Source organism: Burkholderiales bacterium, assembly GCA_013695435.1.
Classification (GTDB): domain Bacteria; phylum Pseudomonadota; class Gammaproteobacteria; order Burkholderiales; family JACMKV01; genus JACMKV01.
In genome coordinates this window covers 1-48,882 of sequence record JACDAM010000297.1, presented here as the reverse complement: position 1 = coordinate 48,882, position 48,882 = coordinate 1, and the positions used below count along the sequence as shown (strand labels likewise).

Annotated in this window: 52 protein-coding genes, 1 other RNA gene and 4 pseudogenes; 22 read left to right on the top strand and 35 right to left on the bottom strand. The window is 60.1% G+C overall.

What is annotated here, in order from left to right:
• The 6 genes and pseudogenes from H0V78_14720 to H0V78_14695 all read right to left on the bottom strand — a co-directional run bounded on the left by H0V78_14720 (position 1) and on the right by H0V78_14695 (position 3,100).
• Positions 1 to 555: pseudogene (locus H0V78_14720) on the bottom strand (SDR family NAD(P)-dependent oxidoreductase).
• Positions 552 to 1,048, bottom strand: a pseudogene (locus H0V78_14715) (DoxX family protein). The pseudogenes H0V78_14720 and H0V78_14715 overlap by 4 nt, the downstream one beginning before the upstream one ends.
• 11 nt (positions 1,049 to 1,059) lie before the next feature.
• On the bottom strand, positions 1,060 to 1,350 hold the full coding sequence (locus H0V78_14710; protein ID MBA2352984.1) for a hypothetical protein: 291 nt from the start codon (positions 1,348 to 1,350) through the stop codon (positions 1,060 to 1,062).
• A complete protein-coding gene (locus H0V78_14705) occupies positions 1,307 to 1,837 on the bottom strand; it encodes a putative DNA-binding domain-containing protein (GenBank protein ID MBA2352983.1) in 531 nt (176 codons plus the stop codon). Before H0V78_14705 ends, H0V78_14710 begins: the two co-directional genes overlap by 44 nt.
• Positions 1,821 to 2,660 carry a DUF692 domain-containing protein gene (locus tag H0V78_14700; GenBank protein MBA2352982.1) on the bottom strand — a complete coding sequence of 280 codons (840 nt, stop codon included), beginning with the start codon at positions 2,658 to 2,660 and terminating at the stop codon, positions 1,821 to 1,823. Before H0V78_14700 ends, H0V78_14705 begins: the two co-directional genes overlap by 17 nt.
• 152 nt (positions 2,661 to 2,812) lie before the next feature.
• Entirely contained in the window at positions 2,813 to 3,100 is a 288-nt protein-coding gene (locus H0V78_14695) for a DUF2282 domain-containing protein (protein MBA2352981.1), read from the bottom strand.
• 295 nt (positions 3,101 to 3,395) lie between these two features.
• Between H0V78_14695 and H0V78_14690 the strand changes: the two genes are divergently transcribed.
• Complete coding sequence (locus H0V78_14690) at positions 3,396 to 5,672, top strand: GAF domain-containing protein (protein ID MBA2352980.1); 2,277 nt, start codon at positions 3,396 to 3,398, stop codon at positions 5,670 to 5,672.
• Between the two features lie 90 nt (positions 5,673 to 5,762).
• On the opposite strand, the gene H0V78_14685 is transcribed toward H0V78_14690, so the two are convergent.
• From H0V78_14685 to H0V78_14665, 5 genes and pseudogenes are all read right to left on the bottom strand, one after another.
• Positions 5,763 to 6,008, bottom strand: a complete 246-nt coding sequence (locus H0V78_14685; GenBank protein MBA2352979.1) for a hypothetical protein — start codon at positions 6,006 to 6,008, stop codon at positions 5,763 to 5,765.
• A 383-nt stretch (positions 6,009 to 6,391) separates the two neighbouring features.
• Positions 6,392 to 6,532, bottom strand: coding sequence for a hypothetical protein (locus H0V78_14680; GenBank protein MBA2352978.1), 141 nt, complete (start codon positions 6,530 to 6,532; stop codon positions 6,392 to 6,394).
• Between the two features lie 882 nt (positions 6,533 to 7,414).
• Positions 7,415 to 7,957: pseudogene (locus tag H0V78_14675) on the bottom strand (heme-binding protein).
• A gap of 187 nt (positions 7,958 to 8,144) precedes the next feature.
• On the bottom strand, positions 8,145 to 8,444 hold the full coding sequence (locus tag H0V78_14670) for a hypothetical protein (GenBank protein MBA2352977.1): 300 nt from the start codon (positions 8,442 to 8,444) through the stop codon (positions 8,145 to 8,147).
• Between the two features lie 107 nt (positions 8,445 to 8,551).
• Positions 8,552 to 8,860, bottom strand: a complete 309-nt coding sequence (locus tag H0V78_14665; protein ID MBA2352976.1) for a hypothetical protein — start codon at positions 8,858 to 8,860, stop codon at positions 8,552 to 8,554.
• A gap of 304 nt (positions 8,861 to 9,164) precedes the next feature.
• Here H0V78_14665 and H0V78_14660 point away from each other — a divergent pair.
• The 6 genes and pseudogenes from H0V78_14660 (at position 9,165) to H0V78_14635 (ending at position 15,276) form a co-directional block, all read left to right on the top strand.
• Positions 9,165 to 9,864, top strand: a pseudogene (locus tag H0V78_14660) (2OG-Fe(II) oxygenase).
• Between the two features lie 39 nt (positions 9,865 to 9,903).
• Positions 9,904 to 10,653 carry a phosphocholine cytidylyltransferase family protein gene (locus H0V78_14655; GenBank protein MBA2352975.1) on the top strand — a complete coding sequence of 250 codons (750 nt, stop codon included), beginning with the start codon at positions 9,904 to 9,906 and terminating at the stop codon, positions 10,651 to 10,653.
• The gene (aepX, locus tag H0V78_14650) at positions 10,646 to 12,319 is read left to right on the top strand and encodes a phosphoenolpyruvate mutase (GenBank protein MBA2352974.1); all 1,674 of its coding nucleotides are present in this window, start codon (positions 10,646 to 10,648) and stop codon (positions 12,317 to 12,319) included. Before H0V78_14655 ends, aepX begins: the two co-directional genes overlap by 8 nt.
• A gap of 95 nt (positions 12,320 to 12,414) precedes the next feature.
• Complete coding sequence (gene aepY, locus H0V78_14645; GenBank protein ID MBA2352973.1) at positions 12,415 to 13,575, top strand: phosphonopyruvate decarboxylase; 1,161 nt, start codon at positions 12,415 to 12,417, stop codon at positions 13,573 to 13,575.
• Positions 13,576 to 13,594: 19 nt separating this feature from the next.
• Complete coding sequence (locus H0V78_14640; GenBank protein ID MBA2352972.1) at positions 13,595 to 14,686, top strand: 2-aminoethylphosphonate aminotransferase; 1,092 nt, start codon at positions 13,595 to 13,597, stop codon at positions 14,684 to 14,686.
• Positions 14,683 to 15,276 (top strand): CDP-alcohol phosphatidyltransferase family protein, encoded by a 594-nt coding sequence (locus tag H0V78_14635; GenBank protein MBA2352971.1) that lies wholly within the window; start codon positions 14,683 to 14,685, stop codon positions 15,274 to 15,276. Before H0V78_14640 ends, H0V78_14635 begins: the two co-directional genes overlap by 4 nt.
• A gap of 117 nt (positions 15,277 to 15,393) precedes the next feature.
• Here H0V78_14635 and H0V78_14630 read toward each other — a convergent pair whose 3' ends face one another.
• The gene (locus H0V78_14630) at positions 15,394 to 16,410 is read right to left on the bottom strand and encodes a flippase-like domain-containing protein (GenBank protein ID MBA2352970.1); all 1,017 of its coding nucleotides are present in this window, start codon (positions 16,408 to 16,410) and stop codon (positions 15,394 to 15,396) included.
• A 272-nt stretch (positions 16,411 to 16,682) separates the two neighbouring features.
• Here H0V78_14630 and H0V78_14625 point away from each other — a divergent pair, with 272 nt between their 5' ends.
• Together H0V78_14625 and H0V78_14620 are read left to right on the top strand one after the other, a co-directional pair.
• The gene (locus H0V78_14625; protein ID MBA2352969.1) at positions 16,683 to 16,943 is read left to right on the top strand and encodes a hypothetical protein; all 261 of its coding nucleotides are present in this window, start codon (positions 16,683 to 16,685) and stop codon (positions 16,941 to 16,943) included.
• A 166-nt stretch (positions 16,944 to 17,109) separates the two neighbouring features.
• Positions 17,110 to 18,060 carry an MFS transporter gene (locus H0V78_14620; GenBank protein ID MBA2352968.1) on the top strand — a complete coding sequence of 317 codons (951 nt, stop codon included), beginning with the start codon at positions 17,110 to 17,112 and terminating at the stop codon, positions 18,058 to 18,060.
• Positions 18,061 to 18,257: 197 nt separating this feature from the next.
• Here H0V78_14620 and H0V78_14615 read toward each other — a convergent pair whose 3' ends face one another.
• Positions 18,258 to 18,545 carry a hypothetical protein gene (locus tag H0V78_14615; GenBank protein MBA2352967.1) on the bottom strand — a complete coding sequence of 96 codons (288 nt, stop codon included), beginning with the start codon at positions 18,543 to 18,545 and terminating at the stop codon, positions 18,258 to 18,260.
• Positions 18,542 to 18,823, bottom strand: coding sequence for a hypothetical protein (locus H0V78_14610; GenBank protein ID MBA2352966.1), 282 nt, complete (start codon positions 18,821 to 18,823; stop codon positions 18,542 to 18,544). Before H0V78_14610 ends, H0V78_14615 begins: the two co-directional genes overlap by 4 nt.
• Positions 18,824 to 19,076: 253 nt before the next feature.
• Here H0V78_14610 and ompR point away from each other — a divergent pair, with 253 nt between their 5' ends.
• Positions 19,077 to 19,799, top strand: a complete 723-nt coding sequence (gene ompR / locus H0V78_14605) for a two-component system response regulator OmpR (protein ID MBA2352965.1) — start codon at positions 19,077 to 19,079, stop codon at positions 19,797 to 19,799.
• Positions 19,800 to 19,812: 13 nt separating this feature from the next.
• A complete protein-coding gene (locus tag H0V78_14600) occupies positions 19,813 to 21,153 on the top strand; it encodes a HAMP domain-containing protein (protein MBA2352964.1) in 1,341 nt (446 codons plus the stop codon).
• 136 nt (positions 21,154 to 21,289) lie between these two features.
• Here the strand turns inward: H0V78_14600 and H0V78_14595 are convergent, their stop codons facing one another.
• The gene (locus H0V78_14595) at positions 21,290 to 21,481 is read right to left on the bottom strand and encodes a TerB family tellurite resistance protein (GenBank protein MBA2352963.1); all 192 of its coding nucleotides are present in this window, start codon (positions 21,479 to 21,481) and stop codon (positions 21,290 to 21,292) included.
• Positions 21,482 to 21,496: 15 nt separating this feature from the next.
• Positions 21,497 to 21,745, bottom strand: coding sequence for a TerB family tellurite resistance protein (locus H0V78_14590; GenBank protein ID MBA2352962.1), 249 nt, complete (start codon positions 21,743 to 21,745; stop codon positions 21,497 to 21,499).
• A gap of 113 nt (positions 21,746 to 21,858) precedes the next feature.
• Here H0V78_14590 and H0V78_14585 point away from each other — a divergent pair, with 113 nt between their 5' ends.
• Both H0V78_14585 and H0V78_14580 read left to right on the top strand, forming a co-directional pair.
• On the top strand, positions 21,859 to 22,707 hold the full coding sequence (locus tag H0V78_14585) for a cytochrome b/b6 domain-containing protein (GenBank protein ID MBA2352961.1): 849 nt from the start codon (positions 21,859 to 21,861) through the stop codon (positions 22,705 to 22,707).
• Positions 22,704 to 23,477: a molybdopterin-dependent oxidoreductase gene (locus H0V78_14580; GenBank protein MBA2352960.1), complete on the top strand. Its 774-nt coding sequence runs from the start codon at positions 22,704 to 22,706 to the stop codon at positions 23,475 to 23,477. The genes H0V78_14585 and H0V78_14580 overlap by 4 nt, the downstream gene beginning before the upstream one ends.
• A 96-nt stretch (positions 23,478 to 23,573) precedes the next feature.
• Here the strand turns inward: H0V78_14580 and thpR are convergent, their stop codons facing one another.
• The 3 genes from thpR to H0V78_14565 are packed head-to-tail and all read right to left on the bottom strand — an operon-like array spanning position 23,574 to position 25,322.
• The gene (gene thpR / locus H0V78_14575; protein MBA2352959.1) at positions 23,574 to 24,149 is read right to left on the bottom strand and encodes an RNA 2',3'-cyclic phosphodiesterase; all 576 of its coding nucleotides are present in this window, start codon (positions 24,147 to 24,149) and stop codon (positions 23,574 to 23,576) included.
• Positions 24,116 to 24,613 carry a 2-C-methyl-D-erythritol 2,4-cyclodiphosphate synthase gene (locus H0V78_14570; protein ID MBA2352958.1) on the bottom strand — a complete coding sequence of 166 codons (498 nt, stop codon included), beginning with the start codon at positions 24,611 to 24,613 and terminating at the stop codon, positions 24,116 to 24,118. Before H0V78_14570 ends, thpR begins: the two co-directional genes overlap by 34 nt.
• A gap of 10 nt (positions 24,614 to 24,623) precedes the next feature.
• Positions 24,624 to 25,322 (bottom strand): 2-C-methyl-D-erythritol 4-phosphate cytidylyltransferase, encoded by a 699-nt coding sequence (locus H0V78_14565; GenBank protein MBA2352957.1) that lies wholly within the window; start codon positions 25,320 to 25,322, stop codon positions 24,624 to 24,626.
• Between the two features lie 111 nt (positions 25,323 to 25,433).
• Between H0V78_14565 and H0V78_14560 the strand changes: the two genes are divergently transcribed.
• Both H0V78_14560 and H0V78_14555 read left to right on the top strand, forming a co-directional pair.
• A complete protein-coding gene (locus H0V78_14560; GenBank protein MBA2352956.1) occupies positions 25,434 to 26,177 on the top strand; it encodes a TerC family protein in 744 nt (247 codons plus the stop codon).
• A gap of 112 nt (positions 26,178 to 26,289) precedes the next feature.
• Positions 26,290 to 27,585, top strand: a complete 1,296-nt coding sequence (locus tag H0V78_14555) for an HlyC/CorC family transporter (GenBank protein MBA2352955.1) — start codon at positions 26,290 to 26,292, stop codon at positions 27,583 to 27,585.
• Between the two features lie 48 nt (positions 27,586 to 27,633).
• Here the strand turns inward: H0V78_14555 and H0V78_14550 are convergent, their stop codons facing one another.
• Positions 27,634 to 28,164: a hypothetical protein gene (locus H0V78_14550; GenBank protein ID MBA2352954.1), complete on the bottom strand. Its 531-nt coding sequence runs from the start codon at positions 28,162 to 28,164 to the stop codon at positions 27,634 to 27,636.
• A gap of 318 nt (positions 28,165 to 28,482) precedes the next feature.
• Here H0V78_14550 and mfd point away from each other — a divergent pair, with 318 nt between their 5' ends.
• The 3 genes from mfd to serB all read left to right on the top strand — a co-directional run bounded on the left by mfd (position 28,483) and on the right by serB (position 33,338).
• Positions 28,483 to 31,962, top strand: a complete 3,480-nt coding sequence (mfd, locus tag H0V78_14545) for a transcription-repair coupling factor (protein ID MBA2352953.1) — start codon at positions 28,483 to 28,485, stop codon at positions 31,960 to 31,962.
• Between the two features lie 65 nt (positions 31,963 to 32,027).
• Positions 32,028 to 32,453 (top strand): phosphate starvation-inducible protein, encoded by a 426-nt coding sequence (locus tag H0V78_14540; GenBank protein MBA2352952.1) that lies wholly within the window; start codon positions 32,028 to 32,030, stop codon positions 32,451 to 32,453.
• A 54-nt stretch (positions 32,454 to 32,507) separates the two neighbouring features.
• Positions 32,508 to 33,338, top strand: a complete 831-nt coding sequence (gene serB, locus H0V78_14535; protein ID MBA2352951.1) for a phosphoserine phosphatase SerB — start codon at positions 32,508 to 32,510, stop codon at positions 33,336 to 33,338.
• 2 nt (positions 33,339 to 33,340) lie between these two features.
• On the opposite strand, the gene iscA is transcribed toward serB, so the two are convergent.
• The 4 genes from iscA to H0V78_14515 all read right to left on the bottom strand — a co-directional run bounded on the left by iscA (position 33,341) and on the right by H0V78_14515 (position 36,442).
• Positions 33,341 to 33,661, bottom strand: coding sequence for an iron-sulfur cluster assembly protein IscA (iscA, locus tag H0V78_14530; GenBank protein ID MBA2352950.1), 321 nt, complete (start codon positions 33,659 to 33,661; stop codon positions 33,341 to 33,343).
• A 70-nt stretch (positions 33,662 to 33,731) separates the two neighbouring features.
• Positions 33,732 to 34,871, bottom strand: a complete 1,140-nt coding sequence (locus H0V78_14525) for a cysteine desulfurase (protein MBA2352949.1) — start codon at positions 34,869 to 34,871, stop codon at positions 33,732 to 33,734.
• Between the two features lie 21 nt (positions 34,872 to 34,892).
• Positions 34,893 to 35,645: a serine O-acetyltransferase gene (gene cysE / locus H0V78_14520; GenBank protein ID MBA2352948.1), complete on the bottom strand. Its 753-nt coding sequence runs from the start codon at positions 35,643 to 35,645 to the stop codon at positions 34,893 to 34,895.
• Positions 35,646 to 35,695: 50 nt separating this feature from the next.
• Complete coding sequence (locus tag H0V78_14515) at positions 35,696 to 36,442, bottom strand: RNA methyltransferase (protein ID MBA2352947.1); 747 nt, start codon at positions 36,440 to 36,442, stop codon at positions 35,696 to 35,698.
• A 70-nt stretch (positions 36,443 to 36,512) separates the two neighbouring features.
• On the opposite strand from H0V78_14515, the gene H0V78_14510 reads away from it, so the two are divergent.
• Positions 36,513 to 37,295 (top strand): inositol monophosphatase, encoded by a 783-nt coding sequence (locus H0V78_14510; protein ID MBA2352946.1) that lies wholly within the window; start codon positions 36,513 to 36,515, stop codon positions 37,293 to 37,295.
• An 88-nt stretch (positions 37,296 to 37,383) separates the two neighbouring features.
• Here H0V78_14510 and H0V78_14505 read toward each other — a convergent pair whose 3' ends face one another.
• Both H0V78_14505 and H0V78_14500 read right to left on the bottom strand, forming a co-directional pair.
• A complete protein-coding gene (locus H0V78_14505; GenBank protein MBA2352945.1) occupies positions 37,384 to 37,863 on the bottom strand; it encodes a peptidylprolyl isomerase in 480 nt (159 codons plus the stop codon).
• Positions 37,853 to 38,332 carry a peroxiredoxin gene (locus tag H0V78_14500; protein ID MBA2352944.1) on the bottom strand — a complete coding sequence of 160 codons (480 nt, stop codon included), beginning with the start codon at positions 38,330 to 38,332 and terminating at the stop codon, positions 37,853 to 37,855. Before H0V78_14500 ends, H0V78_14505 begins: the two co-directional genes overlap by 11 nt.
• A 222-nt stretch (positions 38,333 to 38,554) precedes the next feature.
• Between H0V78_14500 and H0V78_14495 the strand changes: the two genes are divergently transcribed.
• The 3 genes from H0V78_14495 (at position 38,555) to H0V78_14485 (ending at position 40,641) form a co-directional block, all read left to right on the top strand.
• Complete coding sequence (locus H0V78_14495; protein MBA2352943.1) at positions 38,555 to 39,685, top strand: cupin domain-containing protein; 1,131 nt, start codon at positions 38,555 to 38,557, stop codon at positions 39,683 to 39,685.
• A gap of 3 nt (positions 39,686 to 39,688) precedes the next feature.
• Positions 39,689 to 40,192, top strand: coding sequence for a hypothetical protein (locus tag H0V78_14490; GenBank protein MBA2352942.1), 504 nt, complete (start codon positions 39,689 to 39,691; stop codon positions 40,190 to 40,192).
• A 224-nt stretch (positions 40,193 to 40,416) separates the two neighbouring features.
• Positions 40,417 to 40,641 (top strand): hypothetical protein, encoded by a 225-nt coding sequence (locus H0V78_14485; protein ID MBA2352941.1) that lies wholly within the window; start codon positions 40,417 to 40,419, stop codon positions 40,639 to 40,641.
• Between the two features lie 386 nt (positions 40,642 to 41,027).
• Here the strand turns inward: H0V78_14485 and H0V78_14480 are convergent, their stop codons facing one another.
• The 9 genes from H0V78_14480 to ffs all read right to left on the bottom strand — a co-directional run.
• The gene (locus tag H0V78_14480) at positions 41,028 to 41,795 is read right to left on the bottom strand and encodes an MBL fold metallo-hydrolase (GenBank protein MBA2352940.1); all 768 of its coding nucleotides are present in this window, start codon (positions 41,793 to 41,795) and stop codon (positions 41,028 to 41,030) included.
• Between the two features lie 124 nt (positions 41,796 to 41,919).
• On the bottom strand, positions 41,920 to 43,059 hold the full coding sequence (bamC, locus tag H0V78_14475; protein ID MBA2352939.1) for an outer membrane protein assembly factor BamC: 1,140 nt from the start codon (positions 43,057 to 43,059) through the stop codon (positions 41,920 to 41,922).
• Positions 43,060 to 43,107: 48 nt separating this feature from the next.
• A complete protein-coding gene (locus H0V78_14470; GenBank protein ID MBA2352938.1) occupies positions 43,108 to 44,046 on the bottom strand; it encodes a 4-hydroxy-tetrahydrodipicolinate synthase in 939 nt (312 codons plus the stop codon).
• Between the two features lie 63 nt (positions 44,047 to 44,109).
• The gene (locus tag H0V78_14465) at positions 44,110 to 44,685 is read right to left on the bottom strand and encodes a methyltransferase domain-containing protein (protein MBA2352937.1); all 576 of its coding nucleotides are present in this window, start codon (positions 44,683 to 44,685) and stop codon (positions 44,110 to 44,112) included.
• 230 nt (positions 44,686 to 44,915) lie between these two features.
• The gene (locus tag H0V78_14460; GenBank protein ID MBA2352936.1) at positions 44,916 to 45,839 is read right to left on the bottom strand and encodes a pseudouridine synthase; all 924 of its coding nucleotides are present in this window, start codon (positions 45,837 to 45,839) and stop codon (positions 44,916 to 44,918) included.
• 40 nt (positions 45,840 to 45,879) lie between these two features.
• Positions 45,880 to 46,476, bottom strand: coding sequence for a recombination protein RecR (gene recR / locus H0V78_14455; protein ID MBA2352935.1), 597 nt, complete (start codon positions 46,474 to 46,476; stop codon positions 45,880 to 45,882).
• A 112-nt stretch (positions 46,477 to 46,588) separates the two neighbouring features.
• Positions 46,589 to 46,915 (bottom strand): YbaB/EbfC family nucleoid-associated protein, encoded by a 327-nt coding sequence (locus tag H0V78_14450; protein ID MBA2352934.1) that lies wholly within the window; start codon positions 46,913 to 46,915, stop codon positions 46,589 to 46,591.
• Entirely contained in the window at positions 46,912 to 48,663 is a 1,752-nt protein-coding gene (gene dnaX, locus H0V78_14445; GenBank protein ID MBA2352933.1) for a DNA polymerase III subunit gamma/tau, read from the bottom strand. The genes H0V78_14450 and dnaX overlap by 4 nt, the downstream gene beginning before the upstream one ends.
• A gap of 134 nt (positions 48,664 to 48,797) precedes the next feature.
• Positions 48,798 to 48,882, bottom strand: an RNA gene (gene ffs / locus H0V78_14440) — signal recognition particle sRNA small type; the annotation flags it as partial.

Here is a 48,882-nt window from a genome sequence, read left to right as displayed (position 1 = left end):
CCGCATAGTTCACGTGCCCAGCCCACGGAATCGTGTCATGCACGGACGACAAGCAGATGATCTTGCCTGCCGAGCACGAGATGTCGCGCAGCACGCCGCGCCGCAGAAATTCGCGCAGGGCTTCGCGCGCGCACAGGAACTGGCCGGTCAGGTTGACCGCGATGACCTTGTTCCATTGCGTCAGCGTCATTTCGTGCAGCGGGGCATCCTGCTGCAGGCCGGCGTTGGCAACCAGAATGTCGACGCTGCCGAATTCGGCGCAGGTGCGGCGGAACATCGCTTGCACTTCCGACTCGTTGCTGACGTCGGCCTTGACGGCGACGCCTTGCCGCCGGCCGCGATGATGTCGGCGACGATCTCGTCGGCGCGCTCGGCGCCGGTCACGTAATTCAGGACCACCGCGGTGCCGGCCTCGGCCAGGCCGCGCGCAATCGACTCACCGATACCCGAATTGGCGCCGGTGACGATCGCGCGTTGTCCATCGAGCGTGGTTTCGCGGATGCTGGTTTGATGCAGCCGGTTTTCGCACGGCGCGCAGATGACGGGGGCGTTCATACGGCGCCTCGCGTTGAAAATTTGCGGCTGATCAGATGATCGATCGACAGCTTGCCCGGCCCGTGGAACAAGGTGACAAGCAGCAAAAAGCCCCAGTAAAAATGTTCGGTACGTCCGGCTTCCGACAGATCGGGATACGAGATCACGGCGATGATGTTGAACACGAACAGCGCAAATGCAGCAAATCGCGAGCCCAGCCCCAGCACCAGCACCAGCAGCACGGGCAAAATATTTCGGCGCCGGCGCCGCGCACGGCCGCGAGTTCCGGCGGCAGCAGAGGAACGGTATATTCGTTTTCGATCAGCGCGAGCGTCGTATCCCAGCTCGCGATCTTGGTCAGTCCCGATTTCCAAAATACGTTCGCCACCCACACGCGAAGCGCGAGATCGAGGACGGTGCTGAGCCCTTCGAGCACGCGCGTTGCAAGCCGGAAGCGATCGATAAAGCCGATACCGCGCTTGATTGTCTGCGTTCTGTTTGCCGCTAATTCCATCGTTATCTCCTTTAACGAAAACCCGCTACGCGAAAATCCACCAACGTCCCATCCATTACGCGCCGCTGCAAAAACACCGCAGCGTCAAATGCCGGCTCGCTTTGCAGCACGTGGTCGCAGGCGAGCACAAGACGCTGCCCGGCGGCGATCAGGCTGAGCAACGCGAAATCGTTTTTTTCCAGCGGTTCGAGCGCCACAGTGAAATCGCGGCGGTGCACCAGCAGCGTGACACCGCCGCTGGCCAGATCGACGTGGTCGTCACCGCGTTCTTCCGGCTGATTTGTCTGCCAGATGCGATGCACCGGATACGGCGATGCGAACAGGCGGCAAGCCGGATGCATCTCGAAGCGCAGGGCGCCGTACTGCTCCCGGGCCGATTTCCGCCAGGCGCCGCAGCGCTAACGGCGCATGGTCCGCGGCATGAAACGATTCGTGAATCAGCCATTCCAGATGCGCGGTATCGCTCAGGAAAACGAGGTGTTCGGCGCCCGGAAAACCTTGCAGGAAATCGGCGAAGCCTTCGCCGAAACGATGCAGGTAGCCGTTCACCGATTCGTGCGTTGCGATGAAGCGATTGGCCGCATGGCGGAAGAACTCGCTGCCGACGAGGCGCTCGATGACCGGATAAACCGCGCGCAGCGCCTCGCGATAATTGCTGAATACGTTGTTGCGATAGATGCCGAGCCGCGCGTCCGCGTCCATGCCCGGGCGGGCGAGGATGGCGTCGCAATGCGCGGACGCCAGCAGGCTGGCGGCGAATGTGCGCTGCTGATCACGAAGCGAGTGCATAGCGCGCCTCCATTGATGAATCCGCTTTGCGCGCTTCCGCGAGCAGCACGTCGAGCGCGGGAATATCGGCATCCCATTCGATCAAGGTCGGCGTCGGTCCGAAGCGTGCGACCGCTTCCCGATACAGCGACCACACGGCATCGGCGACCGGCTTCGCGTGTGTATCGATCAGGCAATCGGCTCCGGCATCGAAGCCGGCCAGATGGATCTCGCCGACGACCGCGCGCGGAATGCCGCGCAGATAACGCGACGCGTCGAAACCATGATTGATCGAATTCACATAGATGTTGTTGACGTCGAGCAAAATGCCGCAGTCGGTGCGCGCCGCGACTTCGCGCACGAACTCCCATTCCGGCAAGGTCGAATGCGTGAACTGCAAATAGCTCGAAACGTTTTCGACAAAGATTTGGCGCGCCAGAAAATCCTGCGTTTCGCCAACGTGCGAGCAGACCAGAGCGAGCGCTTCTTCGGTGTACGGCAAAGGCAGCAGGTCGTTCAGATGACGCCCGCCGATCGAGCCCCAGCACAGATGCTCGGAAACCATCGCCGGCTCGATACGCACGATCAGCCATTTGAGCAGGTTCAAATGTTCGTGCGACAACTTGTCGGTCGAACCGAGCGACAGACCGACGCCGTGCAAGCTCAGTGGATAATGCCGGCGCGCGCGTTCGAGAAAATGCAGCGGCTGGCCGCCGCCGAAATAGTTTTCACTGTGGACTTCGAGCCAGCCGATATCGGGCAGACGTTCGAGCAATTCGCGGTAATGCGGTGCGCGCAACCCAATCCCGGCGCGCGGGGGAATCCCGTTGCTGGTCGAATGCATTACCCCTTCCCACCCGACGGCGGAGCGCGATACCCCTTCTAGCTCGACGCGGAAACGCTGTACTCCTTCCCCCTGGACGGGGGAAGGCCGGGATGGGGGTGACGACCTAAGCACGTCGCACTACCTGGCGATGGGTAGCGTTGCTGCGCGCCTTACTTACCGCCGGGCTTCGCATGCGCGGAAGTCGTGATGCTCGCGCCGACGATTTTTTCGCACGTGCCTTTGGGGAGATAAACCCAGGCTTCCTTGTCGTTATCGACCTTGGCCGATCCGGCGCACGAGCTGTAGCTGGTACCGCAGTCGTTCTTGCCGGCCTTGACGATGCCCGCGCATTTTTCGTTGTCGCCTTTGGCGGCCACGGCGTGCCCGGCATTGCCGACGACACCCAGCGCGAGCAAGCTGGCGATTGCAGAGCGGATGATGCGATCTGATTGGTTCATGACGAATTCCTTTCCGTGGTTTGAGGGAAGAACAGACGGCGTCGCCGATCTGTGATGCGAGTGTGCGCAGCGAAAATCACGCAAATCTCGCGACGAGTTAAAAGTTTCATCACAGGGCGGCCAAGGGAACCCGTTTGCTTTGAAGGTTCGGAATTTCTCCGCAGCCTGCTGCCTCGCGTTGAATCCACGCGGGAATAACAGCTATTATTTTCGATGTGGCCTATGTACTGTGGAGGACACTCGCCAGCGTCGTAAAGAGCATCATAATCAGCTAGCTCGCCCGCGGAGTCGAACAATGGAAGCCCGTGTTTCCGATGACGGCAAGAGCATCGTAGGCCGCGAACCTTATCGCATCATCGACAACATGACGACGCGCACCGAGCGCCGGCTCGCCGCGCAATACGCGGTCGCGCGCGTTCTCGCCGAAGCGTCGTCCCTGAACGAAGCAGCGCCGCGGATTTTGCAGGCCGTTTGCGAAAATCTCGGCTGGGCGACGGGCGAGATCTGGCTGGTCGATCGCGCCGCGCAGTTGCTGCGCTGCGAAGACGGCTGGCATGCGCCTTCGGTTTCGGCGGCCGAATTCACCGTGGCGAGCAGAGGGCGAAGCTTCGCGCGCGGCATTGGCTTGCCAGGCCGAGTCTGGGCTCACGGCAAAGCGATGTGGATCGAAGACGTGCGCGCCGACGACAATTTTCCGCGCCCCGATCGCGGCCAAGCCGGACTGAACGCCGGCCTTCGGTTTTCCGATCCGGATCGGCGCCGATGTTCTCGGCGTAATGGTATTCTCAGCTTCGACAAGCGTTCGCCCGACGCCGATCTGCTCAAGGTTTTCGACGTGATCGGCGCCGAGATCGGCCAGTTCATCGAGCGCAAACAATCGGAGCGGATGCTGCTTGCAATCGCTGCCGGCACAGTGTCGGTCACGGACGGCGAATTTTTCAAATCGCTGGTGCGGAATCTCGCGCAGGCGATCGACGTCCGCTATGTATTTGTCGCGGAGTGCCAGGGCGAGCGGCGGCAGCGTGCAAAAAGCCGCGCTTTCTGGAAAGGGGATGGCTTCGGGGTAAACTTCGAATACGATGTCGCCGCAACGCCGTGCCGCGTAGTGCTCGAAGGCAAGACCGCGTTTTTTCCGGATCGGCTGCAGGCGCAGTTTCCGGAAGACCACGATCTCGTCGATCTCGAAGCCGAAAGCTATTTCGGATTGCCGCTGCTCGATCACGCCATGCAGGTCATCGGGCACCTCGTGGTCCTCGACACCCGTCCGATGCAATCGCTGCCGCGCGAACTGTCGGTCATCCAGACTTTTGCCGCGCGCGCCGGCGCCGAACTCGAACGGCTGAAAGCCCAGGAACGCCAGCTCGCGCTTCTGCAGCTCAACAATTCCATCATCACAAGCCTCAAGCTATCGGATTTGTTGCACGCGCTGCGCGAGGCCTTGAAACGCGTGATTTCCCATGATCGGGCGGCGATTGCGATCTACGAGCCGGCGATCGACGATCTGCGCGTTTACGCGCTCGACGGCTCGTTCTCGCCCGATCAGCTTGTCGTCGGCCATTTGCTCGATGTGCGCGGCAGGCGCGGCAACATTCCTTTCGATTTCCAGCGGGCGCTGTTGCGCAACGATCTCCAAAACGAGCGCTGCTATTCGTTCGATGAGGGTCTGCTCAAAGCCGGTATCCGCTCGCACTGCGCGTTACCCCTGGTCGCCGGCGACAAGACGATAGGCATCCTCGGTATCGGCAGCAAGTCGACAGACCAGTTTTCGCAAAGCGATTTCGAGTTTCTGCAGGAGGTCGCCAGTCAGATCGCGCTCGCCATCGCCAACGTCCAGGCTTATGAGGAAATCGAAGCGCTGAAGAACAAGCTCAGTGAGGAGAACGTGTATTTGCGCCGCGATCTGATCGCCAATGTCTCGCACGATTTGCGCACGCCGCTTGCCGCGGTTCGCGGTTATCTGGAAACGCTGCTCATGAAAGGCGACGACCTGGTTGCGGAGACGCGCCGCAACTATCTGCAGATTGCCGTCAAGCAGAGCGAGACTCTCGGCGCGTTGATCTCGGAACTGTTCGAGCTCGCCAAGCTCGATTTTTCCGGCTATGAAATCGATCCCGAACCGGCCCAGCTTGGCGATCTGGCGCAAGACGTCGTGCAAAAATTTTCGCTCGCGGCCGAAAGCAAGGGCGTTACCCTGCGCGCCGATATCGAGGAGGTCGGTCTGGTGCGCGCGGATATCGGCCTGCTCGAGCGCGCCATCGATAACCTGCTCGATAACGCGTTGAAACACACGGGCACCGGCGGCATCGTGACGGTTTCGGTTGCGCGGCATGAACAACACGTAATGGTGCGGGTCAGCGATACCGGCAGCGGCATTCCGGCCAAGGATGTCGCGCATATTTTCGAGCGTTTTTACAAGGTCGATAAGGCCAGGGGCACGGAGCCGGCAGGCGCCGGTCTGGGGCTCGCCATCGTCAAGCGCATCTGCGATCTGCACCACAGCGAAATCAAGGTCGAAAGCGCGCCGCTGACGGGTACCACGTTTTCGTTCGGTTTACCTCTGGAAACCCGCTGAGGGTTCGCTGATCCTGTCATTTCCGAGCAAGCGGCGATTCCGATTTGCCACTTCTTGTGGCTGGTGCTCGCTACGTTTTTCAGCAGCCTTCTAATCACCGCCCTGCCGAAACATTTGCTCGAACGCAGCCATCGCATCGCGACCGGACGATTGTTTTTTCACCAACTCGACCCATTGGATAGTTCGCAAAGCGCGCGTCAAGCCGCATGGCTCCGGGGCCGGGCTGGCGACTTCCGCGGCGGACAGATGACTGAACGCCGCTATGACCGCAGCTGCGGCGAGACTCGTTAAGAGCTTGAACTGATTCATCGCGACTCCCATCAATGTTGATTTCATTGTGGGAGAGCGAATTCACGTCCTGTTCAAGCGGATGTAACAGTTTTGTCGCGACAAGAAAAACGATGCGGATGATGGTCATTTCCGAGCGTGCTTTCCGGGCCTGTTTACATTATTCGATGGCGGGTGGAAATTGGGTTGCGTTAGCCGCTTCCCCGCCCGGCCTTCCCCAAGCAAGTGGGGAGGGAGCAAACCGAGTGATCCCGGATCGCGCCCACCCCGGCCCTCCCGGCAAGTGGAAGGGAGTAATCCGAAGCTATCCGGGTTGTTGTTTATCCCAACGCTCGCGCGGGCTTTCGCAAAACCCGGTCAAAGCTTCCCGGGTGGCGTAGCCGGCGGCCGAACGACAACCTGATCACCCGCTCGAAAAAACAAACCAGACTTCATGGCCGCACTCCTTCGATGTTCAAGCGCATCCGGTACAGACCCGATTGCGCGGTCAGATAAAGCGTCTTGCCGTCGGCATCGCCCCACGCGAGATTGTGCGGATGGCGCGGCGTGATGATGGTGCCTTGCGGCGACAATATTCGCCATCGACCCAGATTTCGGAGTAATCGTCGAGCGCGGTTTCGAACACCGCGGTCGAACCTGCCGTTACAAAATCGCCGACGCGTGCGGGCACGGTCAGATTGATCCGATACCAGTTGAAGCCGAGCCGGCCATTGCCGCGCCTTTTGCTCAGGCTGTCGGCCGCGATGATTTCCCAATGCGGGTCGTCGTAATCTCTACCGCCGGAGCGCGGTTCGTAGTCGTAATTCTTGACCGTTCGCCCGGTGGGCTGGCCGTCGGCGCCGGCGCTTTTGAAACTCGCTTCGACGATTCTGGTGTCGCTGTAGCGCCATTCGCCGTTCAACAGCGCAACGCCATCGACAGTCGCCAGATCGATCGCTGCTTTGGGCGCATGCGGAAATACGGGTTCCTCGGCGCCCGCCGCGGCCGACAGCACAAATCCTGCGCCAATTGCGCAAAGCACGTGCAACCAGGCTTTCATTTTTCACCTCCTGAAATAGATTTGACGACGTAATAAAGCACTGGCCCATCGATTTCTTGAACCAGTGCGGCACGCCTTCGGGAAGGACGAGTACATCGCCTTTCGCGACCCGCTGCGACTGCCCGCCAGCGATTTCGCTGCCGCGCGTTTCGCCAACCGCCGTAATTTTCGCATCGACGACTTCGCCGCCGGTGACTATCACTGCCGAGCCTTCGAGAAAGTGGAAGATATCGGTCTCATGCGCGTGCACTTCGGCGAGCCCCGGCTTGTCGCGACGACTTGTGTTCACTTTGTAGGCGCCCGTTGCGAGCAGCGAGGCATCGGTGCGGAAACCGGCGGCGACTTTATCGTTGCCGAAATACGTGACCGCGGCCGGCGTTTTGCCCGCACCTGCCGGCCCTGCCACACCTCTTTGCAAAGCAGCCGCGCCGGCGAGCGCGAGTTCTTCGTCCTGCTGCGCGCTCTGAGCGCCGATGCCGCCGATGACCTGGCCATCGACGGTCAAAGGAATGCCGCCTTAGAGCGGCGTGAATCCCTGCACATCGCCCAGGACGGTGACCATGGTCGTGCGGCCTTTGTTGATTGTGTCTTCGAATGCTTTGGTCGGCTTTTTGAACAGCGCCGCGGTGCGCGCCTTGCCGATGGAAATGTTGGCGCCGGCCGCAAACGTGTCATCGAGGCGCTCGACGGCAACCAGATTGCCGCCGTCATCGACGACGGCAATGGCGGCGCCCGGCGCGTTCAGGCGTTTGGCTTCGGCTATCGCGGCGGCGATTACACGGTTCGCGCCACCGAGGGTCAGCGCTTTTTGTCGACCGTTTGCGCATGGCTGTTCGCCATGAGCGCCGACAGCAGCGCCGCTTTGACGGAAAATTTGATGTGATGAATCATGATTTCGCTCCTTTATGTAACCAGCTGGAGGCGTGAAGCGATTGACACCGCGCGCTGCCTTGCTCATGGCGTGCGACGCGCCCTATCCCTTCGCGCCCCCGCACTGCGCTAGATTTTGGCGGGCGATGCGGCGCAAAGATGCGTGGAGCAGGGCCGTGAAAAGCAAAGCGGCCCAGAAGGGCCGCCTTTGCCGGTGCATTCGCTGCGGGACGATTATCGGCTGTTCCGATGACTGCTCAAGTAAGGTTCGCTCATTAGCCGCCGTCCGATTTACGCTGCTTGTCGAGCCATTCCTCGACGCTGATTTTGCCGTCGCTGTTTTTATCCATCTTTTTGAAAACCGTTTCGTTCATCGCCATGAACTCGTCCATCGTCACGAAATGGTCGGCGTCCTTGTCCATCGCTTTCATCACTTTCATCGTGCGCAAGCCCTTGCCGCCGCGCGCGTAACCGCCGGTGGCGAACATCACGTCCTGGGCGGTGGCGATCGAAGCGCCGACCAGCGACGATGCAATCACGGCCGACATCATTGCCATTCGGGATAATTTGAGCATTTTTGTTTCTCCTGGAGTTGATTGACGAACGCTTCATCGCGCTCATAACCAGTTTGTTCGAACTGGTTCACCAGCTTATCACGCGAGTTTCAAAGTTTTATCACAACTCATTGCGTCGCGGCAAGCTCGCCTGACAGCCTGCTATCCGTGTAGCACTTCGGGCCGACCATACCGCCCGGCAGCACCATCAGATCGCTCTCGTCGCATTCGGCGCAATCTTCGCAGACATCGTCTGGTTCGTCGTAACCGATCAGGCCGCGCAATTGCAGCTCGCGTTCCAGTTTTTTCGGGGGCATACGATGGAATCCGTCGAACCCCTTCACGAGAATCCGGCGCGTCCATTCGGCTTGCGGATTGCGTAACGCGGTTTCGACTGAATAGCTGACCAGCTTTTTGATCATTTCATCGCGGTTCATGATGGCTCTCCTTCGCTTCGCGGTTGAACGTTTGTTTTTCGAAAAATCACGATCCCAGTATGGAAAATCAACATCACGGCGGCGTCACGAACAGTTAACAATTACATCGCCCGCCAGGGCCGAATGACGCAAAGCCTCCGGGCACGTTAAAATATTGTGACAAGCACGCGCTTCGATCTCTGCGTGCAAGCAAACCAGAATCGGCCGAACGCAGTCAAAGGCCTGTTTACAATGATCACACGCGCATCTTTCAACGTCCGCACGCTTCCGATTCGTTCCTCTCCTTAAACCGGATAAACGCACCATGTTCGCCGATATCGATATCTTGAAACTCGCGGAGTCGTTTCGATCGCAAGGCGACTTTCTTGTCGTGCCCGATTTTGTGCCGGCGCCGCTGTTGCAGCGCCTGCTGGCCGAACTGCCGCGGCTCGAATCGGCGGTTCATCGCAATTACATTCCCAGACATAAAAAAGGCGGCAGCATCAGCCGCTTCGAACTCGATCGGCTGGCGCCATCGTTCGGCGAGCTGTATCGCCAGCCGGCGCTCGCGGAATATCTGGATCGGATCACCGGTCGCAAGCTCCTGCCGTGTCCGCCCGCCGATCCGCATACCTATGCGCTGTATTACTACACAGAAGAAGGCGATCACATCGGCTGGCACTACGACAGCTCGTATTACCAGGGCAAGCGTTTCTCCGTGCTGATCGGACTTGTCGATCGCTCGGACAGCAGGCTCGAATACCGGCTGCCAGCAGCCGCGGGGGGCGGAAAACGCGGGCAAGACGCGACAGCTCGCGACCGCGCCCGGCATGCTCGTGCTGTTCGGCGACAAGCTGCATCACCGCCTGACGCCGATCGGCGCCAATCAGCAGCGCGTCGTGCTCACGCTGGAATACGTAACCGATCCGGGCATGTCGCCATGGTGGCGCTTCGTTTCCAACATGAAGGACTCGATCGCGTATTTTGGTCTGGGCAGCGTTTTTCAACGACGCAAAGGCGCCTGATGGCAAGGACCTTGCTCTAGCCGCGATGAAAACCCGGCAATGAAAGCGATCATCATGGCCGCGGGCGTGGGCGAAAGGCTCGGTCTGGATTACCCGAAAAGCCTGCTGCGCTTTGCCGGTAAAACGCTGATCGAACGTCATATCGCATCGCTGCAGCGGGTTGGCGTCGGCGAGGTGGTGCTGGTTATCGGGTATCAGGCAGACGTCGTTCGGGCGGCGCTGGCGGCGTTACCAGCGGGCGGGCTTTCTTTATCGATACGCCTTGTTGTGAATCTCGAATATCAGCGCGGCAGCGTTTTGAGCCTGAAAGCGGCGGCGGCCGAATTGCGCCAGGGCGAAGACATCCTGCTGATGGATGCCGATGTGCTCTATGCTTTGCCGATTCTGCAACGGCTCGCCGATACGCCCATCGCCAATTGTTTCCTGATCGATCGCAATTTCGAGCCCGGCGACGAGCCCGTCAAGCTGTGCGTGCGCGAAGGACAGCCGGTCGAATTCAGCAAACAGCCGCGAGCCGACATCGCCTGTGATTTTGCCGGCGAATCGGTCGGCTTTTTTCGCTTCGCGGCCGAGACAGCGGCTGCGCTGGCGGAATGCACCGAACGCTACGCTGCGGCCGGATGTGAAGATGCACCGTTCGAAGACGCGATCCGCGATCTGCTGTTCGCGCAGCCGCAAGCGTTCGGTTTCGAGGACATCACCGGACTGCCGTGGATCGAAATCGATTTTCCCGACGACGTCGAACGCGCCGAGCGCGAAATCCTGCCACGGATCATGACATATGAATAAACCGGAGATCGTCGGCCATCTGTCCCGGCCGGCCCAACTGCGCCGACTGCTGAACTCCGCCGGGATTGAATTCATCATGGAGGCGCACAATGGCGTCAGCGCGCGCATCGTGCAGGAAGCTGGGTTCGCCGGAATCTGGGCCAGCGGTCTCGCGCTGTCGGCGCAATTCGGCGTGCGCGACAGTAATGAGGCGAGCTGGACGCAAATCGTCGACATGCTCGAATTCATGTCGGACGCAACAGAGATACCGATCCTGCTCGATGGTGATACCGGCTACGGCAACTTCAACAATCTGCGCCGGCTGATCAAAAAACTCGAGCAGCGCGGCATAGCCGGCGTCTGCATCGAAGACAAGTTGTTTCCGAAAACCAACAGCTTTCTTTCCGGCGAGCGCCAACCGCTGGCGACGGCCGATGAATTCTGCGGCAAGATCAAGGCCGGCAAGGACTGCCAGAGCGACGCTGATTTTTGCGTGATCGCGCGCGTCGAAGCGCTGATCGCCGGCTGGGGCATGGCCGAGGCGCTGAAACGCGCCGCGGCGTATCGCGAAGCCGGGGCCGATGCGATCCTGATCCACAGCAAGCTGGCGCGCGCCGACGAGATCGTTGCGTTCGCAAAAGAATGGGCGCAGCGCGCGCCGCTCGTGATCGTGCCGACCAAATACTACAGCACGCCCACCGACGTCTACCGCCAGGCCCGAGTCAGCCTCGTGATCTGGGCGAATCATATGGTGCGCGCCGCGGTCGACGCGATGCAAAACGTCGCGCGAGCCGTGCACGACGCGCAATCCCTGGTCGAGGTCGAAGACCGCATCGCCCCGGTCGAGGAAATTTTCCGCTTGCAGGGAGCGGCCGAACTGGCGGCAGCCGAGCGGCGCTACATCGGCCGCGACCGCGTGGAAACCCGCGCCGTGATTCTTGCGGCAAGCCGCGGCCAGGAACTGCATACCCTGACCGAGACGCGGCCCAAGGTTATGCTGCCGATCGCAGGCAAGCCGATCCTGCGCCGGCAAGTCGATGAACTGAAGAAACAGGGCATCAACGACATCACCGTCGTCGCCGGTTATCGCGCCGATTCGATCGACGTGACCGGCATCAATCTCGTGATCAATCGCGAACATGCGCGGACCGGCGAGCTGGCCTCGCTGGTGTGCGCGCAACCGTGGCTCGAAACTGACAGCGACAATGTCATCCTGTACGGCGATCTGCTGTTTCGCGGCTACATTCTGCGCGATTTGCTCGACAGCGAAGAAGAACTGGTGGTCATCGTCGATTCCGCTTTCGGCGAAGCGGCGAGCGCCGGACGGCCCGCCACCGGGGCGCCCGATTACGCTTACTGCACAGCAGCCGACAATCGCGCCATGCTCGCGCAAAACGTGCAACTGTTCGCCATTTCACCCGATAGAGACGGCGAATTGGGAGAGGCGAACGGACGCTGGATCGGCATGCTGCGCGTGCGCGGCGCGGGACGACAATGGTTGCTCGAAGCGCTTGCGGAACTGGAGCTGCGCGATGATTTCGCGCAGTTGTCGATGCGCACGCTGCTCAATCGGATCGTCGCCAACGGCCATCCGATCCGGGTGCTGTATATCCACGGCCACTGGCTCGACGTGAACGCGCTAGAAGATCTGGATAATGCCGGCGATTTCGCGCAGGGGCGCGGATAGATCCCACGCGATCCATGGGCTTGAGCTTCACCCTTCGGCGAGCTCGGTGCGAACGGGTCAGAGGTCATCCAGATATCTCTTCAGGTGCATAAGCGATGATTGAAGCAAAGGATTTTGTCGAAGCCGCGCGCGGCCGCGGTTTCGCGTGGTATGCGGGCGTCCCGTGCTCGTTTCTGACGCCGTTCATCAATTACGTGATCGGCGATCCCAGGCTTACCTATATTTCATCGGCTAACGAGGGCGACGCCATTGCCGCTGCCGCCGGCGCGGCCATCGGCGGGCAGCGCGCCGTCGTCATGATCCAGAATTCCGGTCTCGGCAATGCGGTCAGCCCGTTGACCTCGCTGACCTGGGTGTTCCGCATTCCGCTGCTGCTGATTTGCACCCACCGCGGCGCGCCCGAAGTGCACGACGAACCGCAACACGAACTGATGGGCCGCATTACTGGGGACCTGTTCGACACCATGCAAGTGCCATGGGAAGCCTTCCCAACCGAACCCGGCGGGATCGCCGCGGCGCTGAAACGCGCGAGCGACTACATGGAGCGCGAGCATCGCCCCTATGCGCTCGTCATGGCCAAAGGCAGCGTCGCGCCGCACGCACTCGAACATCAGCAGGTCCCGCGTACGTCGACAAACGTATCCTGCATGGAAAACATGCGCGGCGCGCAACGCGTCTCGCGCAGTCAGGTTTTGCAGTGTGTGCTGCAGCACACACCCGAAACTGGCAGCGTTGTCATCGCCACCACCGGCTACACCGGGCGCGAGTTGTACGCGCTCGCCGATCGCGCGAACCATCTCTACATCGTCGGCTCTATGGGCTGCGCGTCATCGATCGCGCTGGGTTTGTCGCTTGCCCGCCCCGATCTCAGGATCGTCGTCATCGACGGCGACGGCGCCGCGCTGATGCGTATGGGCAATCTTGCGACCATCGGCGCGTATGGCGGCGGCAATCTGATCCATTTCGTGCTCGACAACGAAGCACACGATTCGACCGGCGGCCAGGCTACCGTCTCCGGCAACATATCTTTTGCCGCAATTGCCGCGGCATGCGGTTACGGCATTGCGCTGGGCGGCGATGGCGTCGAGTTGATAGATGAATTGTTCGCAGCGCCGGCCAGCAAGCGGCCGCACTTCGCGCATTTAAAGATTCGCACCGGCACTCTGAACCAGTTGCCGCGGCCAGGCCTATCGCCGGCAGAAGTTCTGGAGCGCCTGATGAAACATATCGGAAGCAGCTTTTCATCGACACACTGAATTCATCGACAAAGCCATCGTGATTCTGCTCAACCCCGGTCCCGTCAATCTCGGTCAGCGCGTCAGAAACGCGCTGACCAGTCCTGACCTTTGTCATCGCGAGCCAGAATTCGCCGTGCTTCAGCAGGACATTCGCGCCCGGCTATTGCGGGTCTACGATCTCGCGCCCGCGCAATGGGCCGCGGTCCTGCTCACAGGCTCAGGCACCGCCGCCGTCGAAGCCATGATCAGCAGTCTCGTTCCCGAAAACGGCCGCTTGCTGATTCTCGAAAACGGCGTTTATGGTGAGCGCATGAGCGCGATGGCCAGGGTTTACCATCTGGATCACGTCTCGCTGCAACACCCATGGCTGGCGCCGCTTGATGTCGATCGCATCGAAGCGTGTATCGAAGCCGCTGTTGCGGAAAATCGGCGGATTACGCACATCGCCATCGTCCATCACGAGACGACGACGGGCAGGCTCAATCGTCTGGATGAAATCGGAGCGCTGTGCAAGTCGCGCGCCGTCGCGCTGCTTGTCGACGCTGTCAGCAGCTTCGGGGCGGAGGAGATTGATTTCGATGCGTTAGGCATAACGGCTTGCGCAGCTACCGCGAACAAATGCCTGCACGGAGCGCCTGGCGCATCGTTCGTCGTCGTCAAGCGCGCCGCCCTCCCCGCCGCCGCGCGGCGCAGTCTGTATCTCGACCTCGCGACGCATTGTCGCGAGCAGGATGCGGCGAGCACGCCGTTCACACCTGCGATCCCGGCGTTTTATGCGCTGCGCGAAGCGCTCGTCGAATTCGATGAACAAGGCGGCTGGCAAAAGCGCCGCGAATGTTATGCGGCTTTGCTCGGCCGCGTACGCGAAGGCCTCTTGGCGCTTTCCATCGAACCGCTGCTGCCGCAGGATGAAGCCTCGGTCGTGCTGAACGCATTCACTCTGCCGCGCGGCGTCGATTACACCGCGCTGCACGACGGCCTCAAACAGCGCGGCTTCGTGATCTATGCCGGCCAGGCGGCGCTGGCAAAAACCCTGTTCCGCATTTCGACGATGGGCGAAATCGGCGAAAGCGATGTCGAGCGCCTGCTTGATGCGGTCAGGCAAGTTGCGGGAATGGCAGGCGCATGAACAGCAAACCCTGGGACGCCCGTTTTGCGCTGTGGATGGTGCGTCCGCTCTCCGGAACGTGGGTCACGCCGAATCACCTGACAACACTCAGGCTCGTTGTCGGGCTTGCCGCGATCGCTGCTTTTGCAACGGGAGGATTGGCTGCTCTCGGCGCGCTTTTGTTCGCGGCATCGAATCTGCTCGACCATACCGACGGTGAGTTGGCAAGACTGACCGGCAAGATGAGCCGAACCGGGCATATTTACGATCTCGCGAGCGACGCGCTGCTCCATGTGTTGCTGTTCATAAGCATTGCGATCGGGCTGATGCGGTCAGGCGCCGGCGCGTGGGTATTGCCGGCCGGCATCGTCGCCGGTGCCGCAGTGTCGGCGATTTTTTACATGCGCAACGAAATCGAAAATCGCCACGGCAAGACAGCGACGCGTCAGCCACGCTTCGGCGGACTCGAAGCCGAGGATATTCTTTATCTGCTGCCGGTGGTCACGCTGCTCGACGGGCTGATGGCTTTTTTGACAGCCGCCGCGGTCGGCGCACCGCTTGCGGCAGTGATCGTCGGCTGGCAGTTCTTGCAGTTGCGGCGGGCGGAATGAACCTGTATTGAATTATCGAAACGGCGACCGGCCACTGCCCGCCGCGTCGCACCTCCTCGAAAACGAGGGGCGACAAAACGATCTGAACGATTCGAGCGCGCATCGCGCCGTGCTGCATCACACGACTTCGCGTTCCGATTCTTTTGGATTGGTTCGATTCAGCGAATAAATCCACCACACCGCGATCCCCGCGGCGATCCAGACCACCTCGCGCACACGGCGAATCACCGACAGCGCCAAGCCGACAGCCGGATTCCCGGTCATCGCCGAGCAGACCATCACCAGTGTTCCTTCCTGCGCGCCTATGCTTGCCGGGATGAAGAAGGTGCCGGCGCGCACCAGTTGAACCAGCGCTTCAATGATCCACGCCTCATTGAACGTTACCGGATAACCAAGCAGCCACATGACGACATAAACCTCGATCACGCCGCCGATCCAGCTGAGCAGCGCGAGCAGGAATGCCGCCACGGAACGCGCGCGATGTTCGGTGTAAAAATGAACGAGGCGTTCATCGATATCGTGAATCAAAAGGATCAGGCGTTGCAGACGCCCGGTAACGCGCGCACCGAATATGCGGCCCAGCCATGAACCCAGGCGCGAACTCAGGCGCAGGCGCTGGATCACGAAACACCCCGCGATGCTGAGCGTCAGCGCGATGAGGCCGGCCCCGGCGATGAACTTGTACGCTGAACTCACGCGCCCGGAAGGCAACAGCAGCAAGAATCCGATGGTGAGAAACAGCACCAGCGCGATCAGAATGATGGTCTTGGCGAGGATCAGCGAAACGCTGGATTCGCGATAGCCGATGCCGTAGCGCGATTTCAGCAGCAGCGCCTTCAGCGGCTCGCCCCCCATCGAACCGAGCGGCGTGACCGTGTTGAAAGCCTCGCCCGCAAGCCGGATGTTGAACAGGCGCGCCAGCCAGCGTAAATCGCGCGGCACGCTCGTCAGGATCAGTTGCCAGCCCGCGGCATCGGCCGCGAAAACCGGGGCATAAAACAGCACGACGAACGTCATGCCAATGACGCCGACCTCGGCGATCTGCGCGAACACTTCGTCCACATTCAGGTCGCGCACAACAAGTCCGAGCAGCAGCAGCCCGAGCGTGAGAAAAACCAGTTTCAGATAACGCATGCGGTTCCCATGTCGAGAACCGCATCTTACCGTTGAACAGCGCAATCGACGTGGCGGACCACACCGGCTGGAAATTGCGGGGCGCTGTTAAGGGTGTTGAAATTTCTTGCGCGCTGCCGCGATGCCGGCGGGTCTGCGGACCCTGTGATCCGTCGCTGCACCCCGCAAACCCGTGGTGCGGGCGCCGGAAAACGATGCTTGTTCGTAATCTCTGCGTGCCCTTGGCATGCCGCTTGCGGATCAGGCTGCGCATTCACCGGGAGAGAGACAAAATGCAAAGCAAGGCAGCTTCGGCAAGGAACCGCTGGGTCATCGCAGCGAGCGGCATGGTTACCATGATGACGCTCGGCACGATCTATTCGTGGAGCCTGTTCACCCAGCCTTTAAGCGGGGGTTTCGGCTGGTCGAACATGACGACGACATGGACTTTCGCGCTGGCGTTTTTTTCATTGAGCTTCGGCGCCATGGTCGGAGGCCGCTGGCACGACAAGATCGGCCCGCGTAAGGTCGCCTTTACAGGCGTTATGCTATAGGCGCTCGGCAACTGTCTCGCAGGATTGGGCTCCGCGCATTTCGGCGCCTGGTGGATGTATCTGAGCTATGGCGTAATCGGTGGCTTCGGCGTCGGCATGGGATATGTCACACCGGTTACGGTCATCACCAAATGGTTCCCGGACAAGCGCGGTTTGGGCAGCGGCCTTGGTCGTCGCTGGTTTTGGTCTCGGCGCTGTCGTTTATAACCTGACCTTACAACACATCCCGTCCTTTGCGACGGCCGCCCAGGCTGCGGCAGAGCTTGCAGCAGCGCCGGAAACACTGCGCTTGACAGGAGTTGCGTTGGCGCAGGAACACGTATCGGCGCTGATGAACGTGTTCGTCGTTTCCGGGATCGCATTTGCACTGATCGGCGGCAGCTGCGCCCTTATGCTGGAAAACCCTCCGACCGCATACAGGCGGAAGTCGGAAGCGGTTGGCGCCGACTTCAACTGGAACCGGTCGTATACGACGGCGCGGATGCTACGCACGCCGCAGTTTTATCTGCTGTGGCTGATGCTGTTTCTGAACGTCACTGCCGGCATCCTGATTATCAGCAATGCCGTGCCCATCATGCAGGAATTGACCGGACTTGCTCCCGGCATGATCGCGGCGACTTACGGGTTCGTCGCATTGTTCAACGCGCTTGGCCGTTTTTTCTGGGGCGCGATATCAGACCGCATCGGACGCAATCGAACCTTCGCGCTGATTTTCAGCCTGCAGGCCATTGCCTTCGGCATGCTCGGCGGGCTGCATGACCTCACGTCGGTTGCTATCGGATTCGCCGTTGTGTTGCTCTGCTTCGGCGGCGGTTTCGGCACGATGCCGTCGTTCGCTGCCGATTACTTCGGTACGCGCCGCATGGGCGCCAATTACGGCATGATACTCAGCGCATGGGGTTTTGCCGGGATTGTCGGGCCGCTATTTGCCGCCCATATGAAGGACACGACGGGATCATACGGCGGAACGCTAATGCCGATCGCCCTGATGCTGCTCGTCGCGATGTTGTTGCCCATGATTACCAAAAGACCGGCACGTGGCGGCAAAAGCGTCACGGGTCGGCGCCGTCACCTGTCATCGAACGCCGCGCTTGCCGGCGCTTCGGCTCAAGATTGAATTTGACCGGCTGACAGAAACAGCGGCGGCGCGATCTCCTAGTACGCCGTACCGCCGTGATGAAGAATCTGCGTACGATATCGCGACCGCTTCGTCGGCCCGGCACCGATTCTAGCGTTAGCTTTGCCGCGTTTGATGCGAGATCCAAATAGAGCCACGCGGCCGAATCAGGCTTCCCGCCTTCTCGGCGCCTCGTATTAACGTCCTCTTCCGCGCGGATAGATATCGCGTCCGATTTCGTCGAGATCGCGGTGCAGGGCTTCGCGCTCGTCGCGCGTCAACCGCCCATGCGGACGCGGCTCGCGTTCGCGTACATCGCGCAGCTCGCGCCCGCCGCGACGGGGATCATCGGCCGCTGAGCGATTTTTCTGGGGTGTTGGCCGCGAATCTTCGTCGCGGCCGCCGCCGCGGCGCTCGTGATCAGCCCATGCCGGCGTCGCGGCAATGATCGCGCTTACCAGAAAAATGCCCAGCAAATTTTTCATTTATTCTCCTTGTCGGCGTCCGGATTAGAAATGCAGCCGATAGTACAAGTCGAAATGCTGATTATAGCTATCACGATACCCATAATCCCTGTGCCGGGAATGATAGCGCGGTCGCGGGTAATAATGATGGTGCTCGACTCGCGGCCGGTAATCATAACCGTGATTATCACGATGCCTGTAGTGATGTTTGTAGTGCTGCCTATCGTAGTGGTGTCTTTCGTTTTGTTGCTGATGATGCTTGAAACGCGGCCCATCGCGCCAACCGCGATCATCATCATCCGCGAACGCGGATCCTGCGAAAAGACTCAACGCCAGCGCCGAAATACCGATGATCCGTTTCATAGCCCGCTCCTTCTATCTATCCTGCTGTTGCCTTCGGTTTGGAAGGTATGGCTATGCTAAGGCGATCGTGTAAAGCGAGTGTTTCAGCGCCAGGCGTAATTGTAAGAATTTGTATCGCGCCTGCCCGCTTGCGCATTCGCCTTACAAGGGCAGCTTTCATTCACGCGCCGCTGTCGTTAGCATAGCGGCGTGAAAACCGACAAGCCGAAAATCATCGTCGTCGATGACGATATCAAGCTGCGCGATCTGCTAAATCGCTACCTCGCCGATCAGGGCTTCAACGTGCAGTCCGTCGGCGACGGCGCCGGCCTCGACAAAGCGCTCGCACGCGAGCATTTCCACTTGCTGGTGCTCGATCTGATGCTGCCCGGCGAAGATGGCCTGACCTTGTGCAGACGGCTGCGCGGTGCGGGCAATACGCTGCCCATCATCATGCTGACCGCGAAGGGCGACGAGGTCGATCGCATCGTCGGTCTCGAACTCGGCGCCGACGATTATCTGGCCAAGCCGTTCAATCCACGCGAGCTGGTTGCGCGCATACATGCAGTCTTGCGCCGCCACGTCGCGCCACCGGGCGCCCCTGAGCAGCATGAAGCAGCGATAAGCTTTGGCGCGCTGACGCTCGATCTCGCCCTGCGCACACTGACGAAAAACGGCGAAGCCGTGGCGCTGACGACCGGCGAGTTCGCGCTGCTGAAGACGCTGCTTGCCAATCCACGCATTCCGCTTTCGAGAGACAAGCTGATGGAGCTCTCGCGCGGCCGCGGTCATGAGCCGTTCGACCGCAGTATCGACGTGCAGATTTCCCGCCTGCGCCGGCTGGTCGAAGACGACCCCGCCAAGCCGCGCACCATTCAGACGGTATGGGGCTTTGGGTATGTCTTCGTTCCCGATGGCGAACAGCGCGCCTAGCGCGGCGTTGCTCATGAATCTGCTGCCGCAGTCGCTGCTCACGCGGACCGTTTTGCTGATCGCGCTGCTGTTGACCGTCAGCCAACTCGCGTGGTTTCAGATGCTGCGATTGTTCGAGCGCGAGCCGCGCGCCAGACAGCTCGCCGTGCAGGTTGTCAGCACGGTCAATCTGACGCGGGCCGCGCTGCTGACCGCCGAGCCTTCCAAGCGGCGCGAGCTTTTGCTCGATCTTTCCGAACGCGAAGGCATACGCGTCTACACCGGCTTGCCAGCCGAGATAATGGTGAATCCACCGAATAGCAGGTTTCTGCAATTGACTGCGAACGCAGTGGGCAGCGAGCTTGGCATGGACACGCAAGTGCTGGTGCAGCGCGAAGACGACGGTACGACGCTGTGGGTCAGCTTCAACATCGAAGGCGATGAATACTGGATCGTGTTGTCGCGCGCGCGCACCGAGCGCGCCTTTCCGACCCAGTGGCTGAGCTGGGGTGCGCTGGTGCTGTTGTTTTCGATTTTCGGCGCGTATCTGATCGTGTCCCGTATCAACCGGCCGCTACGCCGCCTTACCGATGCCGCGGCCAGAATCGGCAAGGGCGAACTGCCGCCCGCGCTGCCCGAAACCGGATCGACCGAAATTCGCGCCGTCAGCCGCGGCTTCAATCAAATGACAGACGATCTGAAACGGCTCGAAGCCGACCGCGCGCTGCTGCTGGCCGGCGTGTCGCATGACTTGCGCACGCCCCTATCGAGGTTGCGGCTGGAACTCGAGATGCTGAACGAAAGCGAATCGCTGAAAACCGGGATGGCACAGGATATCGACGAAATCGACGCGATCATCGATCAATTTCTGGCTTTCGCACGCGGCAATGCGGAAGAAACAGAAGCCGAATGCGACCTGAACGCGATCGTGCGCGCCGTGCGCGAGCGTTACGCGCGCATCGGTAAACCCATGGTGCTCGACCTTGCGGACCTGCCACCGCTGGCTCTGAAGCCACTCGCGATACAGCGCCTGCTGGTCAACCTGGTCGAGAATGCGCTGCGTCACGGCGGCGGCGCGATAGAAATCCGCACCGCGGTCAATCGCGACAACGCGGTCCTGGCTGTGCTCGATCGCGGCCTTGGCATTCCCGAGTGCGAAACAGGCCGCATGCTGCAGCCGTTTACGCGCATGGATAGCGCGCGCAGCGGCGGCGGCAGCGGACTCGGGCTCGCCATCGTCGACCGTATCGCCAGATTGCACGAAGGCAGCGTCAAACTGCTGGCGCGCGCCGGCGGCGGACTCGAAGCGCGCGTCGAATTACCGTTGCGCGGCGAACCGCACGCCAGCGATCAGCATCCGGAAAGCTCCGCATAACTCTGCCGTTCGTCTTGAGCTTGTCTTGAGCTTGTCGAAAGACAGACACAAGCCATTGGTGTAGATTTGTTTCAAAATCCGTGGTTCGACAAGCTCACCACGAACGGATATTGCAGAGCTTCCTGCAAGCTTGAAATCAGGAGGCTTGAATCGTCTCGCGCGCCTTCAATTTTGCGGCAATGAAATCGCGATGCGGCACGTACAGGAGATCGGAAATTTTCCGGATCAGATGATCTTCGTACCGGCTGAGATGACTATCGGCAAGCGCAACCTGCCACAGGCACTCGACGAGCCGGATGCGTTCGGCGAGATCGAAGGCGCGGTTGATCTCGGAGGTGAACTGCTAATAATCGGTGGCGTCGCGGCCGCGCTGCTCGGCGGCGATCGTCAGTTCGGCAGCCTGCTCGTCGTTCAGCAAGAAACGTTCGCGCACGGCCGCCTCGATGACCTGACGTTCATCATCCTTGATTTCGGAATCCATGCGCATCACTTCGGTCAGCAAGGCGGCGGTCGCAATTTGCAGGCGCCGTTCGGAATGGCCCGCATCGGGATGCAGGCTCGATGTATTTGTCGAAAAATGCTTTAATCGGATTCAGCATGGCGAGTATTGGCGAATTTGACGGCGTGTTCGGCAGAGTTGTCAGGGCTGTAAGGCTGAGTGTCACCATTCGACCCAAAGTCAAGGTTACGAATTCCTGTCACGGAATGCAAAGCGATCAAGACTTACGCGGCACGCGCTGGATCGACCGGCACACCTGGCCCGTGCGCACCATGCACTGGATTAATGTCATTGCGGCTACGCTGCTGTTGATGAGCGGCTTGCAGATTTTCAACGCGCATCCGGCGCTTTACTGGGGCAAGTCGTCGTACACCGGGCGCCCGCCCATCCTCGAAATGACAGCCGAACAAAACGCGAACGGCAGCGTCGTCGGTGTGACTCGCATCTTCGGCCGCGAGTTCAATACGACCGGCGTGTTCGGCGCCTCGCGAAATCAGGATGGCGAGCTGGTCGGACGCGGCTTTCCAACTTGGGCCACGGTTCCCTCGGCGCAATGGCTGGCGATGGCGCGACACTGGCATTTGTTCTTCGCCTGGGTGTTTGTCATCAACGGTCTCGTTTACGTTCTGTATTCCGTCATCAGCCGCCATCTGGCCCGCGATCTCGCGCCCAGCCGGCGCGATTGGCGCGGCATCGGCCAGTCGTTCAAGGATCATCTGCTATTGCGTCACCCGAGCGGTGAAGCGGCGACGCGCTACAACGTTCTGCAAAAACTCAGCTATCTGATCGTGATCTTCGCTTTGCTGCCGCTCGTCATCCTCATGGGTTGGGCGATGTCGCCGTGGCTAAACTCCGTGATTCCGGGCTGGGTCGATGTGTTCGGCGGCCGGCAATCGGCGCGCACCATCCATTTTATCGTCGCCTGGGCGCTGGTCCTGTTCGTTCTGGTCCACGTCTTCGAGGTCGTGATCAGCGGGTTTTGGAACAATCTGCGCTCGATGATCACCGGGCGCTATCGTATAGAAGCCGAAACCAACCGGGAGAACAAGCCATGAAGCCCATCTCTCTTTTGCCGCGTCGCCAGTTCCTGGCCCGAGCCGCGGGTGTCACGGGTACACTGCTTCTGGCCGGCTGCGATCGCTTGTCGCGCAGTGAATGGTTCGCGAATTTTCTGGCCAGCAGCGAAAAGCTGAGCAGCGCAGCGCAGCACCTCGTCACGTCGCGCACGTCCATGGCGCAGGAGTTCAGCGAAGCCGATCTGTCTCCGACATTCCGCAGCAACGGCACGCGGGTTCCGAAAAATTCCCAATATCTGGCATTGGCGCAAAACAATTTTGCCGACTATCGACTGGAAATAGCCGGTCTGGTCGAACGGCCGATGGCGCTTTCCCTCGCCGAACTGCGTGAGTTGCCGAACCGCACCCAAATCACGCGTCACGATTGCGTCGAAGGCTGGAGCGCGATCGGCAAATGGAAGGGTGCTTCCCTGAGCGCACTGCTCGAAATCGCCGGCGTGATGCCGCAAGCGCGTTACGCCGTTTTCTATTGCGCCGACCCGATGGACGACAACGGCGCGAAATACTACGAAAGCATCGACATTGAGGATGCGCATCACCCGCAAACCATTCTCGCCTACGACTTGAACGACCAAGCGCTGCCGATCGCCAATGGCGCGCCGATCCGGGTGCGCGTCGAACGCCAGCTCGGCTACAAAATGGCGAAATACATCATGCGCATCGAACTGGTCGAGAGCTTTGCGCCTATCGCCGGCGGCAAAGGCGGCTACTGGGAAGATAACGGCTACAACTGGTACGCGGGGATTTAAGCCTACCGCAGCGCCACTTCATCCCTCCGCGCGCGGACGCGTTAGCGGTGAAGACGGCCGCTTGCGGGGAGCGCTTCGGGCTGCCTTTCGCGCCGCTCAACCGCAGCGCCAGCGCCCAATGATCCGATACGTGCCGCCTAAGTGCTCCGCAGCTGATTCCACGAGCACGAATTCGTCAACTTGCCAGCCAGGCGCAGCAAAGTTCGATAATCCGGGTTTGCAATCCGCTTTTCTGGCCAGCGTCACATGCGGCGCGAAAAGGCGCAGGTCGAAAGAAAATCCGCTGCTCGCAAGCCGCGCTTCCAACTGCGCGACCAGATCGCTCAGTTCAGGTGGAGCGGTGCGCGGCGCGATCCAGGCAATGTGGTTGTGGCGCCAGCAACCGATGCTGTCGAGGTCAAGCACGAAGCGCGCAAAACGGACTTCAGCCGCCGTTGCGCGCAGTTCATCGATGCGTTTTTCCGGGACTGCGCCGAGAAATGCCAACGTCATGTGCAGCGATTCCGCGTGCGTCGGACGTCCGCCGAAATGCGTATGGGCTTGCCTGGAAATATCCGCGAGTGCTATGCGCATCGCTCGATTCGGCCAAAGCGCGAAGAACACGCGCTTGACAGCGCCAGGGGCACGGGAGACGGGCGTCAGCTCGTCGTCCGGTCGCCCGATCTCAGACATTTTATGCAGGCGATCGCGTGCACGACGATGCCCTCGCCGCGGCCGATGTAGCCGAGCTTTTCGCTGGTCCGCGCCTTGACATTTACGTCACCGATCGCAAGGCCAAGATCGGCGGCGATATTCTCGCGCATCGCGGGAATATAAGGCGCCAGCCGCGGCGCCTCGGCGATCACGCTGGAATCGATGTTGATTGCGCGCCACCCCTCACGCGCCAGCAGCGCCGCGACGTCGCGCAGCAGCTTGCGGCTGTCTACGTCGCGAAAGCGCGGGTCGGTATCCGGAAAGTGCATGCCGATATCTCCGAGCGCGGCCGCACCGATCAGCGCATCGCAGATCGCGTGTATCAGGACATCGGCATCGGAATGGCCTTTCAGACCCTTCGCATAAGGAATGTCGACGCCGCCAATCATCAGCTTGCGGCCCTCGACCAATTGGTGGACATCGAAGCCCTGCCCGACTCTCACGTCAGTATCTTCATTGCGATTCGCGTGCGCGCAAAATCAGCTCGGCCAGCGCGAGGTCCTGCGCATAGGTGACTTTGAGGTTCAGACTTTCGCCTACCACCAACTTGGGGTTGAAGCCCAGACTTTCGATGGCGCGCGCTTCGTCGGTCGCGACGGTTGCGTTCACGGATTGCAGCGCTTCGAGCAGCATCTTGTAGCGGAACATTTGCGGCGTCTGCGCGAGCCACAGGCTTTCGCGGCGCTCCGTCTGCAATACTCGCGCCTCGGTGTCGGCGCGTTTGACGGTATCGGAAACCGGCATCGCGAGCAGACCGCCAACCTTGTCGGCGGCGAGCTCGTTTATCAACTTGTCGAGCTGATCTTTGCCAAGACACGGACGTGCGCCATCGTGCACCAGAATCCAATCGCTGTCGCCGATCTCGTGCTGCGCGGCGGTCAAACCATTCAGCACACTGCCGGCACGCGTTTCTGCTCCACAATACAACGGCGCCAGTTTGTCGGCGAACTCACTCCAATCATACCTTCCGAATAATTCATCTTCGGGTGCGAGCACGACATAGCAACGGTGAATCGCCGGATGCTGGCAGAGGCGTGAGATCGAGTGATACAGCATCGGTTTTCCGAGTAGCGGCAAATATTGCTTTGGCATAGCGGCGGCCATACGCGTGCTCGAACCGGCAGCGGGAATCAGGGCAAAGTAATCAGGCATGCGGTTATTATCCTGTCATTGTTCCGTGTCAGGCAAGGCAAGTCGCTGTTTTGTCGAAGCGATATGGTCGCGTAGAATAATCGCTTCCCTCAACTTCCTCCCCGGCAACGCATGGAATGGCTTTCCGACCCCGCTGTCTGGATCAGTCTGGCTACGTTGACCACGCTGGAAATCGTGCTCGGCGTCGACAATCTCGTTTTCATAGCGATCCTCGCCAATCGTTTGCCCGAAGCGCAGCGCGCCCGCGCACGCCAAATGGGTTTGGGGGTCGCCCTCGCTACACGATTGCTGCTGCTGTTCACACTGACCTGGGTTATCGGCCTCACCGAGCCGATATTCAGCGTCATGGGCAGGGGAATTTCCTGGCGCGATGTGATCCTGATCGCGGGCGGCTTGTTTCTTCTGGCCAAATCGACGCACGAAATTCATGGAAGCCTCGAAGGCGATGAGGCCGAGCATGACGCGACCCGCGCCACCGCCGGTTTCGCCGCGGTGGTACTCCAGATCGGCATTATCGACATCGTGTTCTCGCTGGATTCCGTTATCACCGCGGTCGGCATGGTCGACGAATTGTGGATCATGATCACGGCGGTAGTGCTGGCGATGGTCATCATGCTGGTCGCGTCCGCCCCTCTGGCGGAGTTCGTCGAACGCCACCCGACGGTAAAAATGCTGGCGTTGAGCTTCCTGCTGCTGATCGGCATGTCGCTGATCGCCGATGGGCTGGGCTTCCACATTCCCAAAGGCTATCTGTACGGCGCGATGGCGTTTTCGGTTCTGGTCGAAGTTCTGAATCTATTGGCCCGCCGCAAGAGCAAGTCGCCCGTCAAGTTGCGCACCCCAACCCCGCCCTGACTGCATTCGCGCAGATCGCAGCGTCATCAGACCTCTATCCAAAATACTGGCGACAGGCTTTTGCACGGCGTTGTGCGCAACCGCATAGCCTTTGTGATAACCAGGAAACTTCATGGAAATCGTCATAGTGCTCGCCCTGATCGCGCTGAACGGTGTCTTCGCGATGTCCGAAATGGCAATCGTGTCGGCGCGCAAAGCGCGCCTCCAGCAGTTGGCCGACGAAGGCCGCGCGCGCGCCAAGGTTGCGCTCGATCTGGCCAATGAGCCCGGCAATTTCCTGTCGACGGTACAGATCGGCATCACGCTGATCGGCATTCTGAGTGGCGCGTTTGGCGGCGCCTTGTTTTCGCAACAGCTCGCCGTGTATGTCGCGCGCGTTCCGGCCCTCGCCGAGCACAGTGAGGCGATAGCTTTGACCATCGTCGTGGCGGTCATCACCTATTTTTCTCTGATTCTCGGCGAGCTCGCGCCCAAACGACTGGCGTTGTTGAATCCGGAGTTGATCGCGTCGCTGGTTGCGCGGCCGATGCGTATGTTGTCGAAAATCGCATCGCCGCTGGTCAGTTTTTTGAGCGTATCGACCTCGCTTGTGCTTCGCGTGATTGGCGCGAAGGCATCGACGGAACCGCCGGTCACGCAGGAAGAGATTCATGTGTTGATCGAACAAGGCGCCGAAGCAGGTGTGTTCGAGCGCGCCGAGCAGGATTTGGTGCGCAATATCTTTCGTCTCGATGAGCTAAGAGTCGGCGCGATCATGGTGCCACGACTCGACGTCGTTTTTCTCGATCTGGAGGACTCCGTCGATCGCATTAGCGAGAACATCATCGGCAGCGTCCATTCACGCTTTCCAGTATGCAAGGGCGGCGTGGATACTGTGCTTGGCGTGGTCCATTCCAAAGATCTGCTGGCCGCGAGCTTGGCTGGAAAACCGCTGGACCTGGCGGCCGCGCTGCGCCCGCCACTTTATGTGCCCGATTCGGTTTCGGCGATGGAGTTGCTCGAGATGTTCAAGAAAACGCGCACCCACATCGCGCTGATCGTCGACGAGTACGGCGACTTGCAGGGGCTCGTGACCTTGAACGACGTGATGGAAGCGATCATCGGCGATATTCCTTCCGGTGACTTGCCGGAGGAATCGCTGGCCGTTCAGCGCGAAGATGGCTCATGGCTGCTCGACGGTATGCTGTCGATCGAGAAACTCAAAGAACTGTTCGATCTCGACAAACTACCGTATGAGGAATCCGGCAACTATCACACAGTTGGCGGGTTTGTGATGATGCGGCTCGGCCGCGTGCCGAAAAAGGCCGACTACACGGATTGGAGTGGATGGCGTTTCGAAGTCGTCGATATGGACAAGAACCGCGTCGATCAGGTACTGGTCGCGAGCCTGAAAACTGTCGGACTCTAGCCGTATTCCCCGAACTGCTTGCTCGGCGCGGGCCCGCCGCGCCGCCCGCTACGTAGACATGCGGAACGAAAGCGCGTGCCTCGCGTCAACTCCCGCTTCCATTTGCGCGTCGGCTCCGGTGCGCAACACGCTCTCGTAGTTATCCCAGGAAATAACGTTGACATCAAAGTTCTCGTCTTTTTGTCTAGGTGGCGCCGCCCCATCCGGGTAGTTCTGGATCTCGCCGTCCACCGAATCATCGGCTGCCGCTGCCGCCGCGGGACTGAGACGGAAGCGCCAATGCACGCCATTCAAATCCTTGTCGATGACCTTCTTCACGTGCTCGAGGAGGGCAACTTCACGTATCCCGGAGAATCGCGCTTTGCGCGACGCATCGCATTCGACCAGGGTAAAAAATCCGCGCGCGCTGTGCACGCAAGATACATTCGCCTGCAGCCCCTGTGTTTTGAAATAAGCCGAGATGACGCGTCGTACTTGTCTTTCCTCGTTACGATGACGCCGTCTATGCTGCAATTGCAACAACAACGCCACGCTGTACCCGACGACGGTACCGGCAATAAACAGCTCCCAGTAATTCATTGGTTTGCTCCCTCTTGTTGTTCGGGATGATCTTCGGAGCAAGGACAACCGCAAAAGCCGTTCCATCTCCTGTATCGTGGAGCGGACAGGATTCTGCACCACTCGGACCTGTTCGATTGTGTTCCTTCCCCCTCGCCTGGCCGGCAACCGGCCACCGCACGGGGGTGAGGTTCGATTGCGGAATGACTGATACTCGGCGATAAAGTCGGCCGCTCGTTAGCCGGGGCCGCGCCTTATCGACCTGCCCGCCTGCGCCCTGGACGATCGTGACTCGGAGCGCGCGAGCGGAATATAATGATCGCCTTTTCAGCTCGTCCGATGCTGTTCCGGCTCCCCGTTCCGCCTCCCGGCTCGCGCCGCCGCCACTCTGGCTTCACAGGTTCCAGCGACGCGCTCGCGCTCGCCGAACTTGCGCACCAATCCGCCCCGCTCGTCGTCATTACCGAAACCGCCGCGCACGGCCAGCGCCTGTTCGACGAGATTCCGTTTTTCGCGCCGAAACTGCGAATACATCTGCTGCCCGACTGGGAAACGCTGCCATACGACAGTTTTTCGCCGCATCAGGATCTCGTCTCCGAACGGCTGGCGACGCTCTATCAGATCATGCAACGCGAATGCGACGCGCTGATCGTGCCGCTGACGACTGCGCTTTACCGGCTGCCACCGCGCGAATACCTCGCGGCCTACACTTTCTTTCTGAAACGCGGCGAGCAACTGGCCCCTGAAAAACTGCGCGAACAGTTGACGCTTGCCGGCTACAATCATGTGACGCAAGTTGTTTCGCCCGGCGAGTACAGCATCCGCGGCGGTCTCATCGATCTGTTTCCGATGGGCAGCGCATTGCCGTATCGCATCGATCTGCTCGACGACGAAATTGAAACCCTACGCACTTTCGACGTCGATACCCAGCGCAGCATCTACAACGTCAACGAAATCCGGCTGCTGCCGGCGCGCGAATTTCCGCTCGACAATGCGGGGCAAACGCGTTTCCGGCTGAATTTCCGCGAGAAGTTCGAAGGCGATCCGTCGAAAAGCCGCATGTACAAGGACGTTAGCCAAGGCCTCGCGCCGCCCGGCATCGAATATTATTTGCCGCTGTTTTTCGAGCAGACCGATCGCGTCACCGATTACCTGCCGGCCAATGCGACGTTATGCTTGCACCGCGATCTGATGGGCGCAGCCGAGCACTTCTGGAAGGAGACGGGCTCGCGTTACGAACTGCTGCGCGGCGATCGCGACCGTCCGCTCCTGCAGCCGACCGAGCTTTTTCTGACCACCGACGCATTCTTCAGCGCGATCAAACCGTTTGCGCGAATCGAATTCTCCGCCGACGCTGATACTTCCGTAGTGGCGGAGGAAGGGGCCAGGCCGGCGGCCAGCGGTCCTTCGGTGAACGCGACGTCCGCATTGCCGACATTGACCGTCGAGCGACGCGCCGATGATCCTCTGGCCAATCTGAAGGCCTATCTCGCAGGATTCAAGGGCCGCGCGCTGCTGGTTGCCGAAAGCGCGGGTCGGCGCGAAACGCTCAGCGACTATCTGCGAAGCTACGGCGTGCAGCCGGTAATCGTTGCCGACTATAACGAATTCATGCGCAGCGAAGCGCGCTTGATGATTGCGGCAGCGCCTTTGGCAAATGGCTTTGCATTGCCGAAAGCCGGCTTGGCGTTCATTACCGAAACCGAGCTTTACGCAAGGCAGGCGCGCACCCGAAGCGCTCGCGACGGCGTCCGCCGGGTGTCGACCGAAAACGTGTTGCGCGATTTGTTCGAGGTCAAAATCGGCGATCCGGTCGTACACGAACAGCACGGCATCGGCCGCTATCTCGGCTTGACCAATATGAATCTCGGCGAAGGCGAGACCGAGTTCCTGTCGCTGCAGTACGAAAGCAACGACAAGCTCTACGTGCCGGTTGCGCAACTCCATTTGATCAGCCGATACAGCGGCGGTCCGGCTGAGGCTGCGCCCCTGCATCGGCTCGGCAGCGGACACTGGGACAAGGCGAAACGCCGCGCCGCGGCACAAATCCGCGACACCGCCGCCGAGCTGTTGAACCTGTATGCGCAGCGCGCTGCGCGCGTAGGTCATGCATTCACCGTCAATCAGCACAATTACGATGCGTTTACCGAAGCCTTCCCGTTCGAGGAAACGCCCGATCAGGCAGCTGCAATCCAGGCCGTGATCGACGACCTGCGCGCCGGCAAACCGATGGATCGGTTGATCTGCGGCGATGTCGGCTTCGGCAAGACCGAGGTCGCTTTGCGCGCGGCGTTCATCGCGATGATGGATGGCAAACAGGTCGCGGTGCTGGTGCCGACGACGCTGCTTGCCGAACAGCATTTCCAGAATTTTTCCGACCGCTTCAGCGAATGGCCGGTCCGGATTGTCGAGTTATCCCGCTTTCGCTCGGTGAAGGAACAAACGGCAGCGCTTATGGGTCTGGCTGACGGAAAGATCGATATTGCGATCGGCACGCACAAGCTGATCCAGAAAAACGTCAAGTTCGCACGCCTCGGCCTAGTCATCATCGATGAGGAACACCGCTTCGGCGTGCGCCAGAAAGAACAGTTGAAAGCGTTGCGCGCTGAGGTCGACGTATTGACCCTGACGGCGACGCCGATTCCGCGCACACTCGCCATGGCGCTCGAGGGTCTGCGCGATTTTTCGGTTATAGCGACTGCGCCGCAGCGCCGGCTTGCGATCAAAACGTTCGTCGCCAACTACAGCGATGGCTTGGTGCGCGAAGCGGCCCTGCGCGAGTTGAAGCGTGGCGGTCAGATTTATTATTTGCACAACGAGATCGACACCATCAACAACGTTGAAGCGCGCTTGACCAGACTGCTGCCGGAAGCGCGCATTCGCGTCGCGCACGGCCAGATGCGTGAGCGCGAACTCGAGCTCGTTATGCGCGATTTTTATCAGCAGCGTTTCAACGTACTGTTGTGCACCACCATCATCGAAACCGGTATCGATATTCCGACCGCGAACACGATTATCATGCACCGCGCCGACAAATTCGGGCTCGCGCAATTGCACCAGTTGCGCGGCCGCGTTGGCCGTTCGCATCACCAGGCCTACGCATATTTGCTGACGCCCGATGAACAGCAGATCACCGCGCAAGCGCGCAAACGACTCGAGGCGATTCAGGCGATGGAAGAGCTCGGCGCCGGCTTTTATCTCGCAATGCACGACCTTGAAATCCGCGGGGCCGGCGAGGTCCTCGGCGAATCGCAAAGCGGCGAGATGCATGAAATCGGCTTCAATCTGTACGCCGAAATGTTGAACAGCGCGGTCAAATCGCTGAAACTTGGCCTCGAGCCCGACCTGTCGGCGCCGCTTGGGGTCACCACCGAGATCAATCTGCATGCGCCGGTGTTGCTGCCGCCCGATTATTGCAACGATGTGCACGAGCGCCTGGTGCTGTACAAGCGACTCGCCAATTGCGCAACGCTGGCGCAACTTGAAACAGTGCACGAAGAACTGATCGACCGCTTCGGCCTTTTACCCGAACCAGCCAAATGCCTGCTCGAAACCCACAAACTGCGCATTCTCGCCAAACCGCTCGGCATCGCACGCATCGATGCGGCGTCGGACTCCATGCGGTTGCAATTCATTCCGAACCCGCCGATCGATCCGGCGCGGGTCCTCGAACTCGTGCAGCGCAGACGAGATCTTAGTTTCGGCGGGCCCGACCGGTTGAGGATGCAAGCGTCGCTGCCCGAAGTCAACGAACGCATCGCCGCCATCCGCGATTTGCTGCGCGCACTTTCACCGAAAAGCACCGCGGCCACCGAATGACTGTCGCGTATCCGGCGACTGCTCTGCTAAACTGACATTCCACCCGCCCTCCAGAGGAGAAAGAGATGACCAAATCCGCGCTTTTTCTGGCGCTGTCCATTTTTGCGCTGCCGTGCGCCTACGCTCAAACGCCGCAACAAACGAAAATGAAGGCCTGCAACGAGCAGGCGGCAGATATGAAAGGCGATGAGCGCAAGGCTTTCATGAAAACCTGTCTGGCCGCCAAAAGCGACGCCAAAGCCGATGCAAAGACGACTGATCAGCAGAGCAAGATGAAGACTTGCAACGCCGACGCCAAGGAAAAAAACTTGGCCGGCGATGAGCGCAAGGCTTTCATGAAGGAATGTTTGTCGGCCAAAGCCGAGGCTGCGGACGACAACAAGATGACGGCGCAGCAGAGCAAAATGAAAACTTGCAACGCCGATGCCGCGAAGAAAAAACTTGCTGGCGAAGAGCGCAAGGCTTTCATGAAAACCTGCTTGTCCAATTAAACAACGCCACGCGAAACACCCCTCGTCGAGGGGTGTTTCATTTTCAGCATGCCGATGGACCTCGTCATACAAGCGCCTGCGATTACTTTCGCTGATGCGAAAGCGGTCGCGAAACTTAGCGGCGCGTCGAGTATAGAACGGCTTTCCGGTTCAGCTTTCAGATTGCGCGGGGCAGTGCGCGAAACGGGCGTCGCCGATTATTGCGCACGTGCGCAACTCGACTTCTCGTTCGTTAGCGGAAATCCGCGCCTGGCTGACATCGGCTTGCTGGCGATGGATATGGATTCGACGCTGATCACGATCGAGTGCATAGACGAGATTGCGGATTTAAATGGCCTGAAGCCGCAGGTTGCCGCGATTACCGCAGCGGCGATGCGTGGCGAAGTCGATTTCGCCGAAAGCCTGGCTCGGCGCGTTGCCTTGCTGCGGGGTTTGGAAGAAGGCGCATTACAGCGCGTCTATGACGAGCGGCTGAGCTTGAGCCCGGGCGCGGAACAGATGCTTGCGGCAATGCGGCGCGCCGGGATCAAGACGCTGCTCGTGTCGGGCGGCTTCACATTCTTTACGGAACGCCTGAAGATGCGGCTGGGCATCGATTTCACCGCGTCGAATCAGCTTGAAATCCGCAATGGCAAACTGACCGGGAAATTACTCGGTCAGATTCTGGGCGCGAACGGTAAAGCTGCCGCGTTGATACGCGCACGAAACGATCTCGGACTGACGCGCGATCGAATCATGGCGATCGGTGACGGCGCGAACGACATACCGATGCTCGGCGAAGCGGGGATCAGCATCGCTTATCACGCGAAACCCGTCGTTCGCGAGCGCGCGACCTATGCGTTGAACCAGTCCGGGCTGGACGGCGTGCTGAACTTGTTTGACTGAACCTAAACGCTGAAACTTTCGCCGCATCCGCACGCGGCTTTGACGTTCGGATTGTTGAACTTGAAACCTTCCTTCAAGCCCTCGCGCGCGTAATCGAGTTCCATGCCATCGAGAACGTCGAAGCTTTTCGGATCGACGAATACAGTAACGCCGTGGTTTTCGAACCGCACGTCGCCAACCCCCGGTACGTCGGCAAAATCGACCTGATACGCCAGCCCTGAACAACCGACTGTGCGCACGGCCAGACGCAGACCGACGCCCTTGCCACGCTTCGATAGCTGGTTTCGCACGTGCCGTGCCGCGTTTTCGGTGAGTGTAATCATTGCTGCAACCTCTATCGTTGATAATTCATAAATGGGTTCGTGCTTGCGTGGAATCGTGTTTCCTGCCGCATCAGACCGCGAGCGACGACATGCGTTTCATCTGCCTGACGATCGCCTCCAGGGCTTTCAGAAAATGGTCGACCTGATTGGCGTTGTTGCCGCGGCCCAGACTGACGCGCACCGCGCAGCGCGCCAGCGCGGGGTCTACGCCCATCGCGAGCAGCGTCGGGCTCGGCTCGGTGCTGGTGCTCGAACAGGCAGAGCCGCTGGCGACCGCGAAGCCCGCTCGATCGAGTTCCACGACCAGTGTTTCACCGTCGATGCCCGGAAACGCGAAATAACTGGTGTTCGGAATGCGTTCCGCGCCCGCGCCAAAAATCATCGCTTCCAGCCCGCGCAAGCGGCGTTCGAGGCGTTCGCGCAATGCGACCAGCCTGACCCCAAGAGGGGTGAGGCGATCGACCGCCAATTCGCAGGCCGCGCCGAAGCCGACGATCGCGGGCACATTTTCGGTTCCCGAACGCAATCCGCGTTCGTGCCCGCCGCCAACGATGATCGCCTGCAGTTCGATGCGCTTGTCGAGGACCAGCGCGGCCGCGCCTTTCGGCCCGTAAATCTTGTGCGACGATATCGTCATCGCATGCACGTTTAGGTCGCCGAAATCGACCGCCATTTTGCCGAAGGCCTGCACTGCGTCGGTATGTATCCAGGCCCGCTGGGCGCGCGCCTGCTCGGCAATCGCAGCGACGTCTTGCACCCCACCGGTTTCATTATTTACGAGCATGGCCGACATCAGCCCGGTCGGCTCCTGCAGCGCGCGCGTAACGTCGGCTTCATCTATTTTTCCAGCGTCATCGACCTTGAGCACGCGCGGCTTCCAGCCGGCGCGCGCCAACTCGTGCGCAGGGCGCGCAACGCTTGGATGCTCGACCGGGCTGATCACGATCTGCGACGGCTTAAGATAGCCTGCCGCGCCCTTGATGAACAGATTGTTCGCCTCGGTGCCGCCGCTCGTGAACACAACCTGCGCCGGCTGCGCGTTGACCGCCGCCGCCACTTGCTCGCGCGCCCGATTCACCGCCGCGCGAGCGGCCGTGCCGAGGCCATGCCGGCTCGAAGCGTTGCCATACTGCTCGCGCAGATACGGCGTCATCGCCTCGAATACTTTCGGATCCAGCGGCGTCGTCGCGTTGTAGTCGAGATAGATCATGGCATTCGATTCAGAGTTGTCTCAGTCCACAATCTTGTTCAGATAGTTCGGATCGAATTTGTCGGCTACGGCGCGATCGTCTTCCACAGTCACGCCTAAACGTTCGAGCTGCGCCAGAATGCGTTCGAGGCGGGCGTCGGTGCTGACGCTGTGATCGAGCAGGCCGTGAATCGCCTTGGCCAGCGGATCGTTCACGTCCTTGCTGATCGCATAGGCCGAGAATCCCATATTCTCGGCGGATTTGGCGCGCATCGCATCCTGCTCGTCATCGATGATACGCGCCGGTATGCCGACTGCTGTCGCGCGCGCCGGAACCGGTTTTACCACCACCGCGTTCGACCCGATACGGGCGCCTTCGCCAATCAAAATCGGACCCAGCACCTTGGCGCCGGCGCCGATGACGACGCCGCGGCCGAGCGTTGGATGGCGCTTGCCACTGTTCCACGATGTGCCGCCAAGCGTTACGCCGTGATAAAGCGTGCAGTCGTCGCCGATCTCTGCAGTCTCGCCTATGACCACGCCCATACCGTGGTCGATGAAAAAACGCCGGCCGATACGCGCCCCCGGATGGATTTCGATGCCTGTCAGGGCGCGGCCGATATGCGAGACGAAGCGCGCAAGCAACTTGAAATTCCAGAGCCAAAGGCGGCTCGATACGCGGTGCACGAGCAGCGCGTGAAAGCCCGGATAGCACGTGATGACTTCGAGCGTCGAGCGCGCTGCGGGGTCGCGGTCGAACACGACGGCGATTTCCTCCTTGATTCTTTCAAGCATTGGTTGCGCTATCCGCTTGAGTAAAAAATTCGGAGCAACATGGTAGTTGACTACTTGATCGCGCTCAATATGCCGCGCAGGATGTTGACTTCTTCCTTCTCCAGACCGCTGCGCGCAAACAGCCGGCGCATGCGCTGCATCAGCCGCTTCGGGTTGGCGGGGTCTAGAAAGCCGATCACGATCATTTTTTGTTCCAGCTGTCGATAAAACATTTCGATTTCGTCGAAGCTCGCCGGCTCGCCGCTGCGCAACCCGGCAGACAGTGCGGCCGGTGACGCCCGTCCTGATTCTGCTTTCGCGAAAGCCGCGTTCCGCATCTCATACGCCATCACCTGCACGGCGGCGGCGAGATTTAGCGATGAGTACGCCGGGTTGGCCGGAATCCGCGACAACCATCGGCATTTCATCACCTCCGCTGTCGTCAGGCCCGATATCTCGGTGCCGAATACGAGAGCGACCTCGCCATCATGCGCGTAATCGATCAGTGTTGCAGCAGCTTCGGGCGGCGTCAGTTGCGGATGGCTCAGATCGCGATGGCGGCCGCTGCAGGCCACCGCGACGACGGTCCCGGCCAGCGCTTGATCGAGGCTGGCGCATACCGTCGCGGCGCACAGCAGGTCTTCAGCGCCAGCGGCGCGCGCATTGGCTTCCTCGGCCGGAAAAATTTTCGGATTGATCAGATAGAGCCGGCTCACGCCCATGGTTTTCATGGCGCGCGCGGTCGCGCCGATGTTGCCAGGATGCGTGGTATGCGATAACACCACACGGACGCGGTCGAGCAGATCGGCGCCATTCATATTAGAATGGCGATCCGCGTTTTTTCACCTGTATCAACGCCCCCCCGGCATCAGCACGACAGATCCTGCAATGCATCCCATGCTCAATACGGCTGTCAAAGCCGCGCGCCGCGCCGGCGGCATCATCAACCGTGCGTCGCGCAATCTCGACATCCTGACTGTCGAACACAAAGCGGCAAACGATTTCGTTTCGGAGGTCGATCGTGAAGCGGAAAGCGCCATCATCGACATGCTGCTGCGGGCTTACCCGAAGCATTCGATTCTAGCAGAAGAGAGCGGCGCGGCCGGCGACTCGGAATACCAGTGGATCATCGATCCCCTCGACGGCACAACCAATTTCCTGCACGGCTTTCCGCAATATGCGGTGTCGATCGCACTCGCTCACCAGGGTGTGCTCACGCACGCGGTCGTGTTCGATCCGGGCCGCAACGATCTGTTTACGGCCAGCCGCGGCGCCGGCGCTTATCTCAACGACCAGCGTCTTCGCGTCAGCAAACGCATCAGGCTGCAGGAAAGCCTGATCGGCACGGGTTTTCCGTTTCGGGAGCTTACGCGGGTCGATCGCTACCTTGCCATCTTTCGCGAACTGCTTGGTAAAACAGCGGGGATGCGGCGTCCTGGTTCGGCTGCGCTGGATCTGGCTTATGTCGCCGCGGGCCGTCTCGACGGATTCTGGGAATTCGACCTGGCGCCGTGGGACATGGCCGCCGGCGCATTGCTGATTACCGAGGCTGGAGGGTTGGTCGGCGACTTGAGAGGCGATGAGGGCTATATGGCGAGCGGCAATCTGATCGCCGGCACTCCGAAGATTTTTGCCCAGTTACTGCGGATTATCGAGCCGCATATCGACTAGCGGCCATTCAGAGGTCAGGGTTCCGATCCTGTACTCTGAATCCGGCCCCCCCTGCTTCCTGGCTCCTGCTTCCTTCCTGGCTCCCGCTTCAATGGTCATGTCCGTCTCCGCCATGCACGTGGCCATGCGCCAGTTCTTCACGCGTCGCAGGGCGTACGTCTTCTACCGTGCACGAAAACACGAGCACCTGCCCGGCGAACGGATGATTGCCATCGACGACGACCTTGCCATCAGCAATATCGGTGATCGTATACAGGCTCATGTCGTCCGAGTCTTCCGCACCGCCTTCAAACTGCATGCCGATCTGGATATCATCCGGGAAAAGAGCGCGCGGCTCGACCCGCACGAGATCGCTGTCGTACTCGCCGAATGCGTCATCCGGCTCGAGCTTGAGCTGACACGCGTAGCCGGACTTCTGGCCGTGCAGCGCTTCCTCGACCAACGGAAAAATCCCGTCGTAGCCGCCATGCAGATAGCTGATCGGCTTTTCGGTTTTTTCGACGACTTCGCCTTCCAGGTTCGAGATCTCGTACGCCAGCGAAACAACCGTATCTTTTTTAATTTCCATGACTATTCAATTTTTTGACCAGCCTCAGCATCTCAGCCGCGTGCCCGCGGGCGCTGACGCCGTACAGCGCATGGCGCAGCACGCCGTGTTTATCGATGATGAAGGTCGATCGCATGATGCAGACTTTTTTCCTGCCCTCGGCTTCCTTGGTATGCAATACGTCAAACTGCCTGCAGATTTCGCCGTCCGCGTCAGCGAGCAATTGCACGCTCAAACCATGCTTGTCGGAGAAAGAGCCGTGGCTCAAGCAATCGTCCATGGAAACGCCGAGCACGACCGTATCGAAATCGGCAAAGTCGCTTTCGTGATCGCTGAAATCGATAGCCTGGATCGTACAACCGGGCGTATCGTCTTTCGGATAGAAATACAGCACGACGTTACGTTTACCTTTGAAGCTCGCCAGGCTGACCATTTGCATATCGGCGTTCGGCAAATCGACCTCGGGCGCACGCTGTCCTGCTTGCAGCATAAATACTCCGCCTAAACCTCGCAACGAGACATACCAGGAACCAGCGAAACGCCTATGAGAGACATGAAAAGCCTAATGCCTGCGATGAAAACGGGGATCTGATTTTTCGACTTGCAACGCAAAAGAAGTTTCGCCAAGTTTCGCGGAAATTCTAACCGATTTTAATCCGGCGCGAGGCTTTTGTTGCCGCATCATTTTAACCATCGAACGTAAATTCCATCGATGAAGGATACGCTACTCGGAAAACTTTCGACGCGGAAATTTCTGCGCGAGCATTGGCAAAAAAAACCTCTGCTCGTGCGCCACGCCATACCCGATTTAGCCGAAAGGCTGAAGGGCATCGACCGCCATGTATTGATGGAGCTTTCCGCGCGCGATGACCTCGAATCGCGCCTTGTGCTACGCGAGCGCGGGCGCTGGCAGTTGCGGCGCGGGCCATTCGACAAACGCGATTTCCGGAGGCTTCCGCCGGGCGGCTGGACACTGCTCATCAATGGCCTGGACCGCGTTCTGCCGCAAGCCAGCAGCTTGCGCCTCGAATTCGGCTTTCTGCCGACCGCGCGACTCGACGACGTGATGGCAAGCTACGCCAGCGATGGCGGCGGCGTCGGGCCGCATTTCGATTCCTACGACGTGTTTTTGCTGCAAGGGCCCGGAATGCGGCGCTGGCGCATCAGCGCGCAGCAGGATCTGTCGTTGCGAAACGAGCTGCCGCTCAAGATTCTAAAAAACTTTCGCAGCGAGCAAGAATCGCTGCTCGACTGCGGCGATATGCTGTATCTGCCGCCGCATTACGCCCACGACGGCATTGCCGTCGATGAATGCATCACGTATTCGATCGGCTTTTATGCGCCGAGCGCCGCCGAAATCGGCGTTGGTTTCCTGGATTTTCTGCGCGACCGGCTCGAGTTCGCGGGCATGTATCAGGATGCCGACCTGAAGCCGCAGCGGCATCCAGCCCTCATCAGCCGCGACATGCAGCGCAGGATCAGCGCGATGCTGGAAACGATTTCGTGGGGCAGCGACGACATCCTCGCATTTATCGGCCAGTTTCTGACCGAACCCGGCAACGATGTCTTTTTCGAAGCGCCGCTGCGGCCGATGCCATCAAAACGCTGGGCGGCGGCGATTCGCCAGCACGGCATCCATCTCGATCTGAAAACCCGCATGCTGTTCGATGCCGATGCCCTGTACATCAACGGCGAACGCGGCAAGCCGGGTTTTGGCTTTGCGGCGCTCAGGCAACTCGCCGATCGCCGCGAGCTTGCGCCTCCCCTGATTCTTGAGAGGGATGGCGAGGCACTGCTTTACCAATGGTACCGGGCAGGCTATATTCACGCGGGGAGGATATGACGGATGAATCAAACGACGAATAATCCTGCGTTCGGCGGCCGACAGCGGATCGACACCCTTTCGGCGTACGAAAACGCTATCGACGCCGTGATTTCAGCCGCCCGGCGCGCTGTGCGCATTTTCGATCGAAGCCCGAGCGTGGGCTACAACAGCGTCAAGCGCTATGAACTATTGCGGGCGTTTTTGCGTGCAAACTCTGCAAATCAACTGTATCTGGTTTTGCACGATGCGCAGCCGGTAACAAGCCGCTGTCCCAGACTGATGATGCTGCTGCGGGAATTCAACGACCGCGTATTCATTCATGAAACAAGCAGTGAGGCAAAACATCTGTACGACCCGTTCGCAGTGGCCGACGAGAACCATTTCGCGCACCGTTTTCACTACGACAGCTTGCGCGGCGAACTTGCGTTCGATCATATCGCCGATGCGCGCATCCTGGTGCAGCGCTTTGAGGACATCTGGCAAGCATCCATTCCTGCCGCTACAGCCTCGACGCTCGGTCTCTGACAAGAAGTGACAAAATACGTTAAATCTGGAAAACTCTGGTATCGCGCTTGCGCATTGAGGTGAAGCGGCCTGCTCGGTGGTGCAGCGTCGTTCCATCCCGTTCAATTGCTGAACCGCGATAGCCGCTTTTTGCCGTTTATTCTGCTAACAGCATTTAGTTTGTAGTCCTGCCGTAGTTCGTGCGTAGTTCGTTTTGCCCCTATCAATCCCCATAAGGAAATAAAATGAATCGCTCTCTTATCGCTATCGCCATCCTCGCAATCACTATAACCGCGTGTTCGAAGAAAGACGAAACCGCTACCGTCAATGCGCCGGCAGCGACGCCTACGCCGGCCGCCCCGGCTCCTGGCACCGCCCCGATGACGCCTCCCGCCGGCGGCGCCATGGACATACCCGCTGGCAGCACGCCTCCGGCTGGCGAGATGAAAAAGGAAGACGCGCCAAAGTAGGCGCGGTAGCAGTCGCAAGCAAACCGAAAAGCCGGCAAGCGCTGGCTTTTCGGTTTTGCGGAGAAGTGTTGTGCGGAGATGCGTCGCAGCGCAACCGGCCGGCGACAGGTTTAGGAACCTCTACTTAATTTATCCACCCCCGCGCCGGCGCTCTCCGGGATGCATCGCGCGAAGCGGGGAGCGCTGTGTGGTCATTCCACACAAGCGACCCGCGACAAAGCGAGGCGCCCGGATAAGTGCCGGCCCATGCGGGTTGCGACGAGAAGGCCGCCATCTGCGGCGTTGCGGGACTCGGTCGTGGGAGCAACCACTGCCCTTCGTCCCGCGCCTTGCATCTGCCGCCTTCTCGTCGCAAAGCGGCGGTGGATAGGTTAATCAGAGGCTCCTTAGGTAATTTGGAGCCAGGAAAAACCTGAAACCTGATCCGCGACCGTAACCCACTCATCGGCGCAATTCAAGACGGCGCCGAGGGCGGCGCGAGCGAGTTGCGGCGTGTTGTTCTGCTGGCTGACATGTGCCGCCACGACGTGCTGTAAACGCGTGCAATCGAGCGCGCTCAACAGGCTCGCCGCATCGGCGTTGTCGAGATGACCGAGGCGACCGGATATTCTCGCCTTCAGCCGCGGCGGGTAGATTCCATTGCGCAGCATCTCGCCATCGTGATTGCATTCCAGCACCAGCGCGTCGCAACTTCGTAAAACAGCTTCGATGTGGCGTGTTGCGCAGCCGCTATCGGTCAGGACACCAAGCTTTCTCGCGCCATCGGAGAACACGAACTGCGCCGGTTCGCGCGCGTCATGCGGAACCGGATAAGGCTCGATAGAAATATCGCCGATACTGAAACAGCGGTGGCCTTCAATCACGGACAGGCGGGGCGGGCTCGTGCAGAAGCCGTTCAGCGCACGCATCGTGCCATAGGTGAGCCAGAGCGGCAGATTGTATTTACGCGCAAACGGAATAGCGCCGGCGATATGATCGTCGTGCTCGTGGCTGATCACAATGGCTGCGAGATCGTCTGGCGCCAGACCAAGCGCAGCCAGTCTGGCGAATGTTTCCTTGACGCGAAATCCGCAATCGAGCAAAACACAGGTGCGGCCAGCCTGGACGACAAGCGCGTTGCCTTGACTGCCGCTCCCCAGCGAAGCGAAGCGCATCAGCGCGGGCCAACAAGTGACATGCAGCAGACGAGGCCGGAAGCGGCGCAATAGGAAATGAGGGCTTGCGTCGCCACCTCTCGTGTGAGCGGCAAGCTCCCTGCCCGCGCCGGTTCGCTCCGCACTACTTCAATTGTTCGTAAAGTAGGCTCAGAATTTTGTTCGCGGTTTTCGAGCGATCCGCGCTGCCGTCTTTCGTCAGTATCTGAACGCGGCTGCCGGAGTCGGCTTCGCCATCGACAACCTGGATGCGGTACTGTTCGGCGTTGTTCTTGTTCGGCTTGTCGTCGTCGCGCCAGAACATCAGTTTCGACAGCATGCCTGTCGGCTTTGCGGTGCGGTTGTCTTCCTGTGGGTCGACGTAGCGAACAAAGTACAGCCCGTTCGAACGATCGCGGTCTTCGACTGTGAAGCCAACGCGGTCGAGCGCCAGGCCGACACGGCGCCACGCGCGATCGAAATCATCGGCGACCGACAGGCCGGAAACGCCGTCCTGCCCCTTGGACAAAGTCGCGCGGTCTTCCTGCTGAATGGCAGCCACCTGGGTTTTTGCGCGTTCGTCCTCAACGCCGAAGCGCACCATCAAGCGACGCAGCATTTCCGCTTCAAGTTCGGTGTCGGCAGGTCGCGGCTGCCAGGCGGTCGACTCCTGTACGGTGGTCGTGTAAACCTCGGTCATGCCGCGATGGCTGATATAGATTTCGGTCGTCCCCGGCTCCGCGCCGCGCTCCATGCGCGTGCGAAATTTATCGCGCTCGGAGGTCGAATGGAGATTGTCTATGACTTTGCCGATCCAGTTGCGGATACCGGTTTCGGGGATGTTGGCGCGATTTTCCGCCCAGTCGGTTTCCATGATGCCGGCCTCCGGCGTCTCTGTTTTGACTTCGAAACCGAGCTCCTTCCAGAAGTCCTTGACGATCGGCCATAACGCTTCCGGCGTGCCCGGGACAACGATCCAGCGCTGCGTTCCGGCGCGCTCGATGCGCACCTTGTCGCGCACCGGCAGCAGATCGGTCGAACCGGCTTCGGGTTTGGCCGCGCGCTCCTTGCTGTAATCCGAGAAAGTAGCCGTACCCTGCGGATTGACGTCGGGCACCGAAAAGCGATCGTCGCCCTTGGGCGCGGTCAGATCCGGCGGGACTTCGAGCGGCGGCAGCTTGCCGGCCGATTTGTAATCGATTTTGTTGTCGAGGAAAGGGATCGAGCTGCATGCGGACAACAGCACAACGACTAGCGGCAGTGCGCTTCGTGCAGGGATATTCATATTCTCCTCGTCAAGGTTTCCTCGATGACGTCGAGCATCTTCGTGCTCTTATCGTACCTTGGTTTCGCCTTCAAATTGATTTGCATTAGAGGCGCTGACTGAAGCTTCCGTTATCGCAACCCCGGCTTGGCGCATTGCCTCTCTGACGATTTCGTGATGCGGCGCCGATAACGGAGTCAATGGCAAGCGGATTCCAGCCGCTATCAGTCCCATCTGTCGTAATGCCCATTTTACGGGTATCGGATTCGCCTCGACAAACAAAAACTGGTGCAAACCCAAAAGCTTGTTATTGATCGCGCATGCTTTTTCAACATGCCTCGCGCGTGCCGCCACGCACATGTCGTGCATCAAGCGGGGCGCGACGTTGGCGGTCACCGAGATCACGCCGTGGCCTCCCATCAACATCAAACTCATGACGCTGGCGTCGTCGCCGCCATAAACCGCGAAATTTTTCGGCGCCTTGCTCAGCAAATCGGCGCCGCGGCCGATATCGCCGGTCGCATCCTTGATGCCGACGATGTTCGGAACCTGAGACAAGCGCAGCGCGGTCTCGTTCTGCATATCGCAAATCGTGCGAGACGGCACGTTGTACAGAATCATCGGCACGTCGACCGCTTCGGCGATTGCCTTGAAGTGACGGTAAAGCCCTTCTTGCGTCGGCTTGTTGTAATACGGCACGACCGACAGCGTCGCATCGACGCCGGCGTCTTTGGCAAAGCGCGACAACTGTATCGCTTCCGACGTCGAATTCGCGCCGGTTCCCGCGATGACCGGGATGCGGCCGGCGGCATGGCCGACCACTTCCTTGATGAGCAGACAATGCTCGTCGAAATCCACGGTGGGAGATTCGCCAGTCGTCCCCACCACGACGATGCCATCGGTCTGTTGCGCAACGTGAAAATCGACCAGGCCGCGCAATCGTTCGAGATCGAGCGCACCGCCCTCGTGCATCGGGGTCACTATCGCAACCAGACTGCCTGTAATCATTCGCGGCTCGTAAAAAAGGGCTCAGTCTACTATTAATGCCAGACGCAACCAATGGCGGAATCGTCAACGCCGCTCATCGACCGGATCGGCAGCCGGCCGCACCGCGCATATCCGCTGCATCATGGCCGGCCGGGGGCCGCCTTCAAACACATCCTCGTACGCGATAACGCGCAATTTGCCGCGCACGACTTCGAGCAGCTCGCCGGTTCGCAGCAAAAAATCCGGATTGCTCGGCTTGCCGAAATTCTCATTGCCGAGCGAAAATGTTTCGTAAATCAGCATGCCGCTGTGCGCGAGAGCGGCAAGCAGCGCCGGAAACAGCGGGCGATACAGATAATTGGTCACGACGATGCCGCCGAATTCCTCGCTCGCATAAGGCCAGTCGCCCTGTTCAAGATCGGCAACGCGCGCGTTGATGTTGCTGATACCGCGCAGCAGCGCCAGCGTTTCGGCATCGCGATCAACCGCTTCGACGTCGTAGCCCAAGCCGGCTAAATGGCGGGCGTTTCGTCCGCTGCCCGTGGCGAGATCGAGCACGCGGCCGCCGCTCGGGATCAGATGCGCCCAGCGCAATATCCAGGCTGATGGCTGCATTACTTCAGAGTGTGGCGGCGCGTGCGACATTGCGTCTCTCTCCATTTCAAAACGCCATCATAAGCCGCTTGAGCCATCGAGCCCATGGTTCAAGGTGCGATCCAGCGGCAGTGGCGCCGGCGACAAAGTGAATTCGGGTTGCTTCCTCCCCACTTGCTGGGGAGGGCTGGGGTGGGGACGCTGCATCGCGCCTGGCATCATCTAACCCCCTCGATCTTCCTCCCCGTAAAAAAGCGAGAGAAACCATGAATGGAGAACTTGATCAGAGCCTGCTTTCAACGCGAACGCCGCCCTGCTTGCGGACGGCCGCGTGTCGGCTTTGCAATCAGCCGTTGCTCCCGACCGGACGGCGCGAATATCGGCGAGGCCCCGGTGGGCCGCGCTTCCGTTCGCGCTTCTGCCTTCGACTTGGTTCCCGAATTCGTCGTACGCATGCCGGCCCACACCAGCAGCTCCTGAACCTCTTGCGTTTCGAGCTCCCGCAAGGCACAGCGTTTCAAACGCGGCGGCAGCACCACCGGCCCGAAGCGCACCCGCATCAATCGGCTGACGGTAAAGCCGAGCGCTTCGAACATGCGCCGCACGAGGCGCTTGCGCCCTTCCTGCAATACGACGTGATACCAGCGATTCGTCGCCTCGCCGCCCTGCTCGAACAGCGATGCGAATTTCGCTTCGCCGTCTTCGAGCTGCACGCCGCCGAGCAGTTGCCGAAAATGCTCGGGCGTCAGTTCGCCGAGTATGCGAACCGCATACTCGCGCTCGACCTCGAAGCGAGGATGCATGAACAGGTTGGCCAGTTCGCCGCTGGTCGTAAACATCAGCAAACCGCAACTGTTGTAATCGAGCCGGCCAATCGCGATCCACTTCGCGCCGCGGATCGGCGGCAGATTGTCGAAGACGCTCGCACGCCCTTCCGGATCGTCGCGGCTGACGATTTCGTTTTCGGGCTTGTGATACAGCAGCACGCGCGGCAGCCGGTGCGCCGATTTGAACCGGACGATGCGCTTGTCGACGCGGACGGTGTCCTCACCGCTGACACGTTCGCCGACGCCGGCCGGTTTTCCGTTCACCGACACGCGGCCCGCCGCAATCAGCGTCTCCATCTCGCGCCGTGATCCGAGACCAGCCTGCGCAAGCAGCTTGTGCAGCTTCTGGGTAGGCGGGCTCCGGGATTCGGCAACCGTTTTCGTCATCGCCATGGCGGAAAACCTAATCGGGTTCGGCTCGCGAGACGCGAATCTATACGGTATGGCGTTCGATGACAGCCTGCGCCAGTGTGCCGCTATCGACGTGTTCGAGTTCGCCGCCGACTGGCAATCCGCGCGCGATTCGCGTCGTTTTGATGCTGCGCGCGCGCAAAAGGTCGGCAATATAATGGCTGGTCGCCTCCCCCTCGACCGTAAAATTGGTCGCCAGTATCGTCTCCGTCACCACGCCATCGGTCGCGCGCTGCAGCAGCCGATCGAGATGGATGTCTTTCGGGCCGATGCCGTCGAGCGGCGAAAGGCGTCCCATCAATACGAAATATAGGCCGTGATAGCACTGCGCCTGCTCCATCATCAGCAAGTCGGCCGGCGTTTCCACCACGCATAACATGCTCGCGTCGCGCTTCGCGGAGCGACACAACCCGCACACATCATGCTCGGTAAAACTGTTGCACTTCTGACAATGCTGGATTAGCTCGACAGAGCGGCTCAGCGCGGCTGCAAGCCGGGTCGCACCGCGCTGGTCGCGCTGCAGCAGATGATAAGCCATGCGCTGCGCCGATTTCGGACCGACACCGGGCAGGCAACGCAAGGATTCGATCAGTTCTTCGAGACTCGAAGGGGTATTCACTAGCGCGATTGTCCACCCCTTCCGCTGCGCTCCCTCGCCTGTTTGCAAGGCATGGGATAGTCGAACCGGTATTTCGAAGTGTGGATCGCGCCGGCCAGCGTCGATTGTGCGGTCAAAACGGCAGCTTCATTCCTGGCGGCAGGCCCATGCCGGCGGTGAATCCGCTCATTTTTTCCTGCGTCGTGGCTTCGACCTTGCGCACCGCGTCGTTGACTGCTGCCGCGACCAGATCCTCGAGCATGTCCTTGTCGTCGGTCAACAGGCTGTTGTCGATGCTGACCCGTTTGACGTCGTAGCGGCAGGTCATCGTCACCTTCACAAGGCCGGCGCCGCTTTGGCCTTCGACCTCGACGGTCGCCAATTGCTCCTGCATTTTTTGCATGTTTTCCTGCATCTGCTGCGCCTGCTTCATCAAGCCGCCCAATCCACCTTTCATCATTCGTCGTCTCCTCGTTTCTTTAACGGTTGTATGCTGCCTTTTACGACATGGCCGCCCAGATTCTGGACCAGTTCGCGAACAAAAGGATCGCTTTCGATCGCGGCCTCGGCCCTCGCCTGATCGGCGTCCCGTTCCTGTTTCTCGATTGCCAGAGGCGTGATTCGACCGCTGTCTCCGAGCTCAAAATTCAGCCACAACGTCTTGCCGAAATAGCGTTCGAGCGCGGCTTTCAACTTGTCCCGATAGGGCTTCTCGAGGTAACCGCGGTTAGCCGGCGCGATGCGAAATTCCATGCTAGCGCCGTCGTGGCTGACCAGCTCGCAGTTCTGCGCGAGCATTTTCGCCATCCCGTTCAATTTCATCCCGGCGATCATCGCCGCCCAGTCGCCGGCTTGCAAGTTTTTACGCTCTCCGGTCTCAACCGGGCTCGCTACGGCGCGCGCGGCGGGTGGTTCGTGCACCGCTCCCGCTGAGAACCTGGTGGGCGCGGGCTCCGGTGCGGCAAGCGGCGCGGCGCTATCGGCGCTTCGTTCGGAGCTTTGACGGACGGGAGGCGGTGAAGCAGGCGCACCGGCTGGTTTTGTGGCTGGCGTTTGCACAGCAGTCATTTCCGCAGACGTGCGCTGCGGCGCCGGCGCCTGATCCTCAGCAGCCGGCATGAAAGCCAGCATGCGCAGCAAGGTCATCGTAAAGCCCGCGTACTCGTCGGGCGCAAGCGGCAGATCGTCGCGTCCCTGCAGTGCGATCTGATACAGCAATTGCACGTCCTCGCTGGCTATTGCGGCGGCGAGCGCGAAAATCGTCTCGCGCTCCAGATCGTCATCGGCAATGGCCGCCGGCACGGACTGCGCCAGGGCGATCCGATGCAGCAGCGCGCCGAGCTCCTGCAAAGCGACGTCAAACGACAGGCTGCGACTTTGCATGCGATCGGCATGATCGATCAGCGCCAGACCATCGCCCGCGGCTACCGCTTGCAGGATTCCGAACAGATACGTCCGATCGATCGCGCCCAGCATGGCGCGGACATCGGCTTCGCTCACCCGGCCGCCGCCGTGCGCGATCGCCTGATCGAGTAGGCTCAAGGCATCGCGCATGCTGCCGTGGGCCGCGCGTGAAATCAGTTGCAGCGCCGGCGCTTCGGCTGCGATATCTTCCCGCGCGAGTATGAACTGCATCTGTTCGCGGATTTGCGCGGGCGGAATCTGCTTGAGGTTGAACTGCAGGCAGCGCGACAACACTGTCACCGGAATTTTCTGCGGATCGGTCGTCGCCAGAATGAACTTGACGTGCTCGGGCGGCTCCTCCAGCGTTTTGAGCATCGAGTTGAAGGCGTGGTTGGTCAGCATGTGCACCTCGTCGATCATGTAGACCTTGAAGCGCGCGTTCGACGGCGAGTACACCGCCTGCTCGAGCAGCTGGGCCATTTCGTCGACGCCGCGGTTCGACGCCGCGTCCATCTCTATATAGTCGACGAAGCGGCCGGCGTCGATCGCGGTGCAGGCGTCGCACACGCCGCAGGGCGTGGCGGTGATGCCGCCGGTGCCGTCCGGGCCGATGCAGTTGAGCGACTTGGCGAGGATCCGCGACAGCGTGGTCTTGCCGACGCCGCGCGTACCCGTAAACAGATAGGCATGGTGCAGGCGACCGGTTTGCAACGCGTGCGACAGGGCGCGGACGACGTGTTCCTGGCCGACCAGCGTTTCAAAGTTACGGGGGCGGTATTTGCGGGCGAGTACTTGATAGGACATGCTGGGATTTTACCGTAGATAGCGGACGCAGCGGGGAATCCTGCAGCCAAGGCGGCAATTGTAACAAGTCGGTGCGAGAAGGGGAATGAAGCGACAAGTGGCGCCGTAAAAACGCACTTGAAAGATAGATCGAAGGAGGCGAGCCTGATCTGCGGCACTCATGGTTAATAGCCGTGGCTGCTTCGTTCCCGACCTGACCAGGTTAGCCATGCCACGATG

What these genes read in the sequence shown, in the direction of transcription:
- H0V78_14705 (MBA2352983.1), bottom strand. Translation starts at nt 1,837, where the DNA reads ATGCACTCGCTTCGTGATCAGCAGCGCACATTCGCCGCCAGCCTGCTG.
- H0V78_14700 (MBA2352982.1), bottom strand. Translation starts at nt 2,660, where the DNA reads ATGCATTCGACCAGCAACGGGATTCCCCCGCGCGCCGGGATTGGGTTG.
- H0V78_14695 (MBA2352981.1), bottom strand. Translation starts at nt 3,100, where the DNA reads ATGAACCAATCAGATCGCATCATCCGCTCTGCAATCGCCAGCTTGCTC.
- H0V78_14690 (MBA2352980.1), top strand. Translation starts at nt 3,396, where the DNA reads ATGGAAGCCCGTGTTTCCGATGACGGCAAGAGCATCGTAGGCCGCGAA.
- H0V78_14685 (MBA2352979.1), bottom strand. Translation starts at nt 6,008, where the DNA reads ATGAAATCAACATTGATGGGAGTCGCGATGAATCAGTTCAAGCTCTTA.
- H0V78_14670 (MBA2352977.1), bottom strand. Translation starts at nt 8,444, where the DNA reads ATGCTCAAATTATCCCGAATGGCAATGATGTCGGCCGTGATTGCATCG.
- H0V78_14665 (MBA2352976.1), bottom strand. Translation starts at nt 8,860, where the DNA reads ATGAACCGCGATGAAATGATCAAAAAGCTGGTCAGCTATTCAGTCGAA.
- H0V78_14655 (MBA2352975.1), top strand. Translation starts at nt 9,904, where the DNA reads ATGAAAGCGATCATCATGGCCGCGGGCGTGGGCGAAAGGCTCGGTCTG.
- aepX (MBA2352974.1), top strand. Translation starts at nt 10,646, where the DNA reads ATGAATAAACCGGAGATCGTCGGCCATCTGTCCCGGCCGGCCCAACTG.
- aepY (MBA2352973.1), top strand. Translation starts at nt 12,415, where the DNA reads ATGATTGAAGCAAAGGATTTTGTCGAAGCCGCGCGCGGCCGCGGTTTC.
- H0V78_14635 (MBA2352971.1), top strand. Translation starts at nt 14,683, where the DNA reads ATGAACAGCAAACCCTGGGACGCCCGTTTTGCGCTGTGGATGGTGCGT.
- H0V78_14630 (MBA2352970.1), bottom strand. Translation starts at nt 16,410, where the DNA reads ATGCGTTATCTGAAACTGGTTTTTCTCACGCTCGGGCTGCTGCTGCTC.
- H0V78_14625 (MBA2352969.1), top strand. Translation starts at nt 16,683, where the DNA reads ATGCAAAGCAAGGCAGCTTCGGCAAGGAACCGCTGGGTCATCGCAGCG.
- H0V78_14615 (MBA2352967.1), bottom strand. Translation starts at nt 18,545, where the DNA reads ATGAAAAATTTGCTGGGCATTTTTCTGGTAAGCGCGATCATTGCCGCG.
- H0V78_14610 (MBA2352966.1), bottom strand. Translation starts at nt 18,823, where the DNA reads ATGATGATGATCGCGGTTGGCGCGATGGGCCGCGTTTCAAGCATCATC.
- H0V78_14600 (MBA2352964.1), top strand. Translation starts at nt 19,813, where the DNA reads ATGAATCTGCTGCCGCAGTCGCTGCTCACGCGGACCGTTTTGCTGATC.
- H0V78_14585 (MBA2352961.1), top strand. Translation starts at nt 21,859, where the DNA reads ATGCAAAGCGATCAAGACTTACGCGGCACGCGCTGGATCGACCGGCAC.
- H0V78_14580 (MBA2352960.1), top strand. Translation starts at nt 22,704, where the DNA reads ATGAAGCCCATCTCTCTTTTGCCGCGTCGCCAGTTCCTGGCCCGAGCC.
- thpR (MBA2352959.1), bottom strand. Translation starts at nt 24,149, where the DNA reads ATGTCTGAGATCGGGCGACCGGACGACGAGCTGACGCCCGTCTCCCGT.
- H0V78_14565 (MBA2352957.1), bottom strand. Translation starts at nt 25,322, where the DNA reads ATGCCTGATTACTTTGCCCTGATTCCCGCTGCCGGTTCGAGCACGCGT.
- H0V78_14560 (MBA2352956.1), top strand. Translation starts at nt 25,434, where the DNA reads ATGGAATGGCTTTCCGACCCCGCTGTCTGGATCAGTCTGGCTACGTTG.
- H0V78_14555 (MBA2352955.1), top strand. Translation starts at nt 26,290, where the DNA reads ATGGAAATCGTCATAGTGCTCGCCCTGATCGCGCTGAACGGTGTCTTC.
- H0V78_14550 (MBA2352954.1), bottom strand. Translation starts at nt 28,164, where the DNA reads ATGAATTACTGGGAGCTGTTTATTGCCGGTACCGTCGTCGGGTACAGC.
- mfd (MBA2352953.1), top strand. Translation starts at nt 28,483, where the DNA reads ATGCTGTTCCGGCTCCCCGTTCCGCCTCCCGGCTCGCGCCGCCGCCAC.
- H0V78_14540 (MBA2352952.1), top strand. Translation starts at nt 32,028, where the DNA reads ATGACCAAATCCGCGCTTTTTCTGGCGCTGTCCATTTTTGCGCTGCCG.
- serB (MBA2352951.1), top strand. Translation starts at nt 32,508, where the DNA reads ATGGACCTCGTCATACAAGCGCCTGCGATTACTTTCGCTGATGCGAAA.
- iscA (MBA2352950.1), bottom strand. Translation starts at nt 33,661, where the DNA reads ATGATTACACTCACCGAAAACGCGGCACGGCACGTGCGAAACCAGCTA.
- H0V78_14525 (MBA2352949.1), bottom strand. Translation starts at nt 34,871, where the DNA reads ATGATCTATCTCGACTACAACGCGACGACGCCGCTGGATCCGAAAGTA.
- cysE (MBA2352948.1), bottom strand. Translation starts at nt 35,645, where the DNA reads ATGCTTGAAAGAATCAAGGAGGAAATCGCCGTCGTGTTCGACCGCGAC.
- H0V78_14515 (MBA2352947.1), bottom strand. Translation starts at nt 36,442, where the DNA reads ATGAATGGCGCCGATCTGCTCGACCGCGTCCGTGTGGTGTTATCGCAT.
- H0V78_14510 (MBA2352946.1), top strand. Translation starts at nt 36,513, where the DNA reads ATGCATCCCATGCTCAATACGGCTGTCAAAGCCGCGCGCCGCGCCGGC.
- H0V78_14505 (MBA2352945.1), bottom strand. Translation starts at nt 37,863, where the DNA reads ATGGAAATTAAAAAAGATACGGTTGTTTCGCTGGCGTACGAGATCTCG.
- H0V78_14500 (MBA2352944.1), bottom strand. Translation starts at nt 38,332, where the DNA reads ATGCTGCAAGCAGGACAGCGTGCGCCCGAGGTCGATTTGCCGAACGCC.
- H0V78_14495 (MBA2352943.1), top strand. Translation starts at nt 38,555, where the DNA reads ATGAAGGATACGCTACTCGGAAAACTTTCGACGCGGAAATTTCTGCGC.
- H0V78_14490 (MBA2352942.1), top strand. Translation starts at nt 39,689, where the DNA reads ATGAATCAAACGACGAATAATCCTGCGTTCGGCGGCCGACAGCGGATC.
- H0V78_14485 (MBA2352941.1), top strand. Translation starts at nt 40,417, where the DNA reads ATGAATCGCTCTCTTATCGCTATCGCCATCCTCGCAATCACTATAACC.
- H0V78_14480 (MBA2352940.1), bottom strand. Translation starts at nt 41,795, where the DNA reads ATGCGCTTCGCTTCGCTGGGGAGCGGCAGTCAAGGCAACGCGCTTGTC.
- bamC (MBA2352939.1), bottom strand. Translation starts at nt 43,059, where the DNA reads ATGAATATCCCTGCACGAAGCGCACTGCCGCTAGTCGTTGTGCTGTTG.
- H0V78_14470 (MBA2352938.1), bottom strand. Translation starts at nt 44,046, where the DNA reads ATGATTACAGGCAGTCTGGTTGCGATAGTGACCCCGATGCACGAGGGC.
- H0V78_14465 (MBA2352937.1), bottom strand. Translation starts at nt 44,685, where the DNA reads ATGGAGAGAGACGCAATGTCGCACGCGCCGCCACACTCTGAAGTAATG.
- H0V78_14460 (MBA2352936.1), bottom strand. Translation starts at nt 45,839, where the DNA reads ATGGCGATGACGAAAACGGTTGCCGAATCCCGGAGCCCGCCTACCCAG.
- H0V78_14450 (MBA2352934.1), bottom strand. Translation starts at nt 46,915, where the DNA reads ATGATGAAAGGTGGATTGGGCGGCTTGATGAAGCAGGCGCAGCAGATG.
- dnaX (MBA2352933.1), bottom strand. Translation starts at nt 48,663, where the DNA reads ATGTCCTATCAAGTACTCGCCCGCAAATACCGCCCCCGTAACTTTGAA.